The organism is Collinsella sp. AF02-46-1 (assembly GCF_003465825.1).
Taxonomy (GTDB): domain Bacteria; phylum Actinomycetota; class Coriobacteriia; order Coriobacteriales; family Coriobacteriaceae; genus Collinsella.
The window spans coordinates 57,672-110,434 of record NZ_QSBV01000006.1; the positions used below are offsets into that span (position 1 = coordinate 57,672).

Below are 52,763 nucleotides of genomic sequence, written 5' to 3' on the forward strand. Positions count from 1 at the left end.
ACCTGGGGCGATGTGCCCGCCGGCGGTCTTGCCGAGGCCATGTGCCGCGAAGGCGTGAGCGTCATGACCGGCGCTGACATGTCAAAGTCGCTCGAAGACCCTACGGCCTACGGACTCCACCGCCTGGTCGATGGCAAGGTTTCCGGCATCGCCATGCCGGTATGGAACTGGGGCCGTTACTACGAGCTCATCGTTCGCAGCCTTCTGCACGGCACGTGGGACGAAACCAGCGATGACAACCAAGTGCGCGCCGTCAACTACTGGTACGGCATGAGCTCCGGCGTTATCGACATCCGTTACGCTCCGGGCCTACCCTACCAGACGCGCAAACTCGTGCAGTTGCTCCGCAACGGCATTGTCGAGGGATCCATCAACCCCTTTGGCGGCGAGCTCCACAGCCAGAACGGCGTGGTACAGATCGAAGGCTTCCCTCCGCTGCCGAGCACGCAGATTGTCGAGATGAATTGGCTGGCGGATAACGTGGTAGGCACCATTCCGCAGCTCGACGATGAGCCGAAAGTCCCTGCCCTATGAAAATCCTTGCCATAGCCGATACCGAAGAACGATGCCTTTGGGAGTGCTTTCGCAAGGAACGCTTTGAGGGCGTCGACCTGATTTTGTCCGCCGGCGATCTGGACCCGGACTATCTTGAGTTTTTGGTTACGGTCATCAACAAACCGCTCATCTACGTACGCGGCAATCACGATGACCGCTACGCACGTCATGCACCGGGCGGATGTATCTGCGTGGAAGACAGCGTGTACACGTACCGAGGGATTCGCATTGCGGGCCTTGGCGGGTCCATGCGTTATCGCGACGGCGCCAACATGTACACCGAACGCGAGATGTCCAAGCGCATGCGCAAGCTGTCGCGTAAGGTTAGGATGGTCGGCGGGTGCGACATTCTGCTTACCCATGCACCCGCCGCCGGTATGGGTGATCTGGACGATCTGCCGCATCGAGGGTTTGAGTGCTTTAACACAGCGCTTGAGTCCTGGGGGGCCGACTACATGGTGCACGGGCATGTGCACCAATGCTATGGTCGCGACTTTCAGCGTGAGCGCCAGCATGCATGCGGGACAACAATCATCAACGCGTGCGGCTATACGCAGTTTGAGCTGGATGAAGCGCGCTACCCCATCCGTGGCTGGCAGGCAGCCTGGCTCAACTCGCAAACCATGCGCCGCGAGCTCAAACGCCACGAAGCAATCGAGTCTTCAACCGCCAGAACCCCCTGGTAACTGCCAACAACCACCACGAAGGGGATAGGCACCTTTATGGTGGTTTTGCTGACTCGTCCGACCTGTCCATCACGGTGCTTGTGTAATTAACGAGAACACTCATTGTTTTGTAAGGACGGCGCTCACATGCCGTCTTTTTTTGTCAACTTATGCAGTCTCGACCGTGTTGTATGTAGAGGGATCTCGCGAGACGCCTTCCCTATATCCACCACGACCAATTGGAGGTGACACTATGCCTGCACGCCGTAACCGCAATAGCACGCTCCGATGCGATGCCGATCAGATCGAGCGGGAAGCAAAGCGCTTGGTCGACACGTATTCCGACCTCATCCTTCGATTGTGCTATTCGGCCCTTGGATCCGCTGACGACGCTCAAGACATCTGCCAGGACACGCTGATCAAGATTCTCCAACGCACTCAACCGTTCGACTCGCTCGAACACGAACGTGCTTGGGTGATCCGAGTCGCACTGAACGCATGTCGCGATATCGGCCGTACGCACGCGAATCACCCGGTTGTCGACCTCGATTCGCTCCCCGATTTCTGCGCACCCGTAACACATACCGAGCAAGAATTCGCGCAACGCGACTGCGCCATTCTTTCCGCTGTCACGGCCCTGCCTCAAGCACAGCGCATCGCCATCTTTTTGCACTACTACGCAGGCATGAGCATCAGGGAAATCGCAGACGCCGTTCACGCGACGCCAGCTGCAACCGCCCAGCACCTTAGCCGCGGACGTGCGTCACTTCGGCTTTCCTTGAAAGGAGACCACAATGACTACGAATTCGAATGACTATCGCCACGCCCTGGAGCACATTTCGTTTACCGATAATGCGAAGCAGCACATGGCAAACTCGATTGCTCAGTCCGTCGCCTCGAGCGATGCGGCGACCGCTCAAAGCAACTTTAATGGCACGCGACGCAAGCCGCGCATCGCCCGCCATCCCGTAAGAACAGTCGCTCGCATTGCCGCTGTAACGGCAGTCCTCGCTATCGTCATTGGAGGCGCTGGCACGGCTATGGCAACAGGCGTCCTGCCGCTTCCTTCTGACATGCTTTCCGACATCTTTGACGGACCTGCTTCTCAAACCGAGATCATCGACCGTATTGGCCGGCCCGTCGGTGCTAGCTGCTCCAACAACGGAGTCACCGTGACCGCCGACGCCATCATGGGCGACAAGGATATGGTTACCATCGCCTATACGCTTACGTTCGACGATCCCGCTGCCCTGAAAAAGCTTTCCGAGCCGGGCGAGAACGGAACTATCACCGGAAGTGTCGATGGAAACGTATACGTTGATGGCGAGCATGGCGGCCAAGGCCAATCATGGCTCATTGACAAGAACCCCAATGACTCCAGCATTCAATACTTTGCACAGTTCAGCGTTGAATCACCCGGCCTTATGGGCAGGACCGTCCGCACGCATATCAACTCTCTCGTTGTGCCACGTGCTGGCAAAGAGCTTCCCGAGTATAAGAAAATACTTACGGGCCCATGGGATCTTAAGTTCCAGCTGAATTACGAAGATACATCCGTTACGATTCCCGCGCCCAAATCGGTCAACTTTAACGGCACCAAGGCGACGATTCAAGAGGCCACCGTATCCTGCGTTGGCGTTTCAGTCCGCTACAACATAGATCGTTCCATCGAACACGACAACAACAGCGGCAAGATGTCTCAAAACATGGAGGAGTCTATGGATGCCGTTGGCAACATACCCCTCATCGTGACGTTCAAAGACGGTCATGTTGAGGACGCAACCAGCCACAGCGGCTATTTCGCAAATAAACTGGATAACGGCACCACTGATGTCCACAAGACCTGGCCGTTCTCGCAAGTTTGTGACACAGACAAGATTGCAAGCGTACAAATTGGCGATACGGTCATTCCCATGAATTCGTAACGCTACGCGGCTCGTATATGCACCCGGTTCCACACTTCGCGTCTAAAGATGCGCTGTCATCGAGCAGCGTGAGCGCAAGGCCGCCCGTATGGTCGGCTGGGAACACCTCGTTGCGCTAAAAACCACCACGAAGGGGACCGGCACCTTTGTGGTGGTTTTGCTGACTCGTCCGACCTGTCCCAACGGTTTGTCTCAATCTGTAACAGGTAGGAACGATTTTGCCCCTTAGATGTTACAGATTGAGATATTTGACAGCTTGAATCGGCATCGCCTACAGCGCGGCGACGACCTTGTCGCCCATCGTCGTGGTGCCGAGGATCTTATCTGCCGGGGTGTTGACATCGGCGATGTCACGGGTGCGCCAGCCCTCGTCGAGCACGCGCGCCACGGCGCTCTCGATCCACGCGGCTTGCTCGCCCATGTCGAGCGCGTAGGTCAGCAGCATCGCCACCGACAAGATTTGAGCCAGCGGATTGGCCACGCCGAGCCCCGCGATGTCAGGAGCGCTGCCAGCGCTCGGCCCAAACAGCGATACGCCATCATCCAGCGAGGCAGAGGCAAGCATACCGAGCGATCCGGTAATCTGAGCCGCCTCATCGGACAGGATGTCGCCGAACATGTTCTCCGTCACCACGACGTCAAAGTCTGCCGGTCGACTGATGAGCTGCATGGCGGCGTTGTCGACGAGCAGGTCCTCAAGCTCCACGTCGGAGTACTCCTCGTCTTGCACGCGATGCACGATCTCGCGCCACATGCGGCTCGTCTCCAGCACGTTGCGCTTATCAACGCTCGTCACTTTGCCGCGACGTTTGCACGCCGCCTCAAATGCCTGGCGCGCAATGCGCTCAATCTCGTACTCGCGATACTCCATCACGTCGACCGCACGCTGACCGGCCGCACCCGCAGCGCCCGCGCAGGTCACGGATGCGGACGCCAAAGTCCCACGGCATGTTGTGGCCCATCGTATCGGGGATGTTCACGACCGTGGCACCGGCCTTTACGGCCGCCTCGATAATGCGCACCAGAAACTCCTGATCGGAGCGGCCGGCATCCTCGGCATAAAACTCAACATCGTCAACGAACTTGCGAGCATGTTTGACGGCATGGATCGCTCACTCAATTGCCCTTTCCTCAGTCATATGGAGCTTGTCGCGCAGGTGACTGGTGCTCACACCCAGCCCTGTATGGATACGGGGCCTCTGGGCCGTTTTGAGCGCCTCTGCAGCCACTTCGATATCCCTGTCGACAGCGCGCGTCAGGCCGCATACCGTGCATCGGTCGCCCGCAATCTTGCCAATCTCCTGTACGGAGCGAAAGTCACCAGGACTCGAGATGGGAAAGCCCGCCTCGATAACGTCCACGTTCATGCGCACCAGCTGGCGGGCGATGAAGAGCTTTTCCTCGGTATTCATGCTGGCGCCCGGCGACTGCTCACCGTCGCACAGGGTGGCGTCAAAGATTGTGATTTTGCGGCTTATATGTTCCTCCTGATTGACCGTTTTATGACAGATGGCTTTCAGGAGAGAGAGAAGGCCTAGAGATAGAAAAATACCCGTGTCGCTCATCACGCCTGAAAGCGGCAGACGATAGCGCACCCGGGTACAACAAATCGTTATAGCGAGATTACAACCCTAGCGCGCTATCCAATCTAGTAGCGCTAGGCCTAGGAGCTGTTGCGTGTTCTTAAACATGTTGGGCTCCCTTCGGCCTCGGGTAGTACTACATCGCGCTAAAGTACAACACAAGTAAAACCACCACAAGGGTGCCTGTCCCCTTCGTGGTGGTTTCGTTGACTCAAAAGCAAGAGACCCGGTCCTGCACGAGGCAGAACCGGGTCTCTTTAGCAATGCTTGCTTTGCTCAGGCAGTAACTGTTAGTTACTCAGCCAGGAAGTCGCGCTGGATAGCGGGATCGACCTTGACGCCAGGGCCCATGGTGGAAGACACGGAGATGGACTTGACGTACTTGCCCTTAGCAGAAGAGGGCTTGACGCGCAGGATCTCGGTGTACAGGGCAGCGTAGTTCTCGACGAGCTGCTGCTCAGAGAAGGACTTCTTGCCCAGGGGCACGTGGCAGATGCCGTAGCGGTCGGCGCGGTACTCAACGCGGCCAGCCTTGAGCTCGGAGACCATCTTGGCGACGTCCATGGTCACGGTGCCGAGCTTGGGGTTCGGCATGAGGCCACGGGGACCAAGGATCTTACCGATGCGGCCAACCTTGGCCATCATGTTCGGCGTAGCGATAGCGGCGTCGAAGTTGATCTCGCCCTTCTGAATCTGGGCGACAAGCTCGTCGGAACCGATGATGTCGGCGCCAGCAGCCTCAGCCTCGCGGGCCTTCTCGCCCTCGGCGAAGACGGCAACACGAACGGTCTTGCCGGTGCCGTGGGGCAGGGAGATGGAACCACGGATGTTCTGGTCAGCCTTACGAGTATCGATGCCCAGACGGAAGTGGGCCTCGACGGTCTCGTCGAACTTGGCGGTGTCGAGCTCCTTAATGAGCTTGGCAGCCTGAAGGGGGGTGTAGAGCGTGGCGCGATCGATCTTCTCGGCAGCGGCGTTATAGCTCTTACCATGCTTAGCCATGTGCATTACCTCCTGTGGTTAAACGGGCGTGAGCCCTCCCACATCGTATCGTGTGCCCTATTGCACACATTTAACGGGCGCCCAGGTCGGAGCACCCGTCGTTACCATAAGAAATCGCTACTCAGCGATGGTGACGCCCATGGAACGGGCGGTACCGGCGATGATCTTCTTGGCGGCGTCAATGTCGTTGGCATTGAGGTCCGGCATCTTGATCTCGGCGATCTTGGTGAGCTGCTCCTGGGAGAGCTGACCAACCTTGTCGGCCTGGGGCTTAGCGGAACCAGACTTGAGGTTCAGCTCCTTCTTGATGAGGTGAGCCGCCGGCGGGGTCTTGGTGATGAAGGAGAAGGACTTATCCTCGTAGACAGAGATCTCAACGGGGATGATGTCGCCCTTCTTGTCCTGCGTCTCGGCGTTAAAGGCCTGGCAGAACTGCATGATGTTCACGCCAGCAGCGCCCAGAGCGGGGCCGACGGGAGGAGCGGGGTTAGCTGCACCAGCAGGAATCTGGAGCTTAATGACGTTGGCAACCTTCTTCTCAGCCATGGTCATTCCTTTCGAATCACGAGTGTGAAGTACTTGCTATATCGTAAGCACGCACGTGTTAGAAGCACTCCTGAGATGAGCAGTCACAGAAGAAGCACGCTCGCGCGAACGGACGAAAACTTAAGCGATGACAGCGACCTGGTTAAAGTCGAGCTCGACCGGCGTCTCGCGGCCAAAGATCATCAGCGTGACCTTGAGCTTGCCAGCCTCGGTGTTAACCTCGGAGACCTTGCCATCAAAGTCGGTAAGCGGGCCATCGGTGACGCGGACGGACGTGCCGACCTGAATATCAACCGAGGTGCGCTTGGGCGAATCGCCCTTACCGGGACGACGAGTCATCTTGTTGTACTCGTCGCGGGAAAGCGGAGCGGGCTTGCCGTTGCCGCCTAGGAAACCGGTGACGCCGGGCGTGTTGCGAACACACGTCCACGCATCGTCATCCATCTCCATGCGAACCAGGACATAACCCGGAAAGATCTTGGAATCCTTGGTCTCGCGCTTGCCACCCTCTTTGATCTCGGTGACGCGCTCCATAGGAATCTCGATATCAAAGATACGGTCCTGCATGCCCATGGTCTCGATACGATGCTCGAGATCGGACTTTACGCGGTTCTCGTATCCGGAGTAAGTGTGAACGACGTACCAACGCTTAGACATGGTTTAGCCCCTCAATCCAGAGAACAGAGCAAGAGCCTCGCCAAAGCCAGCATCGAGCAGAGCGATGACGACGCCGACGACGACCAGAGAAGCGCAAACGACGACCGAGTAGTTCACGAGCTCCTTCTTATCAGGCCACGTGACACGCTTCATCTCGGACTTGACCGAAGCGAAATACTTCTTGGTGCGGGCGAAGAAACCAGGCTTCTCGTTCTTCTTGGACTTCGCAGCCTTCTCGTTCTTCTTGGCAACGGCCTTCTTGGCCTCAACCTTGGAGTTGGCAGCAGCGTTGTTGGCAGGTGCCGGCTGCTGAGCCTTCTTCTTGTTCTTCTTGTTGGCCATTTGGGTTACCTCCGCGCAATGCGCTTATACATGAGTAAACCGTAAGCCCCCAAGTGGGAGCTTACGGAATAATGACTGGCACGCCAGGAAGGACTCGAACCCTCAACACTCGGTTTTGGAGACCGATGCTCTACCAATTGAACTACTGGCGTATGTGACTAGAGACTAGCGAGTCTCTTTGTGCAGCGTGTGGTGACGGCACCAGGGGCAATACTTCTTGATCTCCATACGATCAGGCATGGTCGACTTGTTCTTGGTGGTCGTATAGTTGCGGCGCTTGCACTCAGTGCACGCAAGAGTAACTAGAGTACGCATGTATCCTGAACCTTTCATTTCCGCCCCGTACGGGCACGAGTTGTTACTTTATCAGCTCCACGTAAGTGCTGTCAATGAAAACCTCGAGTCAATTGGTTCTCGGTGGATCCATTCATATTTGGAACACATCAATGAAGCCATCGAGAGCTAATCGACGGTGCATCCAGGACCACTATCGATCCTCTCGACACCAGCAACGGCTCAATATCCATTGCAGAAAAGAACCCGGCACCCATATAAGTGCCGGGTTCTCTAAGTCAGCTATATCAAAGAGCTAATTTACTCAATGATCGTGGAGACGATGCCCGAACCGACGGTGTGGCCACCCTCGCGGATAGCGAAGCGCAGGCCCTCCTCCATGGCGATCGGGTGGATGAGGTCGCCCTCGATGGTGATGTGGTCACCAGGCATAGCCATCTCGGTGCCCTCGGGGAGCTTGACCGTACCGGTAACGTCGGTGGTACGGAAGTAGAACTGAGGACGATAACCATCGAAGAACGGGGTGTGACGGCCGCCCTCCTCCTTGGTCAGAACGTAGATCTCGCCGGTGAACTTGGTGTGCGGGGTAACCGAACCGGGCTTGCAGAGAACCTGGCCGCGCTCGATGTCCTCGCGCTTGATGCCGCGGAGCAGCAGACCGACGTTGTCGCCAGCCTCGCAGAAGTCCATGGACTTACGGAACATCTCGATACCGGTAACGACGGTGTTCTGGGTATCCTTGATGCCGACGATCTCGACGGGCTCGTTGAGCTTGAGCTCACCGCGCTCGACACGGCCGGTAGCAACGGTACCACGGCCGGAGATGGTCATAACGTCCTCAACGGCCATCAGGAACGGGAGGTCGTTGTTACGAGCAGGCGTCGGGATGTACTCGTCGACGGCGTTCATGAGCTCGCGGATAGCGTCCATCCACTTGGCGTCGCCCTCGAGAGCGCCCAGAGCGGAACCACGGATGACGGGGATGTCGTCGCCGGGGAAATCGTACTCGGAGAGGAGCTCACGGGTCTCCATCTCGACGAGGTCGATGAGCTCGTCATCGTCAACCATGTCGCACTTGTTCAGGAAGACGACGATGTAAGGAACGCCAACCTGACGGGCGAGCAGGATGTGCTCGCGGGTCTGAGCCATGGGGCCGTCGGTAGCGGCGATGACCAAGATAGCGCCGTCCATCTGAGCAGCACCGGAGATCATGTTCTTGACGTAGTCAGCGTGGCCCGGGCAGTCAACGTGAGCGTAGTGACGGGCAGCAGTCTCGTACTCGACGTGGGAGACGGAGATCGTAATGCCGCGCTCGCGCTCCTCGGGAGCCTTGTCGATGTTCTCGAACGCAGTGAAGTCAGCCTTGCAGCCCTCGGTCTCGGAGAGAACCTTGGTGATGGCGGCGGTCAGCGTGGTCTTGCCGTGGTCGACGTGACCAATGGTGCCGATGTTAACATGCGGCTTAGTGCGCTCAAACTTCTCTTTGGCCATAAAGCCCTCCTCTAAACAGGTCGTCCCCGGACGGGACTTTGCCTTTATACCATAGTGGCCTCTCAACATACTATTGAGAAGCCACCGTGTTACCTATGGTAGCGGTGACTGGATTCGAACCAGTGACGCCACGGGTATGAACCGTGTGCTCTAACCAACTGAGCTACACCGCCGGATGGAGCCTGCAACCAGACTTGAACTGGTGACCTCTTCGTTACCAACGAAGTGCTCTACCGACTGAGCTATACAGGCACTTGACGGGTGGGAGCTATAGGATTCGAACCTATGTAGGCAGAGCCAACGGGTTTACAGCCCGTCCCCATTAACCACTCGGGCAAACTCCCAATCGTTCAAGTATCCGCAGGTCCTTTGGTCTTTTGGACCGCCGCCCCCGCGAACGAAAAAGATAATACGATGCAACCTTGGGGGCTGTCAACGAAAACCTCTAGATACACGGCCCCGGGCGTATCTATTTAGCTGTGACCTGCGGTTTTGCTGAGTTTAGATATGATGGACAGTGGATTTGCATGTAGCGGTGACATTTCCCGAGGGAACACTTTGGCGTAGTGGAGTGAGCCTGCAGATTATTGCTTCGATAGCGATTCATTTGCACCTATATATAGGTCGAGATCGAGCTTCCCAGACAGAAGATTGCTCTTCCCAGGCAAAATCGAGCGTGGATTTTCTTCCGTTTGAAATCGAGCGTGGATAATCTCCCACTTTTGACGTGCCACTGGGCCCAATGTGGCAGATTATCCACGCTCATTCACTAAGCGGGAGATTTTCCACGCTCGTTCGTCCGAAAATCCTCGCTCGATCAAGCAGACCATGGGCTTCACCGTTTTCATCTCGATCTGTAACAGTAAGAGGGTTATTCCTCCCCTATCTGTTACAGATCGAGATATTAAGCAGAGATTCCAGCTTACGTCTCATTCTGTAACAGCTTGAACGGTTTTCAGCCTCTTCGTGTTACAGATTGAGATATTACCCACCAACCCGTCTTAACATCTCAATCTGTAACAGCTTGAAGAGAAATACCGGTCTAGATGTTGCGGATCAAGATTGAATCGCTTGGGCTGAATGCCCCAAGATATTGGCTGGCGGTCACTAGAACTCAATCTCGTCAAAGTCAAAAGCTTTCAAAGTGAGTCCAACGAGCTTGTCTGTGCGCTCCTGAATCTGCTCGCTCGTCCAGGTATCAGTGTTTACCAACTCGTCGTTCAGGTTCAACCCGTTGCGGTATCCGACATTCGCCCCGTTGACATCCTTGCGGTCTCGCTTGGTCACAAAGGGCATGTTGCTCAGCTTTGAGTTATACCCGGTGATGGTTAGATTACCAAGCGTGTGGACCTGTTTCTCCTGCACCTCAATCGCCTTAGACATGTCGCCGTCCGCAACCATCTTCACCCATTCATCTGGAATGTTCTTGCCCTGAGGGAAGATGTGCTCGATTGTCCAGACGTAGTTTCCGGAGGCGTATCGTTCCCAAAGTGGCTTCATCTCTTTCGTAACGCTCGGAGATGCGATAACAGTAAGGATGTAGCGCGTCATATCGGGATTGACGTCGTAAATCGGCCCCTCAAGACGTTCTTTGAAGAAAGCGTCGCTGGCAGACACATCGACGAGACGCTTCTTGATGTACTCCGCGGCTGCAATGCCCTTGAGCCCCTCGCTTTCGAGGCTCTCACAAATACTGATGAAGAGTCTCTCAAGATCACGTGTGGGAGGTGTATCGGTGAGGTTGCGCCGGACAAAGAAGCAGACGAGGAGCTTAACAAGAAGCGCGAGGGTTTCATCTTTTAGCTCCAATTGGCTCTGCTTCTTAAAGAGGAACAGCAGCAACAGGTAAGATGCGACGCCCTGCGCTCTCGAAAGCTCCAAAAGCTGATGCGAAAGCTCGGAATCCGGGCTCTCTTGATCGAGTCCAATGATCCTCGAATAGAGTGCGGAATTCTCGGTCAGCTCGTCCAACACCTTAAGGGCGCCGTCATCAGATTCCATCCGCTTCTCGTAGATTTTCAGAAGGTTGGACCGCGTGGCAACGGAACCGAGGGGGAGCTGGGAACCAGATTCGCCGATAAATGGCTTGTTCACCTCCCGGCGGAAGGCGTCGTAGTTCTGGCGGAAGAAGCGTTCCTGCGTCTTGTAGTCATCGCCGAGATTGTGGAGCACTTCCTGCCAGCGTTCAAAGTAATAGTTGAGCTGTCCGTCATCCACCCCGGCAACCTTGCCGAGAAGCATGTTCTTGATAAGGTCAACGGCGCTCAAGGGAACACCGCGGTTGTTCAGGGACGCGAACAAGGTGTAGGCGTCAGCATGACTATCGACGGTAATCTGGACCACGACCGCCGAACACACCAACCTGCAGATATCAAGGAGGCAGCGAACGCACTCGATTCCATCCCTGCCCTCAACGTCCTCACCCAGCCGATCGTAAAAATAGTTGAATGCCTTAGACATCTTTCTTAGACCAAGGAACTTCGGCTTTTGTATAACCGTATCTAAGCCGATATGTTCCTTCAAAATCCAGCGGTAATCCTCAAGGTTATGATTCTGAACCTGAGGAATAACGCGCGTGATTGACTTGTCAGATTTCAAGATCAGACGATTGCGCAGGGGTCGAATATCGTCCAACATCATGTCGTCATCGATAGAATCCTTATGCTCCATGATGCGAGTATAGAGGGCGGCAAGGAGAAGACTGAGCGTCGTCAGGCGTTGCTGGCCATCGATAACTTCATAGTGAATGGTATCCATCTTGGAATTCACGGTCCCGTTCACGACAATAAACGAGCCCAGGAAGTAACCGGCGTCGTTTTGGGTGATGTCATCATAGAGATTCGCCCAGTCGCGCTGATTCCAAGTGTATTCGCGCTGGTAACGAGGAATGTCATAGATTTTTAGCATATCGGTCGACAGAATATTGGCAACCGTTGGGTCCTCTACGCTATTAATCATCATGGGTCCTTTCAATCGCCTTGCTCACAAACGACGGGAAATCCTTGTCGCTCTTGACTTCTCGCGCCGAATTAAATCTAGACTATAGTAATACCCATGGGCTACAGGAAAGAGAGCCGTGCACGGCGTGCGATCTTTCGAGAAGCGGCATCGGAGCTCTCAGCGCCTTGGTCACTTTCCACTCTATCCCAGTTGGAGACACAAAGCCCAAAACTCTAATGGAGACAGCAACTGTAAGCTTGGCTTTTCCCGCCTCATTGCACGCGTTTATTGACAATGAGCATCGGTTGCAAAACACACAAGTGCACTTTCAGATTTAATTGTTGCATATTTGTTGCATGAGCTGTTGCATGAGAAGGCAGAATCAGAGGCTATATCGCCTCTGACCTGCGAAAACTCATGGAGCCAGTGACAGGAATCGAACCCGCAACCCACTGATTACAAATCAGTTGCGCTACCGTTGCGCCACACTGGCACACTTGGCGCTTTCGCGCGAAGCCAATTAAGAATAAAGGAATTGCGGACGAGGCGCAACAGGCCGCACAGCGTTATACAAATATGCAAAATCCAGCAACAACACGTACCAGGCCCGTTCATTTCTGTCAGTTCGCCCTCAATCTTAAAACCCTTCGTCAAAACGAATAGTTTTAATTACAATGAAATAGATAAAACTGTTCGTTCTGGCGAAGGGTTTCGCGATGTTAACTACCAAGGAAGCCGCCGAACTGCTCGACATCACTCCGCGCAGGGTGCAGGAGCTCATAAAAAACGGAGCACTTGAGGCCCGCAAGGCTTCTGGAGTATGGCTCATCGACAAAGACAGCGTAGACACGCGACTCCGCTCCGCAACCAAAAGAGGGGGACGGCCTCGTCGTGGGCATGGGAAAAGCGAGATCGCATTCACCCTCATGAACCGCACGCACGAAGTGGCCCAGCTGGTCTACAGCAGATCACGGAAAGACTTCACCCATATCGGCGCCGACGTCGATCGTGCCCACGCCCCTATTGGAGTTTTTGCTCCCAGCAAACCTGTATCGCTCGACTCCTTCCGCATCTGGTGGCGCGGCCGCGGTATCCCGCTCGCACGCATTGGGCTAACCTCTCTGCTTGAAGAAGCCGCAGTCGATGTTCCCGATGAACTCGTTCAGCGAAATCTTGGCCTCTCCTTATCCGACCAGTATTGGATTAGGCCCCAAGACTCCGGTCTCTCGTGGGAAGATATCAATTTCTTCAATAATGCTTTTGACGACGTCTCTCTCAGCATCGCGCCCTTCGCCCCAGAGGGCAAGGCGGCTGCCGCAAAGCCCGACAACACCTCGGACGGCAATCTTCAAAAGTACTGGACATGCGAGGGCGACCGTCGAATCCTCCACAAGGCAGGTGCGCATCTAAACCAGGAACCCTATAACGAGATGGTGGCGACTGCACTTCACCGTCGTATCCTAAACGCTTGCGATTATGTACCCTATTCGCTCGAAGGCGTGGGTACTTCTGCCCTGAGCATATGCGATGTCTTCTTAACTGATGAAGAAGAGTATGTCCCTGCGTTCTATGTAAACCAGCACGCAAACGCAGATGAACGGCTAACCGACTACGAGCGATATGTAGCAAACTGCGAAGAGCTCGGGGTGACAGGCGTCAAGGATGCCCTTGACCGCATGATTGTATGCGACGACATCATCGCCAACTATGACCGCCATTGGCGTAACTTTGGCCTTGTACGAAACGTCAACACACTAACCTGCAGACCTGCCCCCATCTTCGATTCGGGCTCATCGCTCTGGTGCAACATTTCTCTTGAGGAGCTTCGGGCAGGAGAGCACAGTTTTACCAGCGCGCAGTTTCATTCAAGCCCCGCGAAACAAATGCTGCTTGTTGAGGATATGAGCTGGTTTGACGGCGACAAACTCGAAGGCTTCGTTGACGAGGCACTCGAGATTCTGTCCAGAAATGACGCGCTCACGGCAAGGCTGCCATATCTAAAAGAGGCACTTACATGGCGCCTCCGTAGAATGATCGACATCGCTGAATGGAGTTAGCGAGACAGCGTCGCACCGTCAGCTCCCCTACCTCCCGCGGAGGGCCTTGAGCTTTGCCAGGGCATCGGGGCTCAGGCGACTGCCCAGAGTCATCTTGATCTGCGGGGCTTCCTCTGCCTCGTGAACGTCGTTGTCGATCTGTTTGATCTCGTCCACCAGCATGCGGCTCGAGATGCGCGTGACTCCCTTGCCCATGACGACGGCCTGGATCGTGCCGTCGCTCGACACCACGGAGCACGCGCGACCTTCCTCGCGCGCCTCAATGCAGAGCTTCTGCACCACGGTATCGGCAGAGACACCCGTCGGCGAAAACTCGATGCGCACGCCACGGGCCGGCAGGTTGGGGCGCTCGCTGGAGATATTGCCCGCACCGTCGAACACGATCACGGCCTCGTAGCGGCCCTGGGCAAAGGCGGCGACGTCGTTGATGAGGGCGGTGCGCGCCATATCGTGGACGTCGCTGGAATACGGATCGTCGGAATGGTCGTACACGAGCTTTTCGTAGCGCGGCGTGCAGTGAATCACGTTATAGCCGTCGACCACCAGCAGCTCGGGCTTATTGGAGTGCACCGTCGAGACAGGATCGGCGATGGCCTGCGCAAACGCATTGCCGCCCACGCCATAGGTCGCGGCCGAAACAATCGGCTTGGCCGAGCCTTCGCCAAAGCGCTTGGCCTTGGACTTGGCGCGGTTCTTCTTGGACATGCGCTACTCCTCCCCCATGAGCTCGCCGGCATTGCGGCGCAGCCACTCAAAGCACAGCGCGGTGGTCGCCTGGGCCACATTGAGACTCTCGGTCATGCCGCGCTGGGGAAGCTTGGTTAAAAAGTCGCATTTCTCGAGCACCAGGCGCGAGATGCCATCGCCCTCGGAGCCCATGACGAGCGCCACGCGACCCTCGAAGGGGGCATCCCAGCAACTGCCTTCGGCGTGCTCGGAAGCGCCGCCCACCCAAAAGCCAGCGGCTTTGAGGTCATCGAGAGCACGGGCGATATTGGGCACCTGCGCAATAGGCAGATGCATGACAGCGCCGGCGGAAGTCTTGTAGCTGCCAACGGTCACACCGGCGGCGCGCTTGTTGGCAATGATGACGCCCGCCGCGCCCACGACCTCGGCGGAGCGCACGATCGCACCAAAGTTGCCATCGTCGGTCACATGGTCGAGCACGACGACGAGCGCCGGTCCGTCACCCGCGCGGTCGAGAATATCGGCAACATCGGCATAGGGGAAATTTCCCACCTCGAGCGCAATGCCCTGGTGGGCGCCATGGCTCGACAGCGCATCAAGCTGCGCGCGCGACACATACTTAATGCGAACGCCCGCGGCGTTGAGGTCGTCGACCAGACGCGACAAGGCGGCATCGCGCTCCCCGCCCTCGGCAATGAGCGCACACTTGATGGGAAAACCGGTGCGCAGCGCCTCGGCGGCAGCACGACGACCTTCGATAAACTCACCCTTGGGAGCCTGGACGCCCTCGCGGCCACGCTCGCGCTGCGGACGCGCAGCCTGGGAGCGGCGGCGCTGAGCCTTGGGGGCGGCGGCGCGGTCATTGCGGCGAATCGGACGCGAGCCAGAAGCAGCCTGCTTGCCGCCACGCGGTGCACGCTTGCGATTATCGGCCATGAAGCGACCTCCTAAATACAACTATCAAACGAAACAAATAGACCGACCGCCCGAGGTGCGGCAGATTGCCTTGAAAGAGGAGGGCATAGACCTTGAGGTCATGCCCGACGATTGAAAGGCAAGGTGCCGTGGCTCGGGCGGTCGAGTGCTTGGGAAACCCGCGGGGATTAGAGAGATTTGATACGGGTGCCGGCGGCAGTATCCTCGATCGTCAGCCCGAGATCCTTGAGCTGGTCGCGGATGGCATCCGCCAGATCCCAGTTCTTGGCGGCGCGGGCCTCGGCGCGGGCCTCGAGAATCTTGGCAGCGGCCTCGTCCACGTCGTCACCCGTGTAGGCAACCAGGCCGGCAGCAACGCCCAGCAGACCCAGCGGCAACTCGACCTTAGGCTCGGGAAGCTCGACGCCAAACGTATCGAGCAGCTCGACCAGCGTATCGGCGGCGGCGAGCGCGGCGGCCTTGTCGGCAGCGTCGCCCGCCTGCTCCAGGTACTGGTTGCACTCGGTCACAAAGCCAAAGACGGCACCCATGGCACCGGCGGTGTTAAAGTCGTCGTCCATGCACTCCTTAAAGGTGGCACGGGTCTCGGCGGCCTTGGCGGCAAACGCCTCGGATGATGCCTCATCGGCATCGGCCGTCGCATGGTTCGCGGCCCAGCGCAGGTTCTCGACCGTACCGGCGATACGCGTGAGCGAGTTCTCGGCACCCTCCAAGCGCTCCCAGGAGAAGTCAAGCGGCGAGCGATAGCTCGTCTGCAGCATCAGCAGGCGCAGGGCCGCGGCAGAGTGCTGCTCGAGCACCTCGGCCAGCGTAAAGAAGTTGCCGAGCGACTTGGACATCTTCTCGCCGTCGACCAGCAGCATGCCCGTGTGCATCCAGGTGTTGGAGAAGCCCTGGTGCCAGGCGCAGGTAGCCTGGGCGCACTCGTTCTCGTGATGCGGGAAGGCAAGGTCCGAGCCACCGCCGTGGATGTCGATCGGGGTGCCCAGGTAGCGATGCACCATGGCGGCGCACTCGGTGTGCCAACCGGGACGACCCTCGCCCCAGGGGCTCGGCCAGCTGGGCTCGCCGGGCTTGGCGGCCTTCCACAAGGCAAAGTCGAGCGGGTCGTTCTTGTCCTCGTTCTCCTCGATGCGCGCGCCCACCATAAGGTCGTCGATGTTGCGGCCCGAGACCTGACCATAGCTGCGATCGCTGCGCACGGCAAAGTACACATCGCCGTTATCGGCTGCGTAAGCGTGGCCCTGCTCGATAAGCGTCTTGATCATGGCGATCATGGGACCGATCTCCTTGGTGGCGCGGGGGCGCACATCGGGATCGAGCACGTTGGCGGCGCGCATGACGCCGATGAACTTGTCGGAGAACTCCGTCGCGACCTCGGCGGCCGTACGGCCCTGCTCGTTGGCGCGCTTGATGATCTTGTCATCGACATCGGTGAGGTTCTGGGCGAACGTGACCTCGTAGCCGCTCGCGATGAGCCAGCGGCGAATCACGTCAAAGCTGATGAACGTGCGGGCATTGCCGATGTGGATGTTGTCGTAGACCGTGGGGCCGCACACGTACATGCGGACCTTGCCGGACTCGATGGGCTGGAACTCTTCCTTTTTATGGGTAGCGCTGTTGTAGATACGCATTCGTTACTCCTTAACGGTTTTCTGTAGCAGGCAGACGGCCCAGGCACCGATTCCCTCGCCCTGGCCTTCCCAACCGAGCTTTTCGGTCGTAGTGGCGGCGACGCCCACGTTTTCGACGTCAACGCCCAGGGCATGGGCAAGGTTGGCGCGCATGGCATCGCGGTGCGGAGTGATCTTGGGCTGCTGACAGGCAATGGTGCAATCGGCATCGACAAACTCGAAGCCCAGCTCGCGCGCATAGTCCATCACGCGAGCGAGCAGCACCATCGAATCGGCACCCTCGTAGGCGGGATCGGTGTCGGGGAATAGCTTGCCGATGTCTCCCCCGCGGCAGGCTCCCAGAATGGCGTCGGCCAAGGCGTGCGCGAGCACATCGGCATCCGAGTGGCCCAGCAGGCCGCGCTCGTAGGGAATGTCGACACCGCCGATGATACATCGACGCCCCTCCACCAGACGGTGAACGTCGTAGCCATGGCCGATGCGCAGGTTACTGAACATGGGGAAGGTCCTCTCCCTCGGCCATGCGACCGAGCAGAATCGCGGTTACGGGACGCAGGTCCTCGGGCACCGTCACCTTAAGGTTGTCGCGCGGGCTCTGGACGCAGCGGACGCGCCCACCAATGCGCTCGACCAGCGACGAATCATCGGTGCCGATAAAGCCCTCGGCAATTGCCTCGGAATGAGCGCGCTTCATAGCATCGACGCTAAAGATCTGCGGCGTCTGCGCGGCCCAATACAGCTCGCGCGGCGGCGTCTCGACGATGTTGTCGCCATCGACAATCTTGAGCGTGTCGATCGCGGGCTGGCCGCACACGACACCATCGAGGGCGCGGGCGCTCACGAGCACGTCGATAGCGTGGTCGATGGCCTCGGTCGTAATGAGCGGACGAGCGCCATCGTGAATGGCGACGTATTCAAAGCCCGCCGGCACCGCGTGCACGCCGGCGCGAGTGGAATCCTGGCGGGTATCGCCGGCATCGGCAAAGCTGATGGGCGTGTCATAGTCAAACGGGTCGATAGCCAGGCGGCGCATCTCGGCACGACGCTCGACAGGGCAAACCACGACGATGTGGCCGACCTTATCGCTACGATCAAATGCGCGGATGGACCAGCTCATAAGCGGACGGCCCGCTACATTGACGAGCTGCTTGCCACCGGGGTTACCAAAGCGCTGGCCGCTGCCACCGGCAACGACCACGGCGCATACGGGCGCCATTATGCGTTCCCCTGTTTGGTGCCCTTCATGCGGTACAAGGAGTCCGCAAGAATGGCAGGGTTGTTGACGCCAAAGTCGCCCAGGCGCTCCGGATCCTCGCTGATGTCGTCCATGAGCTCCTGCAGCGAGCCATACTCGTCGACGATCTTCTCGGCCACGCCGTCGCGCACGACAGACACGCGCGAAAGCGTACGCAGGCCCAGAGGTGTCATAACGGAGTCCTCGTCCAGGTCGTCGTAACCCAGAACCGCCGCCACATGCTGCGGGTCGGATAGGTCCTTGGGCGTCATACGGCTCAGGTTGGCGCGGATCTTCTCGGCGTTTGCCTCGGAAGAATCGCTCGCGTAGTCGCGGATCATCAAGTCGTATTCGGTATCCATGCTGGAGCCCGCGAGCTGCTCGAGCTGCATCTGCACGAGCTTGCCCTGGTTGCCCAGCTTGACGATGCAATCCTTAAGCTCGGTCTTTGCCTGTTGCATGATCTCGAAACTCGAGAAGATGCCGGTGATGTCGGCGAGCGTGACGTAGTCGTCGAGCTCAAGGGCCGTCAGGCGCAGCAAGGAGCGGTCGAGCGACTGACGGGTAGTCTGGAGCGTGGCGACGAGCTGGTTGACCGAGCTCATGATGGTGGTGACGGGCTGGATCTCGTAGCTCTTGCCGTGAACGTACACGTTGACGACGGCACGACGAGCCGAAACCGAGATCACGATGGCATCGGTGAGCACCGACATGCGAGCGGCAGTACGGTGACGCATGCCCGTCTCACTCGTGGCGAGCGAGGGATCGGGATTGAGGTGAAAGTTGGCGCGCAGGATCTGGGTGAGGTCGCCATCGATGACGATGGCGCCGTCCATCTTGGAAAGCTCGAACAGGCGGTTCGAGGTAAACGAAATGTTGAGCGGGAAGCCGTCGTTACCGGCAGCGAGCACGTTTTCGGTGTCGCCGACGCAGATAAGGGCGCCCAGGTGACCAGCAATGATCATGTCGAGGGCGGTGCGGATCGGCTGGCCAGGTGCCGTCAGGCGGATGGCCTGTTCCATACGCTTTTGCAGCTCGTTCTTATCCAAGGCATCGCTCCCATCGTATACGCTCCATAAACGTCAATAAGTTTCTCACGGTTTGCCTCTGTGACGCCCGCAAAATCCGATGCTTACAGAATGAGCGAACACAGCTGAGAGCCCCAATCCAAATGAGCTGCTTATGTGGTAGCATCGGGATTCGCATAAATGAGGGAGTAGTCGCGTGATCGGGTTCGCCTCCGGTGGCGCGGCAAGTCAACACACTGGCCGATGCGGCCTGGCTTGCCTTAATGAACGAGACTCGTGGCCGTGCGCGCAACGCGTACGCCACGGGTCTTTTTTGTTACTCCCCCAAGAGGTACACGCGGGCCCGCCCGCAGAGAGGGAGCCAGACTATGGGACTCGCAGAGCTCGTGCTGCTCGCCGTTGGCCTTTCGATGGATGCCTTTGCCGTATCCATCTGCAAGGGCCTTGGCATGAAGAAGATCAACCTTAAAGTCGCCGTGGTGCTCGGCCTGTTCTTTGGCGGCTTTCAGGCCGGCATGCCCGTAATCGGATGGGCGCTTGGCAGTCAATTCATGGGCATCATCGGACCCATCGACCATTGGATCGCCTTTATCCTTTTGGCCTTTATCGGCGGCAAAATGCTGTGGGAAGCCTTTACCAAGGACGAGAATGAAGGCGACGGCAAGGATGCCGAAAAGATTGACCTGGGCGAGTACCTGATCCTCGCCATCGCCACCTCAATCGACGCCCTAGCCGTAGGCATCTCATTTGCGGCGCTCTCGGTTGACATCGTTCCCGCTGTATCGCTTATCGGCGTCACAACGTTTATCTTCTCCGTCGCCGGCGTAGCGATCGGCCACACCTTTGGCGCGCGCTACGAAAAACCTGCCACCATCGTGGGCGGCATCGTGCTCATCCTCATCGGACTTAAGATCTTGCTTGAGCATCTGGGGATTTTGGCGCTGTAACGCCAAACGCAATCGCTCAAAACTCAACGCCAGTACAAGGCCTCATGCAAAGTTTTGCATGAGGCCTTTTCGTGCAGACTTTTGCATGTCATACTGATATGCAAAAGTCTGCATGTTGGAGATCGCCATGGATACCCTTCCCATCACCACACCACGCCAAGCTGGCATCTACGTGCGCCAGGCACGCGAGGCTCAGGGTCTCACCCGTGCCGCCCTCGCCAAAACGGCCAGTGTTTCGGAGCGCCTGCTCGCATCGCTCGAGCTAGGAGACGCCACCGGCATTCGACTCGACAAGTTGCTGTCCGTCTTTAACGCACTCGGCATAGGTCTCTTTGCGCAAAGCGATAACGACTCCATCGCATCGCCCTCCGAACATCCGACGACGAAAGCGGACCTCCCTATCGCGAACTCGAATGCCCTGCCAAAGCCAAGCGTAGGCAGACGACCCGCTCGACAGGGAACGCCATCTTCCTATGGTGCCTTGCTGGCCCAAATCGCAGCCGAGCAAGGCCTTTCCGACACTTCAGACCTCTCCTTTGGCTGTAAGGTTGTGAAATAAATGGCAGAGATGGAGCTTGCGACCCTCATTTGTGGCGAAATCGCAGGCACTCTCCGGCAAGACGAGCATGGACTCTGCAGCTTTGTATACGCCCCAACCTATCGCGGAGCACCACTATCGCTTACAATGCCGCTTTCCAATCGCACGTATGGCCATAACATCGTCCGCCCGTTCCTATTTGGCCTTTTGCCCGACAGCCAAGAGCAGCGCCGCGCTATTGCCGCCGAGCATGACGTTGCATCCAACAACCCCGTCGCCCTCTTGTGCCATATCGGTCTTGACTGCGCAGGGGCCGTTCAGTTTTGTCGAACCGATCAATTAGGCGCCGCCCGCGGCAGGGTCTCGGCATACCGCCCGCTTACCAATTCTCAAATCGCTCACAAGCTCAAAGCAATTCGCGATGACGAAAGAGAGACATGGATGGGCTCCAACGAAAGCTGGTCCCTGGGCGGCAACCAAGGCAAATTTGCACTAGCTTGGCATGATGGCCAATGGTGCGAATGTCTAGGGTCATCCCCCACTACCCATATCTTCAAAAATGGTGTCGTTGGGTTCAAACATCAGGCCTTAAACGAATTCGTCTGCATGAAAACGGCTCGGCGTGTTGGCATTCCAACTGCCAACGTCTCCTATTGCACATTTGAAGACGAAGCCGCGCTCGTCGTTGAACGGTACGACAGAATTGTCAATAGCAGCGGAAATATCGAAAGGCTGCATCAGGAGGACTTTTGCCAGGCGCTCGGTGTATTGCCAAGCCAGAAATACACCGCCGACGGAGGACCAACCACACGAGACATCCAAGAACGACTGATTAACACAGTCCCCCACCACATGAATCTTGTGCTTTTTACCTATATGTTGTTCTATAACGCCATTATCGGAGCGCCTGACGCACACGCTAAAAACTACTCGCTCATCCTAGGTAAAGGCACAAACGCAGCGCTCGCACCCATGTACGATGTCGCATCGGGCTTGGCGTACGAGCGTATGCGCCGCCGGGCGCGCCTTGCCATGAGCGTTGGCGGCGAAAATCGAGTGGGGCGCATCGGTCCAGGCGCTATCCGCCGATACCACGGTATGGGCGACCCCGCGCTGGAGGCGGCGCTCACCGATGCCGGGCTATCCGAGAAGTTTTGCTTTGCGACCATGATGGACCTCGCCTACGAGGTGCCCATTTGCATGGAAGAGATCATGGACGAATACGCCGACCTGCCCGGCATGGCGGACCTGCGCGAGCACATGCTCGGCCCCGTCCGCGAAAACTGCCAGCGCACCCTCGACCTCATCAAGGCGGATATGGGCTAGGCGCCAATCAATCCACATTTCTTAAAAGAAGAGGGGGGCACCCGTCGCAAAAGTTCGGATGCCCCCTCTCGTAATGTCATTTGCAATCCGCTAGCACGTGGCTCGAACTGCTGCTAGCGCGACCCTTACGCGGCAAGGCGCTTGAGGACGTCGATGAGCAGCTCGTAGAAGCGCTCGGCAGAAGCGAGCTCCATGCTCTCGTCCGGGGTGTGGACATCGGAGAGCGTCGGGCCCACGGCGATGGCGTCCAGGCCGTGCAGGGCCTCAGCAAACAGGCCGCACTCAAGGCCAGCGTGAATGGACTCGATGCGCAGCTCGGAGCCAAAGAGCTCGCGATAGCTCTCGACAAAAACGTCGCGGACCGGCGAATGCTCGGCATAGCTCCAGCCGGGATACTCGAACTCGAACTTGGCGTCGAAGCCCAAGACATCGGCCAGCGTCTGCAGGCGGTCCTTGAACTCGTTCTGCAGCGAGGTGATCGAGGAGCGCGGGGACAGCATGATCTTGACCTGGTCGTCGGAAGTGGCGACCACGCCGATGTTGGAGGAAACCTCGACGGAGCCGTCAGTGGCGACGTTGCGGCGAATCACGCCGTTAGGGGCAAGACGCAGGGCGCGGATGAGGGCAAGCGCGGACTTCTGATCCATGGCCTCGACCTCGGCGTCGTCGGCAATCTCGACGGTGCAGGTAAAGCCGGGGTCGAAGACCTCGAGCTCGGCAGTGACGTCGGCGATGATGTCCTTTGCGATCTGGGCCGCGGCCTCGGCGGCAGCGTGGTCGGCGTAAACCAGCTCGGCCTTGCACTCACGGTTGATGGCGTTGTCCTTAGTGCCGCCGTTAAAGCTAACGATGGCGGGCTCGCCGGCGACCATCAGGCGGTCGATGATGCGGGCCATGATGAGGTTGCCGTTGCCGCGCTCCAGGTGGATATCGCTGCCGGAGTGGCCGCCCAGCAGGCCGGAGATGTCGAGCGTGAGGGTGCTACCGGTCTTGTGCTCGCGCGCGATGGGGCAGGTGTAGGTAACGACGACGCCGCCGGCGCAGCTGACGGTGGCAACGCCCTCTTCCTCGGAGTCAAGGTTAATCATGGTGCGGGCGCTAATCTGGGACTTGTCGAGCGTCTCGGCGCCGACCAGGCCAGTCTCCTCGTCGGTGGTGAACACGCACTCGAGGGCCGGATGGGCAATCGAATCGTCGTTGAGCACGGTAAGCATAAGCGCGACGGCGATACCGTTGTCGGCGCCCAGAGTGGTGCCGTTAGCGGTGAGGACGCCGTCCTTGACGACCAGGTCGATACCATCGGTCGTAAAGTCGTGCTCAACGGAGCCCAACTTGTCGCACACCATATCGATGTGGCCCTGCAGCATCACGGTCGGAGCATTCTCGGCGCCGGCAGAAGCGGGCTTGCGAATGATGACGTTGTAGACCTCGTCCTGGTACACATCGAGGCCGCGCTCCTTAGCAAACGCAACCAGGAAATCGCTGATGCCCTTCTCGTTGCCAGACCCACGGGGGATCGCGCTGACCTCCTCAAAGAAATGGAACAGCTGGGCGGGCTCGTAGCCGGTGATCTTGTAATCCATGGTGCCTCCTTGGCGCAACTGGTTAGACAGTAAGACATGCGACTTGTATATTCCCAGACTTTGCGTGCATAAACCAGTCGAAAACGCCGAGCGCCCTCGCATCATCGGCTAACGGTGAGGAAACGCCACTTTATCAAGGTAAAGCAAGCTAGACGGGCCGTGCAGAGGGAACGTTGGACCCCCCAACCAACCTCAACGCCTGTTGAACATTAATGCATACACCATTGGTATGTTTAATAAGATTCTTGTCCTCCGTCACGACGTAATCGGCATCAATGCGATTGGCGACGCCCAGCATCAGGTCGTCCTCAAAGTCATTGTGGTGGTACTTGAACACAAAGGAGTCGAAGACCTCGTCTGCACCGACCGGGGCGATGAGGGCTAGCTCGCGCATCTGTCGAACGCATGCCCAGGCCGTTTCGTCTGCCGCCGCAATGGCGTTATCGCTCAGTGAGCCAGTCTTTCTTCGGCACTCCTGCTTGATTGCCGCCGAGACAAGATATGAAACGTCTTTGACCGAAAGCGACGAGGCAAACAGGGCAATCCGCTCCGAGGCGTCGGCAATCTCGATCAGATGGACGACATTTGCCGTACGGTCGGACCTGCCAGAAAAATAATCCATCCATACGTTGGTATCGATTAACAGCTTGAGGACGCCTTCTGTGCTCATAGTTCCACCCACTCGGGATAGCGCTCCGCCATGGCCTCCTCATAGAGGTCGTCATAGTCTCCCGAGAACTCAGGGATGGGGATGCCGTATTTGAGGCACGAATCGCGAACGATATGGCTGCCTTGCGCGGCCCTTGACTCCATGCGCCGGGGCTCCACTCCGTCAGAAACCGGAGCCGCCGCGTCTCCCTTCGAGGGCATGCGTCCGTTAACGACCAGATACTCCCAAAGTGTCCGAACGGCTTGTGACGGCGTCATGCCAATATGAGTCAGGACGGCGTCTCCCGCCTCTTTGAGCTGGCGATCTATACGCACGTTCATCTGAACTGGCCGCGTGTCGAGTATTGACGTAGGCATATCAGCTCCTTTGCTATACTATATCTCGATTTTAGTATAGCACGGCAGATTGAAGCGCATTTCAATAGAAATGAGGGCGCTTCCTTATCGGAAACGCCCCCGTTATACAAGGTATGTTCAATCCCTACAGCGCACCAGAGCCGGCTTGCATCATGCCACCGGGGCCCGAGCTCACGCCACTGCTCACAGGCGCGGCGTTTCCGGTGTGCGGCGCCGCCGGAGCGGTATCGCCACCGAGCGTGCCCGCCGGACGCGGTGCCGGGATCTCGCCCGTGCCGTGGCTAAAGACAAACTTGCCATCGGCCACGTCGCACAGGACGGTATCGCCCTCGCCCCACTCGCCGGCCAGAAGCTCCTCGGACAGCGGGTCCTCGATGAGCTTTTGAATAGCACGACGCAGCGGACGTGCGCCATTGGTAAGATCGGTACCCTCGGCCACAATCTTGTCGTAGGCCGCATCGGTGAGCTTGATGTTCATGCCGTTTGCGATCAGGCGCTGGCGCAGATCGTCCACCAGCAGGTGCGCGATCTTGGTGAGATTCTCGCCCGTGAGCTTCTGGAACACCACAATGTCGTCGATACGGTTGAGCAGCTCGGGGCGGAACAGGCGCTTGAGCTCGCCCATCGCGCGGCCCTTGATTTCACTCGACGTGAGACCCTGCTCGCCGGTGGTGCCAAAGCCAACGCTCGCATCCTGTGCGATCTCGCGGGCGCCCACGTTGGACGTCATGATGATCACGGTGTTGCGGAAGTCGACCGTCTTGCCCTGGCTATCAGTCAGGCGGCCCTCCTCCAGCACCTGCAGCAGGATGTTGAAGATGTCGGGGTGCGCCTTCTCGATCTCGTCGAACAGCACGACCGAATACGGGTGACGACGAACGGCCTTGGTAAGCTGACCGCCCTCGTCGTGACCCACGTAACCCGGAGGGCTACCGATGAGCTTGGAGACCTCGAACTCGCTGCCGAACTCCGACATGTCGAAGCTGATGAGCGCGTCCTTGCTGCCAAAGAGGTACTCGGCGAGCGTCTTGGCGAGCTCGGTCTTGCCTGTGCCGGTGGGACCCAGGAAGATAAAGCTGCCGCCGGGGCGACGCGGGTCCTTGAGCGGCGAACGGCTGCGGCGCACGGCCTTGGCGACGGCCTCGACTGCCTCATCCTGACCGATGATGCGCGTCTTGAGCACGCTTTCGGTCTGCAGCAGGCGCCGGCTCTCGCTCTCGGTGAGCGAGGAAACCGGCACGCCAGAGGTCACGGACACGATGTCGGCGATCTGACTCACGTCGATGGTGAGCGGGCTGGCGTCGAGCTCGGCGGTCCAGGCGGCCTTGGCTTCGGCGAGTTCAATCTCGGCGGCCTTCTGCTGCTCGGTGATCTCGGCGGCCTTGTTCATGTCATCGCTCTCGGTGGCCTCCTGCGCGGCGGCCTTGAGCTCCTCTATACGCTGCTCGGCCTCGCGCACCGGCTCGGGCGCGCGATTCGCGGCGATGCGAGCGCGGGCACCGGCCTCGTCGATGAGATCGATGGCTTTATCGGGCAGGAAGCGATCCTGGATGTAGCGGTTGGAAAGGTTCGCGGCGGCCTCGATAGCACCCTGCGTATAGCGCACATGGTGGTGCTCCTCGTAGCGCGGCTTAAGCGCGGTCAGGATCTTGACCGTGTCCTCGACGCTCGGCTCCTCGACATCGATGGTCTGGAAGCGACGCTCGAAGGCCGGGTCCTTGGTGAGGTACTTGCGGAATTCCTCGGCCGTGGTGGCGCCGATAATCTGGAAGGCACCGCGCGCGAGTACGGGCTTGAGCATGGAGCTCGCATCGATGGAGCCCTCGGCAGAACCGGCACCGATGATGGTGTGCATCTCGTCGATAAACAGGATGACGTCGTCCGCTTCGGTGGCCTCCTGGATCACGTTCTTGAGGCGCTCCTCAAACTCGCCGCGATACTTGGCACCCGCCACGAGACCCGGCAGGTCGAGCGTCCAGATATTCTGGTTCATGAGGTTCTCAGGCACGTTGCCGGCTGCTATCTGCTGAGCCAGGCCCTCGACGATGGCCGTCTTGCCCACGCCGGGATCGCCCAGGATGAGCGGGTTGTTTTTGGTGCGACGCGAGAGGATTTCCATCATGCGCTGGACTTCCTTTTCGCGACCAATTACAGGGTCGAGCTCGCCGTCGCGCGCCTTCTGCGTGAGGTTGGTCGCGAACTGCTTGAGCGTGTCGGTGCCACTCCCCTTTTGCTGAGAGGCATCCGAGCCGCTAAAGAACGGCAGGCCCGCACCGGGACGCCCGGCACCGGCACCGGCGAGCGGACGCTTCTTGTCCTGGTCCTTGGCGGTGAGTTTCTCGATAGCCTTTTTAATGGAAGCAGACGACACGCCCAGGCGCATGAGGATGTCCATGGCCATGCCGTTGCCCTCTTCGACGATGCCGATCAGCAAGTGCTCGGTCGAAACGTAGGTCTGGTTGTTCTCGCGTGCCACGCGGAAGGAGCGCTCCATCACGCTGATGACGAGCGGCGTAAAGGCGAGCTTGGCAGCCTCGGTCTCCTCGCTGGGCTCGGGAACCGTGGTCTGGACCTCTTTGAGGGTATCCATGATGTCATCGTAGGAGATGTCGAGCGAACGCAGTGCCTCGGCGGCAATGCCCTCGTCCTCCTTGGCAAGCGCGAGCAGCAGGTGCTCGGTGCCCACCTTATTTGAGTGCAGATCGAGCGCCTCCTGCTTGGCCATGGACATGACCTTGCGCGCGCGATCGGTAAAACGGTCTAACATGCTAGTTCCTCTTAGACGAGCTAGTTTTTCAAACGCAAAGCGCCACTCGTGGCGGCGCTTTGGTCTCTTTACCCATATGGAGTATATGTTAACCGTTGGGACCTTTCCTGCCCGTAGCCGCGCGACAACGTCTACAAAAAAGGAATTGCCAGGTGCCTCTGCATCGGCCCAACGAGCGTGGATTTTCGGACACCCATTCCACGAGCGTGGATAATCTCCCGTTTTGAGCCCGTAAACAGGCCAAAAACGGGAGATTATCCACGTTCATGTTTTGCGGATCAGTTTCATTTGCACCAATTAGCTGGTGTGGCGCCAGCGAGAGTCGGTGAGGGTTCTCGCCACGCCCAGGCCAACGGGCAGAAACGCCACAATGAGCACTGCACGCACAAACCAGCCGAGCATATTGACCGTGTCGAAGGTGCACATGTAATACATCGAGCGATACAGATACAAGCCCGGCACCATAATGACAATCGATGGCACCGTGAGGGCGATACGTGGGTAGGTGAGCTTGATTTCGGCTAAGCTCGCGAGCAGGCCCGATACCAGCGCACCGATAAACGCTGCCGCCTCGGGAGGCATACCTAAGCTCAGGCCCAGGAAGGGAAACAGCGCCGACGCATCAACAAGGGTCAGACGCAAGGTATTGGACACGGCGCCGATCAGCCCAGCTGCCGCGGCCATCTTTACCGGGCTGTTGAACATCACCGAGAAGCCGAATACGCCAACAAAGCTCATCACCACGCGCAGGAGCGTAAGGGCAAGCGGCGAAAGGCCGAGCGGGGCAAAATCATCCGGTGCCAGCCCCACACACTCGGCAACCATCCAGCCCACAAGGGTCGCCATCACAATAATCGACACGGCATACGAAAGACGCTCAATGCCGCTTCGCATATCGAGCTTAGCGATGTCGAGGCCTGCCGTAATGAGGGGAAAGCCGGGAATCACAAAGAGCATGGCGCCGATATAGCCTTCTTGGTGCGACATTGCCCCCGGTACGACCTGGCCAAGGCCGAGCAATGTCAGCAGATACGAAACGCAAGCGAGCGCAACGCCAATCGTCAGCGCGCTAAACTGGCCAAGACCCTGCTTGAGAATATGAGAGCGAGCAAAGTTGCCAACACCAGCGCCTACGAATGCGCAGGCCATCTCGATAGGGCCGCCGCCGAGCAAAAAGACGAAGGCGCCGCAAGCACAAGCTGCCGCAAGGCCCTGTTGCCAGGGAGAGTAATCGGGTTTTGAACTCTCAACGGTCTTGAGCATCTCGTGGTATTCGTGCACGGTAAACCGGCGCCCATACGTCTCGATTTCCTTTAGGAAGCTCTCCATCATCCAAATGCGATGGGTATTGACTCCCGTTGTGGGCAGGCTGACAACCTCGTTAAAGCAGTGGCCATCTTCGATGCAGGTGCACTCAAACGACAGAAGACTTAAGTCAACGTGGACGGTGACACCGAGTACGGCGGCAACGCGATTCATGGTATCGCGTACACGCCAGGCACCCGTTCCGCTCGCGAGCATAAGCATACCGGTGCGGCAGATGATGGATGACTTATCGGTGAGCGGCGCATCGACGGCAAGCTCATCGCCTGCCGTCACGATCTGGTGCCAGTCAGTTTTCATATGGAGTGCGCCGGCACGAACACCGTGGTGCATGGGGGCTCTCGAAAGCAGCGAGTCAAGGCGCGAAGACTGTGGGGGCTCCGCTGATCCGACCTCGTCCTCGTCGGGCTCTTCATCAACAAGGTCGAAAGTATCGAGCGCCGCCGGCTCGCGACGGTCGATCAATTCCTCGTCCTCATCATCAAAGTAGTTGAACTGATCGAGCATGTCCTCTTCGATTGCACGCTCGCTCGCGTCGTCCATATAGACGCTCCCTTCCTGCCGACTAACTCCCATCCTAGGCAGCGACGGCTAAAGGAAACATAAAAGAGACGACTGTCATGCATGGAAGGCGTAAACCCCCAATGCACCGGTAGACCCCAGGCGGCTAGGACCGTCCCCAAGTGCCGGCACAAGAGGAACGTCCCTAAGTGCCAACCAGGGCAACGCCACAGGTAGAGGACGGACAGCGAAAGCCCGCCAGAGCGAGCAAGGTGCTTTCAAGCAAAATGGCGCCGCAGGTTGAGCATAAGTCAGCGAGCGGGTCGCATTTGAGACAAGGTGACGTGAAACGAAAGGGCGCTGACCTTCTGGTCGCGCCCTTGAAGTTGAACGTCAGATTGTCCAAATGCGGCCCGCGCAGCGTCGAGCCGTTACGCGGTTCTACGAACCGCGTAACTAGTTAGTACATCTTTGCGCCGGCGGGGATGGAGACGTCGAGCTGGATCAGGTTGAGACGCTCCTCACCATCCTCCTCGTGGATGGCGCTGATGAGCATGCCGCAGCTGGGAATGCCCATCATCTTGCGCGGAGGCAGGTTGGTGATGGCGAGCAGAGTCTTGCCGACCAGGTCCTCGGGCTCATAATAACCGTGAATGCCGGAGAGGATGGTGCGGTCGGTGCCAGTGCCGTCGTCGAGCGTAAAGTTCAGCAGCTTCTTGGACTTCTTGACGGCCTCGCACGCCTTGACCTTCACAGCGCGGAAATCGCTCTTGGAGAAGGTATCAAAGTCGACGAACTCCTCAAACAGCGGCTCGACGGCGATCTTGGAGTAATCAACCGTGGGCTTGAGCGGCTTGACGAACGGGCTCGCGGTGTTGCCGGCCTCGGCAGCCTTGGCGGCAGCGGCACCGGACTGGAAACCCTTCTCGGGCTTCATGTGCGGGAACAGTAGCACGTCGCGGATGGAAGCCTGGTTGGTGAGCAGCATGACCACGCGGTCGATACCGATGCCGATGCCGCCCGCGGGAGGCATACCGTACTCGAGGGCGCGCACGTAGTCCTCGTCGTACTCCATGGCCTCGTCGTCGCCGCCAGCCTTCTCGGCCATCTGGGCGGCAAAGCGCTCGGCCTGGTCGACCGGGTCGTTGAGCTCGGAGAACGCGTTGGCGTACTCGTGACCGGCGATAACCAGCTCAAAGCGGTGCGTCAGGCGCGGGTCGTCCTCAAAGCGCTTGGCAAGCGGGCTGACCTCGATGGGGTAATCGCAAACGAACGTGGGGTTGACAATGGTGTCCTCGCCCAGCTCATCGTAGATCTCGGCGATAATCTTGCCGGCGGTCCACTCGGGCTTAATCTCCAGGCCCTTCTCGCGCGCGGCGGCAGCAAGCTCCTCGACCGGCGTGTCGATGGTGACCTGCTTGCCGAGCACGTCGGAAACGATGTCGGTCATGGGACGGCTGGCCCACTCACCAGAAAGGTCGATGGTCTGGCCCTGGTACTCGATGACCTCGGGGTTGCCGATGGCCTTGTTAGCCGCCTTAATGACACCCTGGGCGAGCGCCTTCATGCCCTCGAGGTCGGAGAAGGCACGATAGGCCTCCATCGTGGTGAACTCGGGGTTGTGGGTAAGGTCCATGCCCTCGTTACGGAAGATACGGCCGATCTCGAACACGCGCTCAAAACCGCCGACGATGCAGCGCTTGAGGTGCAGCTCGGTAGCAATGCGCAGGTAGCACTCCTGATCGAGCGCGTTGAAGTGCGTGATGAACGGCTTGGCAGTAGCGCCGCCCTGGATGGTCTGCAGGATGGGGGTCTCGACCTCCATGTAGCCGTCGGACTCCATAAAGCGACGGAAGGTGGAGAGAATCTGCGAACGCTTACGGAACGTCTCGCGAACGTCGTCGTTGGCGATCAGGTCAACATAGCGCTGGCGATAGCGGGTCTCCTTGTCGGAAAGACCGTGGAACTTCTCGGGCAGCGGACGAACGGCCTTGGCAAGCAGGGTCGCGCTCTTAGGGGCAACGGAAAGCTGACCGCGCTGGGTGCGCACAACCACGCCGGTCACGCCCAGGATGTCGCCCAGGTCGAGAGCCTTGAGCGTATTCCAGGCAGCCTCGTCCATGTCGTTGATGCGGCAGAACAGTTGAATCTCGGCAGTCGCATCGCGCACGACGATGAACATGATCTTGCCCTGACCGCGCTTGGCGACCACACGGCCGGCGATCTTCACGACATCCTCGGTGTCCTCACCATCGGCAAGATCGGCGTACTTAGTCTCGATATCGGCGACGTAGTCCTCAAGCTCAGAGTGCTCAGGATAGGGGTTCTGGCCCGCCTCGAACAGGGCGGCGCGCTTGGCCAGGCGGGTGGCGCGCTCGTCGTTGAGCGTCGACGCCTGATCGGCGGCGTTCTGGTTCTCTGCCATAAGTTAGCTCCTCAAACTAAAACGCTCCCCAGGATTCGGTCCCAGGGAGCGAAAACATACCTTTACGCGGGACCGTGGTCTAGCGTGCGATCTTGGCGATGGCGTAGACGCGAGTCTTGCCGGAAGGCGTAACGACCTCGACGGAGTCACCCTCGCCGTGACCAATGATGGCGTGACCGACCGGAGACTCGTTGGAAATCTTGTGCTCGAGCGAGTTGGTCTCGGTGGTGCCGACGAGCGTGACTTCCATGACCTCGCCGTTGGGATCAATCAGCGAAACGGTGGAACCGATGGAGACGGTCAGATCGCCCGTGGTGGCAGCAACCTGAGCGTTGGCGAGGATGGCCTGGATCTCGGCAATACGAGCGGCGTTCTGGGCCTGCTTGTCCTTAGCGGCGTCGTACTCGGAGTTCTCCGAAAGGTCGCCGAACGCGCGGGCTTCCTTGATGTCCTCGACGATCTCCTTGGCGTAATCGCCCTCACGCCAGGCGAGCTCCTCGACGAGCTTCTGGCGGCCCTCAGCGGTCAGTACGATCTGGCTTGCGTCCATACGGATATCTCCCCAACTCTGATCAAACAATCAACTGTCAACAAAACGAAAAAGACCGGCTAGCCTGCGGGCAAGCCGGTCAGGTGCTCACCCCAAAGGGATGGGACTACTCTGCGTCCGCGTCGCTGTCCTCTGCCTGCTTCTTCTTGGCAGCAGCGAGCTTGGCCTCGAGCTCAGCGATCTCCTTGTCCTCCTCGGACTGCTCGACCACGACCTCCTCGGCCTGCTTGGTCTCGGCCTTATCGTCGCCCTCCATACCCTCGCGGATATTCTTGACGGTAGAGCCGAGGGACTTGCCGAGCTTCGGCAAGTTCTTGGGCCCGAAGATAATCAGGACAACGACGAGAATAATGATGAGCTCAGGAGCCCTCAGTCCAAACATGTAGACCTCCACAATACAGCGAGACAAGCTCGAATGAGTATACCGCGGGTATCGCGGTATCACAACAATAGCTAAAAAAAGGGACCGCAAGAAGCAGTCCCTCCTCATGCTCTGGTCGGGTTGACTGGATTTGAACCAGCGACCCCTGCGTCCCGAACGCAGTGCTCTACCAAACTGAGCCACAACCCGTTAGCTCGACTATAGTAACAAAGATTTCCGTCGTGTGCTAGAGAAATTTTTACTTCTTTGGCACTTCGATGCGAACCGTGTTGGGAATGAGCTCCGTCGCGCAGGACCACCAGCCGTTTTGCAGGGCAGCGTCGGCAAGCCTTTCGGCCGTGGCGGCGGTGTCGCAAATGGCAAATGAGCAGGCACCCGATCCGCACACATCTACAGCAACGGTGCCGTCCTGTTTACGCAGCCAATCGAGAACCATTTGAATCTGCGGCTCCATCTGTGCGGAAATGACACCTAGGTTGTTATGGATGAGCGCATATGCCGTCTCGGCATCACCAGCATGCAAGGCAGAAGCTATCGCGCCGGGCTTGTCTGTAGGCACCGGAGCCTCGTCAAAACGTCGATAGGCTTCAATTGTCGAAACGCTTGCCTCGCGCGGCTTGACCAACACGACGGGCGTTGCGGGCAGCGCGGGATACTCAGTTGCCAGCACGTCTCCCCCACCTACGTAGAACGCAAGGCTCGCGTGCAAAAAGAACGGGACGTCAGCACCAATGCCCCGCGCAATGTCGTCGAGCGCGGGGTCGGAGCGATCAATTCCCCAGAGCTCCGCCAAGGCGACAATGACCGCGGCCGCATCCGTCGAGGGACCGCCCAAGCCGGCGCACAATGGAATGCGCTTCTCAATCGTCACGCAGATGTTTGCCTCGCGACCATAATGCTCGGCCATAGCAACCGCAGCCCGATACGCCGTATTCTTTTGCATGGGAAAATCTGATGCCGGAACCGTCTGGACGGTCAGCACCTGCGCCGGCGTGACCGTCACGGTATCGGCAAGACCGACGGCTGCCATCAGGGAGTCGACTCTGTGATAGCCGCGGGCGTCGCGCTCGGTATGAACCCCCAGATAGAGGTTAATCTTTGCCGGCGCGGAAAGAGTCAGGGACCGATCGGTCACCGTTAGTGCTCCTCGAGCTGATTGCCGAGCGGGGTAAAGATATGCTCGCCGCTCTCGGGGTCGAACAGCTCGACCTGACCGGTGAGGACATCGATATACTGGTAGGACTGACGCGACTTGCGGCCTCGGCGCTCGTCAACCTCGACGATAAAGACGGCGGGGTGGACGCTCTTGATGGTGCCCATGCGCTCGACGACGCGGGTGCGGCCCATGTTGGCCTTCACCTTAACGCGATCGCCCACCATATTGGTCAGCTTCTCGTGGATGTCGTCGACGTGATTGACTTCCATCTCTTCCATGAACAGGGCCTCCAGAAGATGCAATTCAAAAAGGGGATAATACCCCTAAGATAGACAAAACTCTAATACTATAGCACCCTGTTGCGACCACGCGCAAGTAGCTAATTTGGCTACTTACAGATTGTCGGTATCGAGGACGATGGTGAATGGGCCGTCGTTGACGAGGTCGACTTTCATATCGGCGCCAAAGATGCCGTGCGCCACGTGTTCGACATCTTGACGAACGAGCGTCAGGAAGTACTCGTAGAGCTCGTTGGCAACATCGGGCGCGCCCGCATCGGTAAACGACGGACGGCGACCGTGGCGGCAATCGGCGAACAGCGTGAACTGCGACACCACGAGCACCTCGCCGTCGACATCGGCAAGTGCCAGGTTGGTCTTGCCGTTCTCGTCCTCGTTAATGCGCAAGCCCCGGAGCTTGCCCCACAGCTTATCGGCCTCGGCGCGCGTGTCGCCGTGGCCCACGCCCAGCAGCACCAGGTAGCCACGTCCAATACGGCCCACGCACTCGCCGTCGACCGTCACGCCGGCGTTGAGCACGCGCTGCACCACCGCGCGCACGGCCTACTCCTCGCCCGTCAGTTTGGCGGATAGGTGCTCGAGCGCATGGAATCGATGGCTGATGGCGTTCTTCTCGTCCGCCGTCAGCTCGGCCATGGTCTTGCCCGGCGTGTCGACCGGCAGGAACAGCGGGTCGTAGCCAAAGCCGTGATCGCCGCGGCCCTCGTGTGCGATAGTGCCCTCGCAGGCGCCCTCACCATAGGTGACCAAACCGTCCGTGTCGATGAGCGCAACGACGCTCCTAAAGCGCGCGGTGCGATCCTCGTCGGCCACGCCCTCCAGATTCACGAGAAGCTTGGCGTTGTTGGCGGCATCGTCTCCGTGCACGCCCGCATAGCGCGCGCTATACACGCCAGGCTCGCCGTCCAGGGCATCAACGACCAGGCCAGAATCGTCGGCAATGGCCATAAGGCCCGTCTCCTCGACCGCAGCCTGCGCCTTGATGATGGCGTTCTCCAAAAACGTCGTGCCGTTTTCCTCGGGGTCCTCAAAATCGCCCAGCTGGCCGAGCGCCACAAAGCGAACCTCGGGCATGACCTTGCCTAAAATGGCCTCGATCTCGGTGAGCTTATGGGCGTTGCCCGTTGCCACGACAATGGTCGCCGCCGGGTCGAGGGTGTCGATGTCGATCTTCTCAAGTGCCATGAGTGGTCTCCTTGTCTCTATAGCAATGCCGCGCCGAGGGCGACGAGGGCCTCCGCCTCTCCCCTCTCAATCAACGGCAGTCTTATACTTCGACGTTTTCCCAGATAAAACCTGCCAAAATAAACCTGTCCCTTTTTGGCAGGTTAGGCGATGGCTTGGCGCTGAAGCTCGATGAGCTCGGCGATGCCTTTGTCGCCCAAGTCGAGCAGGGCGTTGAGGCGCTTACGGTCAAAGGGCGCCTGCTCGCCAGTGCCCTGGAGCTCGATCATCTCACCGGTGTCGGTGGCAACGAGGTTCATGTCGACTTCGGCATGGCTGTCCTCGGAATAATCGAGGTCAAGCAGCGTATTGCCGTCGACAACGCCCATGGAGATTGCAGCCACCTGGCCGGTAAGCGGGATGCGCTCGATCTTGCCCGCCTCGACCCACATGGCGAGGGCGTCGTGCAGCGCCACCCAGGCGCCGGTGATGCTCGCTGTACGCGTGCCGCCATCGGCCTGAATCACATCGCAGTCGACGGTGACGGTGTACTCGCCGAGCGCCTTCATGTTGACGACGGTACGCAGGCTGCGGCCAATGAGGCGCTCGATCTCCATGGAGCGGCCCTTGCGGTTGGCGTGTTCGCGCTTGCAGCGCTTGCCGGTCGACGTCGGCAGCATGGCGTATTCCGCGGTCACCCAGCCGGCCTTAGCTCCCTTTCGCCAGCCCGGCACGCCCTCCTCGATAGTGGCGGCGCACAGCACGCGCGTGTCGCCGAACTCGGCCAGGCACGAACCGTGGGCGTGCTTCATGACGCCACGGGTGAGCTTAACGGGACGCAACTCGTTGGCGGCGCGGCCGTTGGCGCGGTTGACCTGCATGTACTCCATAGAAAGATCCTTTCGGCAAAAAATGTGGCGAAGGCTTTGGCGGCGGCCTTGCATCTATTTCAGCTCATCGATATCGATATGCTCAATGCTCTTGAGCGGCTGACCAAAGATAAAGCTGCCCGCCACCGCAAACTCGGCAATGTTATCGGCCGTCGTGGCAAAACGATGCTGCGGCTCGGCGGCGTCGCCCGCCAGCTGCTCGCGGCGCGTGAGGATATCGGTCAGCTCGCGCGTGGTCTCCTCGGCGGAACTCACGACGCGCACCCCAGGCCCCAGCGCATGACGGATAGGTCCCACCAACAGCGGAAAATGCGTACAGCCGAGCACCACGGTATCGATACCGTGGTCGCGCAGCGGCTCAACCGTGGCACCCACCAGCGCACGCACGGCAGGCGTATCGAAGATGTCCTCGTTCTCAAGCCACTGTTCCTGCAGATGTGCACCCGAGGCGAGCTCGTGTTCGACAACCTCGACAAAGCTCGAGGCAGGACAACCGTATACATCGACGCCGGCATCCAGATCCTGGATGGCGCGCGTGTAGGCGCCCGATCGAATGGTGAGGTTGGTGGCGAGCACGCCCACCCGGCGCGTGCGAGTGCTGTTGATTGCCGCGCGTGCGCCCGGTGCGATCACACCGATGACGGGAACGTCGAGCACCTGCTGGGCCAGACGCAAGGCCGCAGCGGTCGCCGTGTTGCAGGCGATGACCATAATCTTGACGTCGTGCTTCGACAGCCAACGGCCCGCCTGCAACGCAAACGAGCGCACCTCATCCTCGGTGCGCGTGCCGTAGGGGCAGCGTTTTGTGTCGCCGAAGTAGTAGACGGACTCGTGCGGCAGCGCCGTCGCGATGGCGCGCGCAACCGTCAGACCACCAAGACCCGAGTCGAATACGCCAATAGGGCGCGTGTCCCCGGCCAGATTCTTGATATCGGACATTACCTCACCAGATTCTCTCTCGAAAAGACATATCCAAGTGCGGCGACGCCGCGCTACGAACGCGCCGTGACCAGCAGCTCTGCCGTCGCCGCCCAACCGTCGACAATTTTGCCGCGCGTAACGAAAGCGTTCTCGCAAGCAGCCAGGAACTCGGGCGCGCCGGCGCTCGTCAGGCCATTCTCGACCAGGCAGAACGTGCCCACGTGATCGGCCATGTAGAAGTCGGACTCGGAATCGCCGAGCGCGAGCGTCTCCTCGCGCTCGATCCCCAGGTGCTCGCAGAAGCGCGCAATGGCGACGCCTTTGTTGAGGCCCGCGGGGTTGATGTTGAATGCACGACCGTCCTCGACGCGATCGAGCTCGAGCGTCGTCGGCTTGGACAGATGCGTCAGGTGACCGTTACAGGCCCACACCAGGCCACAGCCGGCCTCGTCGAGGATGGCCTGCGCCTCGTCATCGGGGATGTCGCCGCGCATGCCGACGGTAACCTCGCGGTACTTGTAGCCGGTCGACATGTCGTTGTGATACTCGATCTTGTGCGGCCAGCGGGCGAGGATCTTCTCGCACACGCCAGTCTGCTCGATCACCTGGTGCGGCGTGAGACCGCAAGATGGGTCGTAGGGCATATCGCCGGTCAGATACTCCCAATCGTTGGCCTTGAGATCGTACATGACCAGGCCACCCATCTCACCAATGTAGGAGTTGAGGCCGAGCACGCGCGCATCCTCGTGGATCATGGTGCGGTTGCGGCCCGAGGTGGGAACCACTTGGATGCCGGCGCGAGCAAGTGCCACGACAGCCTCGACGAGCTTGGTCGAGGGGTTGCCGTCGTTGTCGCGCAGCACGCACGAGCCGGGTGCGAGCATCGTAGCATCCAGGTCGGTAAAGACGTACTTGACCTTGGCCAAGCGCTCGCGCATCTCGCCCGAAAGCTCGGCAACGGTCGGCAGGGTGTTGTGGGACATGGTTACTCCATTACGTAGAAGGGGCTTCTGGTCTTAGGCGGCGCGCCTCACTCGAGGAAAAACGCGCTTGCAACGGCAGCGCGCTCAGGACGCCGCCCTCATCGCAGTTCATTAGTCAAACTGGGTAACATCGATTAGGCGATTGGCCAGCGAAAGGTCGCTCTCGATGGGCACGAACTTGTCGCCCACGTGCATGAGCTCCTCGTCACCCTTTGCCAGCAGCAAGACAATGGTGGGAGCATCGGCGTTGACGTACTCCTCGCGCGCCGCCTTGAATGCCGCGTGCACAGCAGCCTCGCGATCGAGAATGATCTTGTTCGGCGTATCGTCGGGAACATGTTCGGCAAGCTCGCGGCAGACCTTCATCGGGTCCTCGTGAGCCGGATCCTCGTTGGTAAAGATCATCAGGTCGGAATATGGTGCGGCCTCGCGCGGAAGCTGCTCGCGGCGCTCCTGCGCCTTGCCGCCGGCAGCGCCAAACACTGCAATGACTGGACTAGTGGGAAACGCGCGCTTAACCGACGAGAAAAGCGATCGGAACGAAAGCTGGTTGTGCGCATAGTCAACGACGCAGATCACGCGGCCGTCCTTCGACTCCACGACCTCCATACGGCCCGGCACACGCAGTTTGGAGAGGCCCTTCTTGATAGCCTCGATACCGATGCCGATCTCGTGCGCAGCGGCGATAGCGACCAACGCGTTTTCCACGTTAAAGTCGCCCGCGATGCCCAGCAGGACCTTCTCCCCCGCCTCGGACTCGTCAGCACACAGGCCATGCAGGTTAAACTCGATGCTAAAGCCGAGCACGCGGACATCGCTTGCCCACAGGCTTGCCTCGGGATGCTCGACGCCAACGGTCACCAAGCGCTCGGCCGTCGACGCTGCCTCCAGCACACGGTCAACCTCTTCGGTGCCCAGATTCACCACGGCGGTCTTTGCCTGGTCAAAGATCCTGAGTTTGCTCTCAAAATAATCCTCAAACGTGGGGTGTTCGATCGGCGAGATGTGGTCGCGGCCGATGTTGAGGAAGCACGCCACGTCAAACGGCAGATTCTCGACGCGTTGGTACTTGAGCGCCTGGCTCGAGACCTCCATGACCATGGACTGGCGACCGGACGTGCGGCAGTTGGCGATATGGCGCCAGACCTCGGGGGCCTCGGGCGTGGTGTTGGTGCTCTCGTAGCACTCGATACCATCGTCGGTACTCACCGAGCCGATGATGCCGCAGGACTCGCCCGCCGCCTTGATAATCGACTGGAGCATAAAAGCGGCAGTGGTCTTTCCCTTGGTACCGGTGATGCCCACGATCTTGACGTCGTGGTCGGGACGGTCGTAGACCTCCGGCGGCAACAGGGCCATGGCCGTGCGAACGCTATCAACAACCAGCATCGCAGCACCGCTCTCCTGCGCCAGCGGTTCCAGAGACTCGACCAGCGACTCTTCGCACACAAATGCGACGGCGCCCGCATCGAGCGCCATGCTCAAAAACGCGGGCTTAAAGGCAGCGCCTTTGCAAAAGAACACGTCACCTGCCGAGACCGCGCGCGAATCAAACGAGCAGCCGGTCACGGCACGCTCGTCAACCTGCTCTGATGCGCGCAGCTCGCCGAACACATCGAGAAGCTTGGCAAGCGTATCGACCGTGGTCACGGTCGCGGAATCCGAATGGTGCATCTTTCACCTTTCTCAGCCATTTGGCAGGGACGGTTTTTATAGTAACTGAAACGCACCCACGCAAAAACGGCTCCCGGAGGAGCCGTTACGCGCAGGCGTTCGTAAGCCGAGGCTAGGCAGCCTGAACAGCGGGCTGGTCCTCGTCGATAAAGAAGCGCTTGTACCACACCAGGAACACGAGCGGCGTATAGATCTTGCGCTGGAAATCGCCCTTGCCCGCAAAGTGCAAATCGAGCAGGTGCATGAGCTCGTCGGTATCGAAGAACTCGCTTGCCCACGGCGCGGTGAAGTACTCCTTGACATAGTCGTACCACTTTTGCTCGCGCAGCCAGTAGACAATCGGCACCGGGAAGCCCACCTTGGGACGGGTGGCCCACTCATCGGGCAGCGACTTGTTGGCAGCGTGGCGGAGTACCTGTTTGTTGCCGTTCTCGTTGATGCGGTAGCGGTCGGGAATGTGCTCGGCGAACTCCATGACTTTGCGGTCCAGGAAGGGCACGCGCAGCTCCAGCGAATGTGCCATGCACATCTTGTCGGCCTTGAGCAGAATGTCGCCCGGGAGCCACATGTTCATGTCCAGGTACTGCTTCTTGACCAGCTCGGGCTGGCCCTTCACGCGTGCGTAGATGGGTGCAGCGAGCTCAAAGGCGCCGTCGCCGGTGTTGTACTCGGGCTTGAGCACGCCGTCGACCTCGCGCTCCGGCCATACCAGAGCCTGTCCCAGGAACGACTTCTCGGGGATCTCGGCACCCTTGACCAGGAAGTTATGTCCCTTGAAGTACGGCATATGCAGCGCCAGGTTACCGAGCGCGCGACGGATGGGCAGCGGCACCATCTTTTTGTACTTGCGGACCGGAACCGTGTCCTCGTAGTAGGCGTAGCCGCCAAAGAGCTCGTCGGCGCCTTCGCCCGAAAGCACGACGGTGACGTCCTTGCGGGCCATCTCGGCCAAGAACCACAGCGGCACGGAAGACAGGTTGGACTGCGGCTCGTCCATGTGATACTGGATGTCCTCGAGCGCACCGAAGAACTCGTCGGCGGTAATCATCTTGCGGACATTCTCGACGCCGAGCTTGTCAGAAAGTTCCTTGGCGTAGTTAGTCTCGTTGAAATTCTTGTAATCGAAGCCCACCGAGAAGGTCTTGTCGGGCATGAGGCAAGCGGCGATGTAGCTGGAGTCGACGCCGCCGGAGAGGAACGACGCGACCTTGACGTCGGCGATGCGATGGGCCTCGACGCTCTCGTGCACGACCTCATCCAGCTCGTCGACGTACTCCTCGAACGGCTTCTCGACGGCAGAGTAATCGCAATCCCAGTAGCGCTCGATGTTCATCTTGCCGGTCGGGATGTCTACGGTAAAGTAATGCGCCGGCGGCAGCTTGTAGACACCCTCGAAGAAGGTCTCCTCGGTTGCCGAATACTGCAGCGTCATGTACGGACGCAGGGCCTTTTTGTTGACCGCCTTGTGGAAGTGCGGGTAGTCCAGGAAGCTCTTGATCTCGGAACCAAAGAGCACGCCCGGAGCGCCGTCGCCCGCATCGGCCATGGGATAGTAGTAGAGCGGCTTGATGCCAAAGATATCGCGGGCGCCAAAAAGCTTGTTCTTCTTCTTGTCCCAGATGACGAAGGCGTACATACCGCGCAAGCGATCGAGTACTGCCTCGCCCCACTCCTCGTAGCCGTGCAGGAGGCTCTCGGTGTCGGCGCCGCAGTGGAACTTGTAGCCCTTGGCCTCGAGCTCGGAACGGAGTTCTTGGAAGTTGTAGATCTCGCCGTTGAAGACAATGACGACGCTACCGTCCTCGTTGGCCATGGGTTGGGCGCCAGCCTCGGTCAGGTCGAGGATCGACAGACGGCGGAAGCCGAGGGCAACGCGGCCGTCGATAAACTGACCGCCCATGTCGGGACCGCGATGGACGATGCGGTCCATCATCTTGGTGAGTACCTCGGATTGGTTATCCGTCCCACCGACAAAACCGACAAAACCGCACATATACTATCCCCTCTGCTGTTGCTGGGCATCAAATCGAATCAGTAGCTTTTGAGTATACCCGAGGGCGTAAAGAGGGGCGGAATGTTCAGGCAATCTCAACTGAATCAGCTCCGCTGTGACACGCGACGGTTACCTTTAATGGATATGAGATGAATGAGGCGATTGTTTTGCTATACTCTCTCCGCACGGGCGATTGGCGCAACGGTTAGCGCAGGTGCTTTACACGCACAAGGCTGGGGGTTCGAATCCCTCATCGCCCACCACTGATTTGGAAACGGTCCTCGAAAGGGGACCGTTTTTTGTTTGGGCCCATTTCATGGGATTCGAACCCGCAAGGGTGCGGAGCTGAGGAAACGCGAAGCGTTTTCCAGCGCAGCACGCGAGGGCCGTAGGCCCGAAGCGAGAGCGGGCGGCGTCAGCCGCACGCGACATCCCTCATCGCCCACCACTGAATTGTTAGGCCTCCAGCGATGGAGGCCTTTCTTTTTTTCAGGCCCAGCGCATGGGATTCGAACCCGCCAGCACGTCTGTCACAAAGGCCGTGGCCAGAAAATGGCAAAAATGAGTACTGCTACCTTGCTTACAACATATCAAAAGATAGTATTTGCTTAAGTTACGCAACATATGTCCATTATAAGGACTAACAATTAGATCAAAATCGTGCATTCATCGCCATTTCGACTTGCCATCTGGTCTTATTAGTCCAAAATTGCTGCGACCAAATCGGTAACAGTACTCATATTTAATGTTTTTTGACCAGCAGGTCTCCCCGCCTTAGCAAATCTAAGGCAAAACGGGCTCCAGACCGCTGAATCATGCCACATAGGGCACGTCCGCAGTCCGGAACCCGGTCCAAATTGAGTTATTGTGCCGCGTTAGCCCAAGACACCCGCCAGGATCTCGATCAGACTGTCCACGTCGGCTTCCTCGCAGACAAGCGGCGGCAGGAAACGCAGCGTGTGGGCACCAGTAGCGTTAATCACGGCGCCGGCGGCCAACGCGCGGGCAACAATATCATGCGCATCGCCCGCAGCGTCATCTAAATCGCAGCCGAGCATTAAGCCGCGACCGCGTACCTCGACCACGTGCGGCAGCTTGGTGAGCTTTGCCTCCATATAAGCACCCACCTTGGCAGCATGCTCGGCATAATCGCCGCGCACGAGCGCGGAGAGCGTCGCGGCGCACGCCGCGACAGCCAAGCAGCCACCGCCAAAGGTCGAGCCGTGGTCGCCCGGCTTAAACACGTCGGCGATCTCCTTCTTTGCCACCACGGCACCCATGGGCACGCCATCGGCAATGCCCTTGGCAAGGCTCATAATGTCGGGTTCCACGCCATAGGTCTGGAATGCAAACGGCTTGCCGGAGCGGAAGATGCCACACTGGACTTCGTCGGCGATAAGAACGGCGCCTGCCTCGTGTGCCAAGTCACGCGCCGCCGCCATAAACTCCTCGGTCATGGGGTGCACACCGCTCTCGCCCTGAATCGGCTCGAGCATGACAGCGCAGACCTCGCTTCCCAGCTGCTTAAAGATCGAACGCAGTTCGTCGACATCGTTGGGCGAGCAGGCCACAAAGCCACCCGGCAGCGGACGGAAGCTGTCCTGTAGCCAATCCTGCATGGTGGCGGCAATGGTCTCGAGCGTACGGCCGTGGAAGCCGCCGCGCATGCATACGATGGTGTTGCCGCCGTTACCAGCACGCTTGGCGTACAGACGTGCGAGCTTCATCGAGCCCTCGTTAGCTTCGGCACCAGAATTGGCAAAGAACGTCTCCCACACCTGCTCGTCCGCAGCCGGGGCACCGAGCGCAGCGGCCGTGGTCTCATCGCCGGCGGCAATGGCATCGGCCAGCACGCACGCACCATCTACGTCGTCGTTGGCAAGCTTGGACAGCAGCGCCGCGACCTGTCCGCGCTGCTCGATGTAGAAGTAATTGGAGACATGCATGAGCTTTTTGGTCTGCGCCTCGAGCGCCGAGAGCACTGCAGGGTTGCCGTGGCCAAGGCTGCACACACCGATACCGGCAAGAAAGTCAAGATACTCACGGCCGTCATCGCCGGTGAGCTTCATGCCGTGGCCTTCGACAAACTCTACCGGAAAGCGACCAAAGGTATGCATAACGTAATGGGATTCGAGCGATTGTTGAGTTGCAAGTGACATGGGATGCCTTTCGTTGGGCGCCGTACGGCGCAGGGCTATGGGTGCAGGGACGCGATGACCGCGGGTCAGCTAGACCGTCTGGAGCTTCTCGACCTCGTCGAGGTTCTCGGTCAGGCGCGCCGCAAACGTCGAAAGCGGGTGCGGATGCGTATCGAATTCGTAGGCCGTCTCGGTGGAGTGGATCACGGTACCGACGCCAGCATCGGTCAGCAGCTCCAGCAGCAGCGAATGCGGCGTCGTGCCGTTGATGATGTGGGCTCGGAACACACCGGCGGTAAGCGCATCGACGGCGGCGCGCAGCTTGGGAATCATGCCCTTGTCGACCTCGCCGCCGTAGAGCATCTCATTGACCTCGTCGAGTGTCAGGTTGGAGATGAGCGAATCCTTATCGCTAAAGTCCTTGTACAGGCCGTCGACGTCGGTCAAGAAGATCGCCTTGTGCGCATGAAGCGCCGCCGCAACGGCGCCGGCGGCGGTATCGGCGTTGATGTTGAAGAAGCCACCGTCCTCCCCCGCTGCGACCGTGGCGATAACGGGAATGTACTCGCTGTCGAGCAAACGCTCGATATAGTCGGTGTTGACGTGCGTGACCTTGCCTACGCGGCCGAGCTCTGGGTCGAGTGGCTCGGCGATAAGGGTACCGGCGTCGCTGCCGGACACGCCCACGGCCAGGTTGCCGTGGTGGTTGAGCGCCGCGACCAGCTCCTGATTGACCTTGCCGCCCAGTACCTCGCGCACGATATCCATGGTGGCAGGCGTGGTCACGCGCTGGCCGTTCTTAAACTCGACGGGGATGTCGTAGTGGCCGAGCGCCTCGTTGATGGCCTTGCCGCCACCGTGCACGATAACAGGGCGCATGCCGATAATCTTGAGCAGGACGATGTCGCTCATCACGTCACGGCGCAGCTGCTCGTCGACCATGGCGGCACCGCCGTACTTGATAACGACCGTCTTACCGGTCAGGTTCTTAATCCACGGCAGCGCCTCGAACAGCAGCTGCGCGGTAACTTCGTTGGATTCGCTCGAGCGACAATCGCGTGCGAACTTCATAGTCTGCCTCGTCTTTCGTGTAGCTATCGCGCCGCACCTCGTTGCCCGCGATTGCAGCGGGACGCGCGGCACATCGGGAGTCTAGGAACGGTAATCGCCGTTAATGGAGATGTACTCGTGCGTGAGGTCGCAAGTCCACACGGTGGTCGCCGCGTCCCCTGCGCCCAGGTCTGCCGAGATCACAATCTCGGGCGCCTCAAAGCGACGCAGCGCCTCGTCCTCGTCAAAGGGAACGGTCAGGCCATCACGGCAGACGGGCATACCCATCATGTCGATGGACACATCTTCTTGGTTAAACTGCACGCCGCACTTGCCGAGCGCCATGGCAACGCGGCCCCAGTTGCAGTCGTGGCCGGCGATGCAGGTCTTGACGAGCGGCGAGTTGGCGACAGCACGAGCGGCGATATCGGCCTCCTCGTCGTTCACGGCGCCGGTGACGTTAACCGTCACGAGTTTGGATGCACCCTCGCCGTCTGCGGCGATGTTGCGCGCCAGGCTCTCGCACACCTCATGCACGGCAAAGGCCAGCTCGTCGAAGGCGTCAGAGCCCTCGACAATAGGCTCGGCATCTGCGGCAGCGACGCCGGAGGCAAGCATGATGCAGGTGTCGTTAGTCGAGGTGTCGGAATCGACCGTTACCTTGTTGAAGGTCTGCTTGACGGTGGAGAGCAACAGGGCGTGGAGCGCCGCCGGCTCAACGGGGGCATCGGTAGTGATGACCGCGATCATGGTTGCCATGTTGGGCATGATCATGCCCGAGCCCTTGCACATACCGCCCACCGTATAGGCATTGCCTGCGTGCCCCGCGGCCTCGCTGCGGTAACACACGGCATACTCCTTGGAGTGCGTGTCGGTCGTCATGATAGCGCGGGCGGCATCGGCGCCACCGTGGGCGGAGAGCGCCTCGTAGGCGGCAGGAACGGCAGTCTCAAACGTGTCGATCGGCAGAATCTGACCAATTACGCCCGTGGAGGCGACCAGAATCTGCTGGGGCTCGCAGCCGATGACCTGCGAGGCGATGTTGCAGGTCTCGAGCGCGCAGGCAAGACCGGTCTCACCCGTGGCGGCGTTGGCGTTGCCGGAGTTGACCGAAACGCCGGCAATGACGCCGTAGCCCTTGTCGGCGCCGCCCAAGTTGGCACGGCTCACCTGCACGGGCGCCGCACAAAAGCGGTTAGTCGTAAACACGCCGGCACCGGGACAGGGTTTATCGGGGACGACGAGCGCGTAATCCAGGCGCTCGGGATTCTTGCGGAATCCGGCATGGATGCCCGCCGCCTTAAAGCCGGCTGCCGCCGTTACGCCGCCCTCTACGGCACGAATCTTGATGTCGAACTGCTCAGCATTCATCGTCTTTACGACTCCTTATGTCAAACAAAAAATGGACATCGGTTGGTGCGCCATGCCAGCCACAATCATGAGACCAGCTTAAGAGTGGCGCCCCACTCGATGCCCGACTACCAAATCGTTAACAATCGAATGTGCTACACCGGGCACGCCACTGTGGGCAAGCCTCGTCGCTCGTCAAAACCAAAGACGACGTTGGCGCACTGGACCGCCTGGCCTGCTGCACCCTTGCACAGATTGTCGATGGCGCCCGTAGCCACCAGAACGCCCGCGCGCTTGTTGAGCGCGAGGCCGATCTGGGCGGCGTTGGTACCGACGACCGAAGCCGTCTTGGGCTGCTGGCCGGCATCGAGTACGCGCACGAAGGTGCGACCGGCGTAGAACTGCTTGTAATGGTCGACAACGTCCTCAAGGGTCAAGGTATCGATAGCCTGCGGCGTAAGCGGCATCGTCACCGTAGAGAGCAGACCGCGCTTGAGCGGTGCCAGATGCGGGGTAAAGACGACACGATCGGTTAGGCCCAAGATCTGCTCGATTTCGGGCGTGTGACGATGCTTGCCCACGCCATAGGCCTCCAGGTTTTCGTCCGTGCTGCAAAAATGCGTACGGGCGTTGCAGGACTTACCGGCACCCGTTACACCGCTGATAGCGTCAACGATCACGGGGCCGCTCTGGGCAACCCAGCCAGCGCGCACGGCAGGCGCGGCGGCAAGGCTCGTTGCGGTGGGATAGCAACCGGCGCAGGCGACCAGTACGGGTTTGCCATCGGCATGGTCAGATGCGGCGGTCTCCAAATCCTGGCAGAACAGCTCGGGCAGACCAAAGGCGCGGCTCTTGAGTAGCTCGGGGCTCGTGTGCTCGGCGGCATACCAGGCCTCAAAGGTGGCCGGATCGCTCAGGCGATAGTCGGCCGAAAGGTCAATGCAGGAAACTCCCGCGGCAAGCAGGGCGGGCACCTGTGCCATGGCAGCTGTGTGCGGCACGGCCAAAAAGACCGCGTCGCAGTTCTTGAGCTCGGGGGCATCATGCGTCGTGAAGACAAGATCGCTTACGCCGGTGAAGCTCGGGTACACCGCAGACAACGGCTGGCCGGCATCGGCGTTGGACGTAATGGCAGCAAGTTCAAACTCGGGATGACCGAGGACGAGGCGAATGAGCTCGGCACCGGCATATCCAGCCGCACCGACGATTCCAACCTTTAATGACATATCAGACTCCTTGTCTGCAGTTATGCACCAATACGCATCATGCAGCCGTCGTTATGAAGTGAGTTGAAACTTTAGCACCAAAAGATGCATATATACGCAAATCTTTTGCATATTCATGCATTGAAACAGTCCCGACACATTCACTCAAAGGGATTGACAAATAAATACGGGCCCCATATTGCCCAGTGCGCCTTGCGGTGACGTTGCAATGTGGGGCCCGCTACATGCGAGAATTTGAATTGTCTAAGCTTGCTGAGAGACTCGTTTAGAGCTCGACCGGCACCCATTCGTCATGGTTGCAGATAAAGGCCTCGGGTTCCTCCACGCTAAAGAAGATGAGCGTTGGATCGTCTGCGCCCTCGTAGTGCTCGCCTAGGCGCTCCAGGTGCTTCCAGCCTGCCTCGCGCATATCGGGAGCGGCCTGGTCATCCAGACCCGCATGCCCGCGCAAGATGAGCCAGCCATGGCCCGGCCACCAACTCGTGGCCTCGAAGCGTTGATTTTGCAGCAGCTCTTGCCACACGTCTTTGGTGCGCGCCGTTACAAACCACAGCTTGCCGTCCTGGATCTGCGCAAACGAAAACGGACGCACATGCGGCTGCCCGTCAACGCTCGTCGCCAAATACCATGCCGGCACCGACGTCAGATACTCCAACACTGTATTCAATCCGTCCATGTGTCCTCCTGACGCTCGCCATTTTGAGATGGGTAGTTAATTTGAGACGCGCTAGAGCTCCAGGCGCTCCTCGCTGCCGTCGATATCGCAGAAGCGGGCGGCGATGTTGCGCACCGAGAAAAACGCAAGGCGACCGTCATTGGCGCTCTCGTGGTCTTCGCCGATGCCCACCATGTGCTTAAAGCCGGCTTGGCGCACCCGGTCGCTCACGACCGCGTCGTCCTCGAGCGCGGCCTCGCCGGTCAGCACAATCCAACACTCCCCCGGTTTCCAACCCGAAACCTCAAGCTTGGGGTTCGTGCTGAGCTCGGCCCACACGTCCTTATCGCGCGAGGTGCAAAACCACAGCTTGCCATCATCGACCATGGCAAACGAGAACGGCCTCACGCGCGGCTGATGTCCGTCCGTCACGTCAATCGTGGCGAGATACCACGCCGGAATACGCCTAAGATACGAACAGGCGCGCTCGAGCTGCGCCGTGCGGTCGTTGTCGGTCATAGGAACCCCTTTCCTGCGCTCGAATCGCGCCTAAACAAGTTGAAGATTGATGACGATGACGCAGATGAGCAGCAGCATCGTCACCACCGCTGCCAGCGCATCGCCGCGGCCAAACACAAGCGTATGCAGGCGCGTTCGGCCCTGTTCGCCATGATAACAACGGGCATCCATGGCGGCAGACAGCGTTTCGGCATGACGGAACACCCCCGTGAACAGCGGAATCGCCACACTGCCGAGCATACGCACGCCGCCGAGCGGGCCTCCCGTCACGCGCGCACCGCGGCTCGCCTGCGCATCGGCCGTCTGCTTTATCTCGGTGGCAAACTGCGGCATAAAGCGCAGCGCGATACCCATAATCATACCGAGCTCGTGCGCAGGAAGTCCCACACGCGCAAACGGCGCGAGCAGGCGCTCAAAGCCCGCGGTGAGGTCGAGCGTCGGTGTGGTGAGCGTAATGGCGCTCATGCCGGCCATCATCAAGGTCAGGCGGCACGCCATAAAGGCGGCGGAATGTAACGAGCCCTCGCTTATCTGCAAAAAGCCGAGCTGCCACAGAATGCGCCCGCTCTGGTCGGAAAACAGGTTGAGCACCGCGACCACCGCGACGATCGCCAGCAGCGGCGCCATCGATGACAGGACGCGACGAGCCGGCACCCGGGACACGGTATAGATCAGGACGACGAAGATTGCGACCGGGACCAGTCCGCGGAAGCTGTTGACCGTGAGCGTCGTGATCAGAAACACAAAGCCCAAGAGCAACTTGGTTCGCGGGTCCATGCGGTGGATTGCACTATCGCCGGGATAGTAGCTGCCAAACGAAAACGCCTCCATTAGCAGCCCTCCTCTCGCGCGACCGTCTTGGATTTAGCAATGTCCGCGACGTTAGAAGGACCGTCCGAGCGACCGATTAGCAGGTCCACCAACTCGTCTGCCAGCGACTCAACCGTATAGAGCCCGCCGCAACGCAGCGGCACGCCCGCTTCCGCAAGCGCCAGCGCCATGCGCTGGGCAGCGGGAACACCCAAGCCGATTGATTTAAGCTCATCCGCACGCGCAAAAACCTGAGCGGGCGTGCCCTCGGCAAACACCGAGCCCTCGTTCATCACGACAATACGGTCGCAGCAATTGGCAAGGTCATCCATGCTGTGTGAGACCATGACGACGGTCAGGCCCCCATGGTGAAGTCGATCGATGAGCTCCAGGAAATCGCTGCGCGCCGCCGGATCGAGCCCCGCCATGGGCTCATCGAGTACCAGGACCTCGGGCTCCATGGCAAGCACGCCGGCAAACGCCACGCGCCGCTGTTGGCCACCCGAAAGCTCAAAGGGGCTCTTGTCGCCCACCGTGGCCAGGTCGAGGCCCACGCGCGCGAGCGATGACTCAACGCGGCGGGCAACCTCGACCTGCGACAAACCAAGGTTATGCGGACCAAACGCCACGTCCTGTGCCACGGTCTCGGCAAACAGCTGACGCTCTGGATACTGAAACACCACGCCGACCTTTGCCTTAACCGCGGCGGCATCTTTCTTGTTTGCCAGGTCGAGCCCCAACGCGTAAACGGAACCCTCCTGGGGACGAATCAGGCCGTTGAGATGCTGAACCAGCGTCGACTTACCCGAACCGGTATGGCCCGCAAGGCCCAGGAACTCGCCACGGCGCACCGTTAGCGATACATCACGCAGTGCCCACGGACTGCTGGGGTCGTTGCCCCAAAGGGCTTGCTTGTTCGATTTGCCCGCAACAGCTGAGCGCTTGTGCCAGCGACGACGCTCGCGGGCGCTCAGCAAATAGCTATACGAAAGGTGCGAAATCTCGATGACGGGCTCCAGCGCGTCTGCGCTATCGATTGCAGAGGAGACGTTGTCGGGAATACGAGGATCGGATGCGAAAGGCCGCCCGGCGATGTCTGTCCTACTCCGCTCGGCATAAGCCTGCGCTATATCGGCGACCATATCCGCCTCGCGCACCTGTGCGCAAATGGGCACGCCCTTCGCGCGAAGCGCCCTGCCAAGACAGCACGATGCCGGCATATCCAGGTTCAGCCGCGCGAGTTCGTCCGCCTGCGTCAAGATCTCCTCGGGCGCACCGAGCATGGCGACGCGGCCCGCTTGGAAGACGGCAACGCGATCGGCCTCAGCGGCCTCTTCCATAAAGTGCGTAATCATCACGATGGTCATACCGCGTTCGTGCAGCGCGTGGCAGGCCTTCATAAGGCCCTTGCGCCCGCGCGGATCGAGCATCGAGGACGCCTCGTCCAATATGAGCACGCGCGGCTCCATGGCGAGAACGCCGGCAAGCGCCACACGCTGCTTTTGTCCGCCCGAAAGCGCATGGGTCTCGTGGCGCTCAAAGCCCACCAGGCCCACGGCCTTCAGCGCCTCGCGAACACGCTGCGCGATCTGGGCCGATTCGACCCCTAAGTTCTCGGGACCAAACGCAACATCGTCCTCGACAAGCGTCGCCACAAGCTGGTCGTCGGGATTCTGGAACACCATGCCCGCAGTCGAACGGATGTCGTAGACCAGCTCGAGATCGGACGCGTCCATGCCGTTGACGCGCACCGTTCCCGCATCGGGCTGCAGCAGCGCGTTCAAATGCTTGGCAAACGTCGACTTGCCCGACCCGTTTCCGCCGAGAATGCAGAAAAACTCGCCATCCTCGATGTTCAGATCGATGCCATCGAGCGCCGGTGTGGCACCGTCATAACTAAAGGAAACGCCCCGACACTCAATCATGCGCGGCCTTTGACCTGGTCCTTCTTGGGTGTGATGAGGTTGGAGACCGCCTTGTACACCGCCAATGTCAACACCGAGTTGAGCACGGTCTTGATGAGGTTAAACGGCAGCACGGCAGGAATCATGAGCGGGGCGATCACATCGACCGAGCCATACCAGAACCAAACGCCGATGGTCAGATTCGCAACCATGGACAGCGCCGTGGCGGCAATAACGCCCAGCACCAGGCCAATCACGGCACCCTTATAGGTATGCATCTTTTGGTAGACGATAGCCGCAGGCAGAATATAGCCCAGCGTGGCAACCAAGTTCATAAGCGCACCGACCCAATCGCCCGTGGTAAGCGCATGGATAACGATCGCCATGGCGGCAACGGCAGTACCGGCACCAGGACCGTACGCAAACCCGCACACCATCGCCGGCACCAGCGACGGGTCATAGGTCAAAAACGGCGCCGAAGGAAGGATGGGCAGCTGCACATACATAAACAGGGCGCCCAAGGCGCACATGAGCGCCATGGTAACGAGCTGTTTGGTGCTCCACCTATTCGTGTTCTCAAAATGGATATGCTGCGACTGTTCAGACATAAGATCACCTGCCTCTTTCATCCGGACTCTAACCGTTGGTACTGGGATCTCACCAGTTCAGCCGGCATGCGAACCAACGCACACACGGGTCGCGGACTCATCGGCTCGGTCGCAGGCACTTTACCTGCGCCACGGCGCCCCTTTGACACCGCCCGATTTACCGCCAGTGGGGAATTCCACCCCGCCCTGAAACAGCGAGGAAAAGTGTAGCACGAGGGAAGACAGGTGCAAGTATGCCGAGGATAATTTATGACGGGGATCAGTTACCGCAACAACCACGTTCCCCACCCATCCCAAAGTAACGCGCCTTTCGCGCAAAGCGCGAAACAGCGACCGGGACACGTACCCCTATCAACCACGTCCTCCGCCCACGCCGACCTCAAGGCCGTAAACGCAGGGGATCCGGGGGCGTGACGGGGGTTTCTCTCCGGAACATTCCACACTGATATCTTCTGTATTGAAGACGTCGATGATGCACC

At 59.3% G+C, this 52,763-nt stretch carries 48 protein-coding genes, 7 tRNA genes, 1 pseudogene and 1 riboswitch (1 of these 57 only partly in view); of the genes and pseudogenes, 9 read left to right on the top strand and 47 right to left on the bottom strand.

Annotated features, from left to right (window positions below; genetic code table 11):
- The 4 genes from DWV20_RS03645 to DWV20_RS03660 form a co-directional block, all read left to right on the top strand.
- Positions 1 to 534: the final stretch of a BMP family ABC transporter substrate-binding protein gene (locus DWV20_RS03645; protein WP_117817094.1), read on the top strand. It extends 1,383 nt beyond the left edge of the window; the window shows 534 of its 1,917 coding nt (coding positions 1,384–1,917); its start codon lies beyond the left edge, outside the window; the stop codon is at positions 532 to 534.
- The gene (locus tag DWV20_RS03650) at positions 531 to 1,241 is read left to right on the top strand and encodes a metallophosphoesterase (RefSeq protein ID WP_117817093.1); all 711 of its coding nucleotides are present in this window, start codon (positions 531 to 533) and stop codon (positions 1,239 to 1,241) included. The genes DWV20_RS03645 and DWV20_RS03650 overlap by 4 nt, the downstream gene beginning before the upstream one ends.
- A gap of 232 nt (positions 1,242 to 1,473) precedes the next feature.
- Positions 1,474 to 2,034 (top strand): RNA polymerase sigma factor, encoded by a 561-nt coding sequence (locus DWV20_RS03655; protein ID WP_117583099.1) that lies wholly within the window; start codon positions 1,474 to 1,476, stop codon positions 2,032 to 2,034.
- Positions 2,015 to 3,145: a DUF4179 domain-containing protein gene (locus tag DWV20_RS03660; protein ID WP_117816894.1), complete on the top strand. Its 1,131-nt coding sequence runs from the start codon at positions 2,015 to 2,017 to the stop codon at positions 3,143 to 3,145. The genes DWV20_RS03655 and DWV20_RS03660 overlap by 20 nt, the downstream gene beginning before the upstream one ends.
- A 271-nt stretch (positions 3,146 to 3,416) precedes the next feature.
- Here the strand turns inward: DWV20_RS03660 and DWV20_RS03665 are convergent, their stop codons facing one another.
- The 14 genes and pseudogenes from DWV20_RS03665 to DWV20_RS03730 all read right to left on the bottom strand — a co-directional run bounded on the left by DWV20_RS03665 (position 3,417) and on the right by DWV20_RS03730 (position 12,493).
- Entirely contained in the window at positions 3,417 to 4,067 is a 651-nt protein-coding gene (locus tag DWV20_RS03665; RefSeq protein WP_233539766.1) for an isocitrate/isopropylmalate family dehydrogenase, read from the bottom strand.
- Positions 3,991 to 4,710: pseudogene (locus tag DWV20_RS03670) on the bottom strand (hypothetical protein). The gene DWV20_RS03665 and the pseudogene DWV20_RS03670 overlap by 77 nt, the downstream one beginning before the upstream one ends.
- 312 nt (positions 4,711 to 5,022) lie before the next feature.
- Positions 5,023 to 5,730 carry a 50S ribosomal protein L1 gene (rplA, locus tag DWV20_RS03675; RefSeq protein ID WP_089572518.1) on the bottom strand — a complete coding sequence of 236 codons (708 nt, stop codon included), beginning with the start codon at positions 5,728 to 5,730 and terminating at the stop codon, positions 5,023 to 5,025.
- A gap of 117 nt (positions 5,731 to 5,847) precedes the next feature.
- Positions 5,848 to 6,276 (bottom strand): 50S ribosomal protein L11, encoded by a 429-nt coding sequence (gene rplK, locus DWV20_RS03680; RefSeq protein WP_022093893.1) that lies wholly within the window; start codon positions 6,274 to 6,276, stop codon positions 5,848 to 5,850.
- A gap of 120 nt (positions 6,277 to 6,396) precedes the next feature.
- The gene (nusG, locus tag DWV20_RS03685; protein WP_006234984.1) at positions 6,397 to 6,933 is read right to left on the bottom strand and encodes a transcription termination/antitermination protein NusG; all 537 of its coding nucleotides are present in this window, start codon (positions 6,931 to 6,933) and stop codon (positions 6,397 to 6,399) included.
- A 3-nt stretch (positions 6,934 to 6,936) separates the two neighbouring features.
- On the bottom strand, positions 6,937 to 7,275 hold the full coding sequence (gene secE / locus DWV20_RS03690; RefSeq protein ID WP_117635375.1) for a preprotein translocase subunit SecE: 339 nt from the start codon (positions 7,273 to 7,275) through the stop codon (positions 6,937 to 6,939).
- Positions 7,276 to 7,351: 76 nt separating this feature from the next.
- Positions 7,352 to 7,427 (bottom strand) — tRNA-Trp (locus DWV20_RS03695).
- A gap of 13 nt (positions 7,428 to 7,440) precedes the next feature.
- On the bottom strand, positions 7,441 to 7,590 hold the full coding sequence (gene rpmG / locus DWV20_RS03700; protein ID WP_022093895.1) for a 50S ribosomal protein L33: 150 nt from the start codon (positions 7,588 to 7,590) through the stop codon (positions 7,441 to 7,443).
- A 279-nt stretch (positions 7,591 to 7,869) separates the two neighbouring features.
- Positions 7,870 to 9,060 carry an elongation factor Tu gene (tuf, locus tag DWV20_RS03705; protein ID WP_117563790.1) on the bottom strand — a complete coding sequence of 397 codons (1,191 nt, stop codon included), beginning with the start codon at positions 9,058 to 9,060 and terminating at the stop codon, positions 7,870 to 7,872.
- A gap of 96 nt (positions 9,061 to 9,156) precedes the next feature.
- Positions 9,157 to 9,233: transfer RNA gene (locus DWV20_RS03710), tRNA-Met, on the bottom strand.
- Between the two features lie 3 nt (positions 9,234 to 9,236).
- Positions 9,237 to 9,312: transfer RNA gene (locus DWV20_RS03715), tRNA-Thr, on the bottom strand.
- A gap of 10 nt (positions 9,313 to 9,322) precedes the next feature.
- Positions 9,323 to 9,404 (bottom strand) — tRNA-Tyr (locus DWV20_RS03720).
- Positions 9,405 to 10,167: 763 nt separating this feature from the next.
- The gene (locus DWV20_RS03725) at positions 10,168 to 12,018 is read right to left on the bottom strand and encodes a DUF262 domain-containing protein (RefSeq protein WP_158566308.1); all 1,851 of its coding nucleotides are present in this window, start codon (positions 12,016 to 12,018) and stop codon (positions 10,168 to 10,170) included.
- 400 nt (positions 12,019 to 12,418) lie between these two features.
- Positions 12,419 to 12,493 (bottom strand) — tRNA-Thr (locus DWV20_RS03730).
- A 223-nt stretch (positions 12,494 to 12,716) separates the two neighbouring features.
- On the opposite strand from DWV20_RS03730, the gene DWV20_RS03735 reads away from it, so the two are divergent.
- Positions 12,717 to 14,057 carry a DNA-binding protein gene (locus DWV20_RS03735; RefSeq protein ID WP_117816897.1) on the top strand — a complete coding sequence of 447 codons (1,341 nt, stop codon included), beginning with the start codon at positions 12,717 to 12,719 and terminating at the stop codon, positions 14,055 to 14,057.
- A 27-nt stretch (positions 14,058 to 14,084) separates the two neighbouring features.
- Here the strand turns inward: DWV20_RS03735 and DWV20_RS03740 are convergent, their stop codons facing one another.
- The 6 genes from DWV20_RS03740 to disA all read right to left on the bottom strand — a co-directional run bounded on the left by DWV20_RS03740 (position 14,085) and on the right by disA (position 19,570).
- Positions 14,085 to 14,762, bottom strand: coding sequence for an NYN domain-containing protein (locus DWV20_RS03740; RefSeq protein WP_006234978.1), 678 nt, complete (start codon positions 14,760 to 14,762; stop codon positions 14,085 to 14,087).
- A 3-nt stretch (positions 14,763 to 14,765) separates the two neighbouring features.
- A complete protein-coding gene (gene rlmB / locus DWV20_RS03745; protein WP_117816898.1) occupies positions 14,766 to 15,680 on the bottom strand; it encodes a 23S rRNA (guanosine(2251)-2'-O)-methyltransferase RlmB in 915 nt (304 codons plus the stop codon).
- 167 nt (positions 15,681 to 15,847) lie between these two features.
- Complete coding sequence (cysS, locus tag DWV20_RS03750) at positions 15,848 to 17,314, bottom strand: cysteine--tRNA ligase (protein ID WP_117816899.1); 1,467 nt, start codon at positions 17,312 to 17,314, stop codon at positions 15,848 to 15,850.
- Positions 17,315 to 17,317: 3 nt separating this feature from the next.
- Complete coding sequence (gene ispF / locus DWV20_RS03755) at positions 17,318 to 17,812, bottom strand: 2-C-methyl-D-erythritol 2,4-cyclodiphosphate synthase (protein ID WP_006234975.1); 495 nt, start codon at positions 17,810 to 17,812, stop codon at positions 17,318 to 17,320.
- Positions 17,802 to 18,530: a 2-C-methyl-D-erythritol 4-phosphate cytidylyltransferase gene (ispD, locus tag DWV20_RS03760; protein ID WP_118237016.1), complete on the bottom strand. Its 729-nt coding sequence runs from the start codon at positions 18,528 to 18,530 to the stop codon at positions 17,802 to 17,804. The genes ispF and ispD overlap by 11 nt, the downstream gene beginning before the upstream one ends.
- Entirely contained in the window at positions 18,530 to 19,570 is a 1,041-nt protein-coding gene (gene disA, locus DWV20_RS03765) for a DNA integrity scanning diadenylate cyclase DisA (RefSeq protein WP_369831362.1), read from the bottom strand. Before disA ends, ispD begins: the two co-directional genes overlap by 1 nt.
- A gap of 374 nt (positions 19,571 to 19,944) precedes the next feature.
- Between disA and DWV20_RS03770 the strand changes: the two genes are divergently transcribed.
- From DWV20_RS03770 to DWV20_RS03780, 3 genes are all read left to right on the top strand, one after another.
- Positions 19,945 to 20,523 (top strand): manganese efflux pump MntP family protein, encoded by a 579-nt coding sequence (locus DWV20_RS03770; protein WP_117816900.1) that lies wholly within the window; start codon positions 19,945 to 19,947, stop codon positions 20,521 to 20,523.
- Positions 20,524 to 20,650: 127 nt separating this feature from the next.
- Positions 20,651 to 21,082 carry a helix-turn-helix domain-containing protein gene (locus tag DWV20_RS03775; RefSeq protein WP_158549257.1) on the top strand — a complete coding sequence of 144 codons (432 nt, stop codon included), beginning with the start codon at positions 20,651 to 20,653 and terminating at the stop codon, positions 21,080 to 21,082.
- Positions 21,083 to 22,387 (top strand): type II toxin-antitoxin system HipA family toxin, encoded by a 1,305-nt coding sequence (locus tag DWV20_RS03780; RefSeq protein ID WP_117816901.1) that lies wholly within the window; start codon positions 21,083 to 21,085, stop codon positions 22,385 to 22,387. It abuts the gene before it with no gap.
- Positions 22,388 to 22,512: 125 nt separating this feature from the next.
- Here the strand turns inward: DWV20_RS03780 and DWV20_RS03785 are convergent, their stop codons facing one another.
- From DWV20_RS03785 to asnB, 18 genes are all read right to left on the bottom strand, one after another.
- Positions 22,513 to 23,970 carry an aminoacyl-histidine dipeptidase gene (locus tag DWV20_RS03785; RefSeq protein WP_118256414.1) on the bottom strand — a complete coding sequence of 486 codons (1,458 nt, stop codon included), beginning with the start codon at positions 23,968 to 23,970 and terminating at the stop codon, positions 22,513 to 22,515.
- 148 nt (positions 23,971 to 24,118) lie between these two features.
- Positions 24,119 to 24,640: a PIN domain-containing protein gene (locus tag DWV20_RS03790; RefSeq protein WP_117635965.1), complete on the bottom strand. Its 522-nt coding sequence runs from the start codon at positions 24,638 to 24,640 to the stop codon at positions 24,119 to 24,121.
- Positions 24,637 to 24,996, bottom strand: coding sequence for a type II toxin-antitoxin system RelB/DinJ family antitoxin (locus tag DWV20_RS03795; protein WP_099432102.1), 360 nt, complete (start codon positions 24,994 to 24,996; stop codon positions 24,637 to 24,639). Before DWV20_RS03795 ends, DWV20_RS03790 begins: the two co-directional genes overlap by 4 nt.
- Before the next feature lie 124 nt (positions 24,997 to 25,120).
- Positions 25,121 to 27,763 carry an ATP-dependent Clp protease ATP-binding subunit gene (locus tag DWV20_RS03800; RefSeq protein ID WP_117635964.1) on the bottom strand — a complete coding sequence of 881 codons (2,643 nt, stop codon included), beginning with the start codon at positions 27,761 to 27,763 and terminating at the stop codon, positions 25,121 to 25,123.
- A gap of 297 nt (positions 27,764 to 28,060) precedes the next feature.
- Positions 28,061 to 29,629 (bottom strand): threonine/serine exporter ThrE family protein, encoded by a 1,569-nt coding sequence (locus DWV20_RS03805; protein WP_233539767.1) that lies wholly within the window; start codon positions 29,627 to 29,629, stop codon positions 28,061 to 28,063.
- Positions 29,630 to 30,047: 418 nt separating this feature from the next.
- The gene (gene lysS, locus DWV20_RS03810; RefSeq protein ID WP_118256415.1) at positions 30,048 to 32,012 is read right to left on the bottom strand and encodes a lysine--tRNA ligase; all 1,965 of its coding nucleotides are present in this window, start codon (positions 32,010 to 32,012) and stop codon (positions 30,048 to 30,050) included.
- A gap of 79 nt (positions 32,013 to 32,091) precedes the next feature.
- Positions 32,092 to 32,562, bottom strand: coding sequence for a transcription elongation factor GreA (gene greA, locus DWV20_RS03815; protein WP_118256416.1), 471 nt, complete (start codon positions 32,560 to 32,562; stop codon positions 32,092 to 32,094).
- Positions 32,563 to 32,668: 106 nt separating this feature from the next.
- Positions 32,669 to 32,944 (bottom strand): twin-arginine translocase TatA/TatE family subunit, encoded by a 276-nt coding sequence (gene tatA / locus DWV20_RS03820; RefSeq protein ID WP_022094895.1) that lies wholly within the window; start codon positions 32,942 to 32,944, stop codon positions 32,669 to 32,671.
- A 112-nt stretch (positions 32,945 to 33,056) separates the two neighbouring features.
- Positions 33,057 to 33,133, bottom strand: a tRNA-Pro gene (locus tag DWV20_RS03825).
- 49 nt (positions 33,134 to 33,182) lie between these two features.
- On the bottom strand, positions 33,183 to 34,079 hold the full coding sequence (gene ispE / locus DWV20_RS03830; protein ID WP_118237030.1) for a 4-(cytidine 5'-diphospho)-2-C-methyl-D-erythritol kinase: 897 nt from the start codon (positions 34,077 to 34,079) through the stop codon (positions 33,183 to 33,185).
- A gap of 2 nt (positions 34,080 to 34,081) precedes the next feature.
- Positions 34,082 to 34,378: a Veg family protein gene (locus DWV20_RS03835; RefSeq protein ID WP_118237032.1), complete on the bottom strand. Its 297-nt coding sequence runs from the start codon at positions 34,376 to 34,378 to the stop codon at positions 34,082 to 34,084.
- A 114-nt stretch (positions 34,379 to 34,492) separates the two neighbouring features.
- Complete coding sequence (dtd, locus tag DWV20_RS03840; RefSeq protein ID WP_055286755.1) at positions 34,493 to 34,939, bottom strand: D-aminoacyl-tRNA deacylase; 447 nt, start codon at positions 34,937 to 34,939, stop codon at positions 34,493 to 34,495.
- A gap of 3 nt (positions 34,940 to 34,942) precedes the next feature.
- Positions 34,943 to 35,584 (bottom strand): RdgB/HAM1 family non-canonical purine NTP pyrophosphatase, encoded by a 642-nt coding sequence (rdgB, locus tag DWV20_RS03845; protein ID WP_118237034.1) that lies wholly within the window; start codon positions 35,582 to 35,584, stop codon positions 34,943 to 34,945.
- A gap of 143 nt (positions 35,585 to 35,727) precedes the next feature.
- Positions 35,728 to 36,453, bottom strand: a complete 726-nt coding sequence (gene rph / locus DWV20_RS03850; RefSeq protein WP_117563804.1) for a ribonuclease PH — start codon at positions 36,451 to 36,453, stop codon at positions 35,728 to 35,730.
- A gap of 54 nt (positions 36,454 to 36,507) precedes the next feature.
- Complete coding sequence (gene murI, locus DWV20_RS03855) at positions 36,508 to 37,392, bottom strand: glutamate racemase (protein WP_117583118.1); 885 nt, start codon at positions 37,390 to 37,392, stop codon at positions 36,508 to 36,510.
- A 53-nt stretch (positions 37,393 to 37,445) separates the two neighbouring features.
- Positions 37,446 to 38,357 carry an HAD family hydrolase gene (locus DWV20_RS03860; protein ID WP_117736905.1) on the bottom strand — a complete coding sequence of 304 codons (912 nt, stop codon included), beginning with the start codon at positions 38,355 to 38,357 and terminating at the stop codon, positions 37,446 to 37,448.
- A gap of 111 nt (positions 38,358 to 38,468) precedes the next feature.
- Positions 38,469 to 40,031 (bottom strand): Mur ligase family protein, encoded by a 1,563-nt coding sequence (locus DWV20_RS03865; RefSeq protein WP_118237036.1) that lies wholly within the window; start codon positions 40,029 to 40,031, stop codon positions 38,469 to 38,471.
- Positions 40,032 to 40,143: 112 nt separating this feature from the next.
- Positions 40,144 to 42,024, bottom strand: a complete 1,881-nt coding sequence (asnB, locus tag DWV20_RS03870; protein ID WP_117563808.1) for an asparagine synthase (glutamine-hydrolyzing) — start codon at positions 42,022 to 42,024, stop codon at positions 40,144 to 40,146.
- Between the two features lie 187 nt (positions 42,025 to 42,211).
- Between asnB and DWV20_RS03875 the strand changes: the two genes are divergently transcribed.
- A tRNA-Val gene (locus tag DWV20_RS03875) sits at positions 42,212 to 42,287 on the top strand.
- 612 nt (positions 42,288 to 42,899) lie between these two features.
- Here DWV20_RS03875 and DWV20_RS03880 read toward each other — a convergent pair.
- The 9 genes from DWV20_RS03880 to DWV20_RS03920 form a co-directional block, all read right to left on the bottom strand.
- Positions 42,900 to 44,183 (bottom strand): aminotransferase class III-fold pyridoxal phosphate-dependent enzyme, encoded by a 1,284-nt coding sequence (locus tag DWV20_RS03880; RefSeq protein WP_118206303.1) that lies wholly within the window; start codon positions 44,181 to 44,183, stop codon positions 42,900 to 42,902.
- A 69-nt stretch (positions 44,184 to 44,252) separates the two neighbouring features.
- The gene (gene argB / locus DWV20_RS03885; protein WP_117798353.1) at positions 44,253 to 45,233 is read right to left on the bottom strand and encodes an acetylglutamate kinase; all 981 of its coding nucleotides are present in this window, start codon (positions 45,231 to 45,233) and stop codon (positions 44,253 to 44,255) included.
- A gap of 81 nt (positions 45,234 to 45,314) precedes the next feature.
- Positions 45,315 to 46,583 carry a bifunctional glutamate N-acetyltransferase/amino-acid acetyltransferase ArgJ gene (gene argJ / locus DWV20_RS03890; protein WP_118206302.1) on the bottom strand — a complete coding sequence of 423 codons (1,269 nt, stop codon included), beginning with the start codon at positions 46,581 to 46,583 and terminating at the stop codon, positions 45,315 to 45,317.
- Positions 46,584 to 46,717: 134 nt separating this feature from the next.
- Complete coding sequence (gene argC, locus DWV20_RS03895) at positions 46,718 to 47,788, bottom strand: N-acetyl-gamma-glutamyl-phosphate reductase (protein WP_118206301.1); 1,071 nt, start codon at positions 47,786 to 47,788, stop codon at positions 46,718 to 46,720.
- Positions 47,789 to 48,053: 265 nt separating this feature from the next.
- Positions 48,054 to 48,464 (bottom strand): pyridoxamine 5'-phosphate oxidase family protein, encoded by a 411-nt coding sequence (locus tag DWV20_RS03900; protein ID WP_118206300.1) that lies wholly within the window; start codon positions 48,462 to 48,464, stop codon positions 48,054 to 48,056.
- Between the two features lie 51 nt (positions 48,465 to 48,515).
- Positions 48,516 to 48,962, bottom strand: a complete 447-nt coding sequence (locus DWV20_RS03905) for a pyridoxamine 5'-phosphate oxidase family protein (protein ID WP_118206299.1) — start codon at positions 48,960 to 48,962, stop codon at positions 48,516 to 48,518.
- A gap of 30 nt (positions 48,963 to 48,992) precedes the next feature.
- Positions 48,993 to 49,793, bottom strand: coding sequence for an energy-coupling factor transporter transmembrane protein EcfT (locus tag DWV20_RS03910; RefSeq protein ID WP_118206298.1), 801 nt, complete (start codon positions 49,791 to 49,793; stop codon positions 48,993 to 48,995).
- On the bottom strand, positions 49,793 to 51,697 hold the full coding sequence (locus DWV20_RS03915; RefSeq protein ID WP_118256417.1) for an energy-coupling factor transporter ATPase: 1,905 nt from the start codon (positions 51,695 to 51,697) through the stop codon (positions 49,793 to 49,795). Before DWV20_RS03915 ends, DWV20_RS03910 begins: the two co-directional genes overlap by 1 nt.
- Positions 51,694 to 52,284 (bottom strand): ECF transporter S component, encoded by a 591-nt coding sequence (locus tag DWV20_RS03920; RefSeq protein ID WP_055252299.1) that lies wholly within the window; start codon positions 52,282 to 52,284, stop codon positions 51,694 to 51,696. Before DWV20_RS03920 ends, DWV20_RS03915 begins: the two co-directional genes overlap by 4 nt.
- Positions 52,285 to 52,289: 5 nt before the next feature.
- Positions 52,290 to 52,482, bottom strand: a riboswitch (FMN riboswitch).
- Positions 52,483 to 52,763: the final 281 nt, after the last annotated feature.

Bases quoted from the DNA above. Each gene is read 5' to 3' on its own strand.
- ispF (WP_006234975.1), bottom strand. From the start codon at position 17,812: ATGTTCAGTAACCTGCGCATCGGCCATGGCTACGACGTTCACCGTCTG.
- rplA (WP_089572518.1), bottom strand. From the start codon at position 5,730: ATGGCTAAGCATGGTAAGAGCTATAACGCCGCTGCCGAGAAGATCGAT.
- DWV20_RS03775 (WP_158549257.1), top strand. From the start codon at position 20,651: ATGGATACCCTTCCCATCACCACACCACGCCAAGCTGGCATCTACGTG.
- ispD (WP_118237016.1), bottom strand. From the start codon at position 18,530: ATGGCGCCCGTATGCGCCGTGGTCGTTGCCGGTGGCAGCGGCCAGCGC.
- DWV20_RS03660 (WP_117816894.1), top strand. From the start codon at position 2,015: ATGACTACGAATTCGAATGACTATCGCCACGCCCTGGAGCACATTTCG.
- DWV20_RS03920 (WP_055252299.1), bottom strand. From the start codon at position 52,284: ATGTCTGAACAGTCGCAGCATATCCATTTTGAGAACACGAATAGGTGG.
- DWV20_RS03860 (WP_117736905.1), bottom strand. From the start codon at position 38,357: ATGTCCCACAACACCCTGCCGACCGTTGCCGAGCTTTCGGGCGAGATG.
- DWV20_RS03905 (WP_118206299.1), bottom strand. From the start codon at position 48,962: ATGACCGACAACGACCGCACGGCGCAGCTCGAGCGCGCCTGTTCGTAT.
- DWV20_RS03800 (WP_117635964.1), bottom strand. From the start codon at position 27,763: ATGTTAGACCGTTTTACCGATCGCGCGCGCAAGGTCATGTCCATGGCC.
- secE (WP_117635375.1), bottom strand. From the start codon at position 7,275: ATGGCCAACAAGAAGAACAAGAAGAAGGCTCAGCAGCCGGCACCTGCC.
- DWV20_RS03865 (WP_118237036.1), bottom strand. From the start codon at position 40,031: ATGCACCATTCGGATTCCGCGACCGTGACCACGGTCGATACGCTTGCC.
- tuf (WP_117563790.1), bottom strand. From the start codon at position 9,060: ATGGCCAAAGAGAAGTTTGAGCGCACTAAGCCGCATGTTAACATCGGC.
- greA (WP_118256416.1), bottom strand. From the start codon at position 32,562: ATGGACGCAAGCCAGATCGTACTGACCGCTGAGGGCCGCCAGAAGCTC.
- DWV20_RS03780 (WP_117816901.1), top strand. From the start codon at position 21,083: ATGGCAGAGATGGAGCTTGCGACCCTCATTTGTGGCGAAATCGCAGGC.
- DWV20_RS03915 (WP_118256417.1), bottom strand. From the start codon at position 51,697: ATGATTGAGTGTCGGGGCGTTTCCTTTAGTTATGACGGTGCCACACCG.
- DWV20_RS03655 (WP_117583099.1), top strand. From the start codon at position 1,474: ATGCCTGCACGCCGTAACCGCAATAGCACGCTCCGATGCGATGCCGAT.
- rplK (WP_022093893.1), bottom strand. From the start codon at position 6,276: ATGGCTGAGAAGAAGGTTGCCAACGTCATTAAGCTCCAGATTCCTGCT.
- rph (WP_117563804.1), bottom strand. From the start codon at position 36,453: ATGGAGTACATGCAGGTCAACCGCGCCAACGGCCGCGCCGCCAACGAG.
- disA (WP_369831362.1), bottom strand. From the start codon at position 19,570: ATGGAACAGGCCATCCGCCTGACGGCACCTGGCCAGCCGATCCGCACC.
- argB (WP_117798353.1), bottom strand. From the start codon at position 45,233: ATGAAGTTCGCACGCGATTGTCGCTCGAGCGAATCCAACGAAGTTACC.
- nusG (WP_006234984.1), bottom strand. From the start codon at position 6,933: ATGTCTAAGCGTTGGTACGTCGTTCACACTTACTCCGGATACGAGAAC.
- DWV20_RS03770 (WP_117816900.1), top strand. From the start codon at position 19,945: ATGGGACTCGCAGAGCTCGTGCTGCTCGCCGTTGGCCTTTCGATGGAT.
- DWV20_RS03880 (WP_118206303.1), bottom strand. From the start codon at position 44,183: ATGTCACTTGCAACTCAACAATCGCTCGAATCCCATTACGTTATGCAT.
- asnB (WP_117563808.1), bottom strand. From the start codon at position 42,024: ATGTGCGGTTTTGTCGGTTTTGTCGGTGGGACGGATAACCAATCCGAG.
- rdgB (WP_118237034.1), bottom strand. From the start codon at position 35,584: ATGGCACTTGAGAAGATCGACATCGACACCCTCGACCCGGCGGCGACC.
- cysS (WP_117816899.1), bottom strand. From the start codon at position 17,314: ATGCGTATCTACAACAGCGCTACCCATAAAAAGGAAGAGTTCCAGCCC.
- lysS (WP_118256415.1), bottom strand. From the start codon at position 32,012: ATGGCAGAGAACCAGAACGCCGCCGATCAGGCGTCGACGCTCAACGAC.
- DWV20_RS03805 (WP_233539767.1), bottom strand. From the start codon at position 29,629: ATGGACGACGCGAGCGAGCGTGCAATCGAAGAGGACATGCTCGATCAG.
- rpmG (WP_022093895.1), bottom strand. From the start codon at position 7,590: ATGCGTACTCTAGTTACTCTTGCGTGCACTGAGTGCAAGCGCCGCAAC.
- argC (WP_118206301.1), bottom strand. From the start codon at position 47,788: ATGTCATTAAAGGTTGGAATCGTCGGTGCGGCTGGATATGCCGGTGCC.
- DWV20_RS03900 (WP_118206300.1), bottom strand. From the start codon at position 48,464: ATGGACGGATTGAATACAGTGTTGGAGTATCTGACGTCGGTGCCGGCA.
- DWV20_RS03785 (WP_118256414.1), bottom strand. From the start codon at position 23,970: ATGGATTACAAGATCACCGGCTACGAGCCCGCCCAGCTGTTCCATTTC.
- murI (WP_117583118.1), bottom strand. From the start codon at position 37,392: ATGTCCGATATCAAGAATCTGGCCGGGGACACGCGCCCTATTGGCGTA.
- DWV20_RS03790 (WP_117635965.1), bottom strand. From the start codon at position 24,640: ATGAGCACAGAAGGCGTCCTCAAGCTGTTAATCGATACCAACGTATGG.
- DWV20_RS03740 (WP_006234978.1), bottom strand. From the start codon at position 14,762: ATGTCCAAGAAGAACCGCGCCAAGTCCAAGGCCAAGCGCTTTGGCGAA.
- DWV20_RS03735 (WP_117816897.1), top strand. From the start codon at position 12,717: ATGTTAACTACCAAGGAAGCCGCCGAACTGCTCGACATCACTCCGCGC.
- rlmB (WP_117816898.1), bottom strand. From the start codon at position 15,680: ATGGCCGATAATCGCAAGCGTGCACCGCGTGGCGGCAAGCAGGCTGCT.
- argJ (WP_118206302.1), bottom strand. From the start codon at position 46,583: ATGAATGCTGAGCAGTTCGACATCAAGATTCGTGCCGTAGAGGGCGGC.
- tatA (WP_022094895.1), bottom strand. From the start codon at position 32,944: ATGTTTGGACTGAGGGCTCCTGAGCTCATCATTATTCTCGTCGTTGTC.
- DWV20_RS03725 (WP_158566308.1), bottom strand. From the start codon at position 12,018: ATGATTAATAGCGTAGAGGACCCAACGGTTGCCAATATTCTGTCGACC.
- DWV20_RS03795 (WP_099432102.1), bottom strand. From the start codon at position 24,996: ATGCCTACGTCAATACTCGACACGCGGCCAGTTCAGATGAACGTGCGT.
- DWV20_RS03910 (WP_118206298.1), bottom strand. From the start codon at position 49,793: ATGGAGGCGTTTTCGTTTGGCAGCTACTATCCCGGCGATAGTGCAATC.
- DWV20_RS03835 (WP_118237032.1), bottom strand. From the start codon at position 34,378: ATGGAAGAGATGGAAGTCAATCACGTCGACGACATCCACGAGAAGCTG.
- DWV20_RS03650 (WP_117817093.1), top strand. From the start codon at position 531: ATGAAAATCCTTGCCATAGCCGATACCGAAGAACGATGCCTTTGGGAG.